This is a genomic window from Paenibacillus dokdonensis (assembly GCF_004916975.1).
Classification (GTDB): Bacteria; Bacillota; Bacilli; order Paenibacillales; family Paenibacillaceae; genus Paenibacillus_AQ; species Paenibacillus_AQ dokdonensis.
In genome coordinates, this window is record NZ_STGQ01000003.1 from 510,172 (window position 1) to 567,842 (window position 57,671).

General features: G+C 49.6%; 49 protein-coding genes (2 of these 49 only partly in view). 6 read left to right on the forward strand and 43 right to left on the reverse strand.

Annotation, left to right across the window (positions count from 1 at the left end; all coding sequences use genetic code 11):
* Positions 1–616, reverse strand: partial view of an amino acid deaminase/aldolase gene (locus E6W40_RS26690; RefSeq protein ID WP_136608624.1) — the 5' portion only. 578 nt of this gene lie to the left of the window's left edge; 616 of the gene's 1,194 nt are visible here — the first part of the coding sequence; it begins with the start codon at positions 614–616; its stop codon lies beyond the left edge, outside the window.
* 462 nt (positions 617–1,078) lie between these two features.
* Between E6W40_RS26690 and E6W40_RS26695 the strand changes: the two genes are divergently transcribed.
* Positions 1,079–1,705 (forward strand): DUF3298 and DUF4163 domain-containing protein, encoded by a 627-nt coding sequence (locus tag E6W40_RS26695; protein WP_136608625.1) that lies wholly within the window; start codon positions 1,079–1,081, stop codon positions 1,703–1,705.
* Between the two features lie 48 nt (positions 1,706–1,753).
* On the opposite strand, the gene E6W40_RS26700 is transcribed toward E6W40_RS26695, so the two are convergent.
* Positions 1,754–2,620 (reverse strand): NAD-dependent epimerase/dehydratase family protein, encoded by an 867-nt coding sequence (locus E6W40_RS26700; protein ID WP_136608626.1) that lies wholly within the window; start codon positions 2,618–2,620, stop codon positions 1,754–1,756.
* A 42-nt stretch (positions 2,621–2,662) separates the two neighbouring features.
* A complete protein-coding gene (locus E6W40_RS26705) occupies positions 2,663–3,601 on the reverse strand; it encodes an aldo/keto reductase family protein (protein WP_136608627.1) in 939 nt (312 codons plus the stop codon).
* 151 nt (positions 3,602–3,752) lie between these two features.
* On the opposite strand from E6W40_RS26705, the gene E6W40_RS26710 reads away from it, so the two are divergent.
* Positions 3,753–4,097 carry a winged helix-turn-helix transcriptional regulator gene (locus E6W40_RS26710; RefSeq protein WP_136608628.1) on the forward strand — a complete coding sequence of 115 codons (345 nt, stop codon included), beginning with the start codon at positions 3,753–3,755 and terminating at the stop codon, positions 4,095–4,097.
* 72 nt (positions 4,098–4,169) lie between these two features.
* Here E6W40_RS26710 and E6W40_RS26715 read toward each other — a convergent pair whose 3' ends face one another.
* The 10 genes from E6W40_RS26715 to E6W40_RS26760 all read right to left on the reverse strand — a co-directional run bounded on the left by E6W40_RS26715 (position 4,170) and on the right by E6W40_RS26760 (position 17,023).
* Positions 4,170–5,441 carry an ABC transporter substrate-binding protein gene (locus tag E6W40_RS26715; RefSeq protein WP_246073207.1) on the reverse strand — a complete coding sequence of 424 codons (1,272 nt, stop codon included), beginning with the start codon at positions 5,439–5,441 and terminating at the stop codon, positions 4,170–4,172.
* A gap of 80 nt (positions 5,442–5,521) precedes the next feature.
* A complete protein-coding gene (locus E6W40_RS26720) occupies positions 5,522–7,114 on the reverse strand; it encodes a response regulator (protein ID WP_136608629.1) in 1,593 nt (530 codons plus the stop codon).
* Positions 7,115–7,129: 15 nt separating this feature from the next.
* Positions 7,130–8,974 carry a sensor histidine kinase gene (locus tag E6W40_RS26725; RefSeq protein WP_136608630.1) on the reverse strand — a complete coding sequence of 615 codons (1,845 nt, stop codon included), beginning with the start codon at positions 8,972–8,974 and terminating at the stop codon, positions 7,130–7,132.
* 40 nt (positions 8,975–9,014) lie between these two features.
* Entirely contained in the window at positions 9,015–9,827 is an 813-nt protein-coding gene (locus E6W40_RS26730) for a carbohydrate ABC transporter permease (protein ID WP_136608631.1), read from the reverse strand.
* A gap of 12 nt (positions 9,828–9,839) precedes the next feature.
* Positions 9,840–10,763 (reverse strand): carbohydrate ABC transporter permease, encoded by a 924-nt coding sequence (locus E6W40_RS26735; RefSeq protein WP_136608632.1) that lies wholly within the window; start codon positions 10,761–10,763, stop codon positions 9,840–9,842.
* Positions 10,764–10,855: 92 nt separating this feature from the next.
* Positions 10,856–12,175, reverse strand: a complete 1,320-nt coding sequence (locus E6W40_RS26740; RefSeq protein ID WP_246073208.1) for an ABC transporter substrate-binding protein — start codon at positions 12,173–12,175, stop codon at positions 10,856–10,858.
* Positions 12,176–12,434: 259 nt separating this feature from the next.
* Entirely contained in the window at positions 12,435–14,078 is a 1,644-nt protein-coding gene (locus E6W40_RS26745; RefSeq protein WP_246073209.1) for a 3-keto-alpha-glucoside-1,2-lyase-like domain-containing protein, read from the reverse strand.
* Positions 14,079–14,422: 344 nt separating this feature from the next.
* Positions 14,423–16,189, reverse strand: a complete 1,767-nt coding sequence (locus tag E6W40_RS26750; protein ID WP_136608633.1) for a glycoside hydrolase family 2 protein — start codon at positions 16,187–16,189, stop codon at positions 14,423–14,425.
* A gap of 171 nt (positions 16,190–16,360) precedes the next feature.
* Complete coding sequence (locus tag E6W40_RS26755) at positions 16,361–16,813, reverse strand: HEAT repeat domain-containing protein (protein ID WP_136608634.1); 453 nt, start codon at positions 16,811–16,813, stop codon at positions 16,361–16,363.
* 18 nt (positions 16,814–16,831) lie between these two features.
* Positions 16,832–17,023: a DUF3934 family protein gene (locus E6W40_RS26760; protein ID WP_136608635.1), complete on the reverse strand. Its 192-nt coding sequence runs from the start codon at positions 17,021–17,023 to the stop codon at positions 16,832–16,834.
* 286 nt (positions 17,024–17,309) lie between these two features.
* Between E6W40_RS26760 and E6W40_RS26765 the strand changes: the two genes are divergently transcribed.
* Together E6W40_RS26765 and E6W40_RS26770 are read left to right on the forward strand one after the other, a co-directional pair.
* The gene (locus tag E6W40_RS26765; RefSeq protein ID WP_136608636.1) at positions 17,310–17,888 is read left to right on the forward strand and encodes a TetR/AcrR family transcriptional regulator; all 579 of its coding nucleotides are present in this window, start codon (positions 17,310–17,312) and stop codon (positions 17,886–17,888) included.
* Positions 17,889–17,963: 75 nt separating this feature from the next.
* Positions 17,964–19,088, forward strand: a complete 1,125-nt coding sequence (locus E6W40_RS26770; RefSeq protein WP_136608637.1) for a cytochrome P450 — start codon at positions 17,964–17,966, stop codon at positions 19,086–19,088.
* 82 nt (positions 19,089–19,170) lie between these two features.
* Here E6W40_RS26770 and E6W40_RS26775 read toward each other — a convergent pair whose 3' ends face one another.
* Positions 19,171–19,998 carry an aldo/keto reductase gene (locus E6W40_RS26775; RefSeq protein ID WP_136608638.1) on the reverse strand — a complete coding sequence of 276 codons (828 nt, stop codon included), beginning with the start codon at positions 19,996–19,998 and terminating at the stop codon, positions 19,171–19,173.
* 353 nt (positions 19,999–20,351) lie between these two features.
* Here E6W40_RS26775 and E6W40_RS29650 point away from each other — a divergent pair, with 353 nt between their 5' ends.
* Entirely contained in the window at positions 20,352–20,492 is a 141-nt protein-coding gene (locus tag E6W40_RS29650) for a hypothetical protein (RefSeq protein WP_168929067.1), read from the forward strand.
* Positions 20,493–20,505: 13 nt separating this feature from the next.
* On the opposite strand, the gene E6W40_RS26780 is transcribed toward E6W40_RS29650, so the two are convergent.
* From E6W40_RS26780 to modA, 23 genes are all read right to left on the reverse strand, one after another.
* Complete coding sequence (locus E6W40_RS26780) at positions 20,506–20,997, reverse strand: hypothetical protein (protein WP_136608639.1); 492 nt, start codon at positions 20,995–20,997, stop codon at positions 20,506–20,508.
* Between the two features lie 89 nt (positions 20,998–21,086).
* On the reverse strand, positions 21,087–21,908 hold the full coding sequence (locus E6W40_RS26785) for an MBL fold metallo-hydrolase (protein ID WP_136608640.1): 822 nt from the start codon (positions 21,906–21,908) through the stop codon (positions 21,087–21,089).
* A gap of 40 nt (positions 21,909–21,948) precedes the next feature.
* Complete coding sequence (locus E6W40_RS26790) at positions 21,949–23,712, reverse strand: glycoside hydrolase family 36 protein (protein WP_136608641.1); 1,764 nt, start codon at positions 23,710–23,712, stop codon at positions 21,949–21,951.
* Between the two features lie 19 nt (positions 23,713–23,731).
* A complete protein-coding gene (locus tag E6W40_RS26795; protein WP_136608642.1) occupies positions 23,732–24,565 on the reverse strand; it encodes a carbohydrate ABC transporter permease in 834 nt (277 codons plus the stop codon).
* A 14-nt stretch (positions 24,566–24,579) separates the two neighbouring features.
* Positions 24,580–25,461: a carbohydrate ABC transporter permease gene (locus E6W40_RS26800; RefSeq protein WP_136608643.1), complete on the reverse strand. Its 882-nt coding sequence runs from the start codon at positions 25,459–25,461 to the stop codon at positions 24,580–24,582.
* 68 nt (positions 25,462–25,529) lie between these two features.
* Positions 25,530–26,870 (reverse strand): ABC transporter substrate-binding protein, encoded by a 1,341-nt coding sequence (locus E6W40_RS26805; protein ID WP_136608644.1) that lies wholly within the window; start codon positions 26,868–26,870, stop codon positions 25,530–25,532.
* A 103-nt stretch (positions 26,871–26,973) separates the two neighbouring features.
* Positions 26,974–28,563, reverse strand: coding sequence for a response regulator transcription factor (locus E6W40_RS26810; RefSeq protein ID WP_168929068.1), 1,590 nt, complete (start codon positions 28,561–28,563; stop codon positions 26,974–26,976).
* A complete protein-coding gene (locus E6W40_RS29655; RefSeq protein WP_168929069.1) occupies positions 28,556–28,867 on the reverse strand; it encodes a sensor histidine kinase in 312 nt (103 codons plus the stop codon). Before E6W40_RS29655 ends, E6W40_RS26810 begins: the two co-directional genes overlap by 8 nt.
* Positions 28,868–28,902: 35 nt before the next feature.
* Positions 28,903–29,529, reverse strand: coding sequence for a sensor histidine kinase (locus E6W40_RS26820; RefSeq protein ID WP_136608647.1), 627 nt, complete (start codon positions 29,527–29,529; stop codon positions 28,903–28,905).
* Complete coding sequence (locus tag E6W40_RS26825) at positions 29,520–30,362, reverse strand: cache domain-containing protein (RefSeq protein ID WP_168929070.1); 843 nt, start codon at positions 30,360–30,362, stop codon at positions 29,520–29,522. The genes E6W40_RS26820 and E6W40_RS26825 overlap by 10 nt, the downstream gene beginning before the upstream one ends.
* A gap of 214 nt (positions 30,363–30,576) precedes the next feature.
* Positions 30,577–32,646, reverse strand: a complete 2,070-nt coding sequence (locus E6W40_RS26830; RefSeq protein ID WP_136608649.1) for an LPXTG cell wall anchor domain-containing protein — start codon at positions 32,644–32,646, stop codon at positions 30,577–30,579.
* A 94-nt stretch (positions 32,647–32,740) separates the two neighbouring features.
* Positions 32,741–33,373, reverse strand: a complete 633-nt coding sequence (locus E6W40_RS26835; RefSeq protein ID WP_136608650.1) for a class D sortase — start codon at positions 33,371–33,373, stop codon at positions 32,741–32,743.
* 21 nt (positions 33,374–33,394) lie between these two features.
* Positions 33,395–34,528, reverse strand: a complete 1,134-nt coding sequence (locus E6W40_RS26840) for a response regulator (RefSeq protein WP_136608651.1) — start codon at positions 34,526–34,528, stop codon at positions 33,395–33,397.
* A gap of 105 nt (positions 34,529–34,633) precedes the next feature.
* Positions 34,634–34,879, reverse strand: a complete 246-nt coding sequence (locus tag E6W40_RS26845; protein ID WP_136608652.1) for a hypothetical protein — start codon at positions 34,877–34,879, stop codon at positions 34,634–34,636.
* 210 nt (positions 34,880–35,089) lie between these two features.
* Positions 35,090–37,813, reverse strand: coding sequence for a glycoside hydrolase family 2 protein (locus tag E6W40_RS26850; RefSeq protein ID WP_136608653.1), 2,724 nt, complete (start codon positions 37,811–37,813; stop codon positions 35,090–35,092).
* A 12-nt stretch (positions 37,814–37,825) separates the two neighbouring features.
* Positions 37,826–38,665 (reverse strand): carbohydrate ABC transporter permease, encoded by an 840-nt coding sequence (locus tag E6W40_RS26855; RefSeq protein WP_136608654.1) that lies wholly within the window; start codon positions 38,663–38,665, stop codon positions 37,826–37,828.
* A gap of 18 nt (positions 38,666–38,683) precedes the next feature.
* Positions 38,684–39,565, reverse strand: coding sequence for a carbohydrate ABC transporter permease (locus tag E6W40_RS26860; RefSeq protein WP_246073211.1), 882 nt, complete (start codon positions 39,563–39,565; stop codon positions 38,684–38,686).
* Positions 39,566–39,699: 134 nt separating this feature from the next.
* Positions 39,700–41,001 (reverse strand): ABC transporter substrate-binding protein, encoded by a 1,302-nt coding sequence (locus E6W40_RS26865; protein ID WP_136608655.1) that lies wholly within the window; start codon positions 40,999–41,001, stop codon positions 39,700–39,702.
* Between the two features lie 255 nt (positions 41,002–41,256).
* Positions 41,257–42,150 (reverse strand): ArsR/SmtB family transcription factor, encoded by an 894-nt coding sequence (locus E6W40_RS26870; protein ID WP_168929071.1) that lies wholly within the window; start codon positions 42,148–42,150, stop codon positions 41,257–41,259.
* Positions 42,151–42,318: 168 nt separating this feature from the next.
* Positions 42,319–44,103 (reverse strand): glycoside hydrolase family 2 protein, encoded by a 1,785-nt coding sequence (locus E6W40_RS26875; RefSeq protein ID WP_136608656.1) that lies wholly within the window; start codon positions 44,101–44,103, stop codon positions 42,319–42,321.
* Positions 44,104–44,408: 305 nt separating this feature from the next.
* Positions 44,409–47,168: a fibronectin type III domain-containing protein gene (locus tag E6W40_RS26880; RefSeq protein ID WP_136608657.1), complete on the reverse strand. Its 2,760-nt coding sequence runs from the start codon at positions 47,166–47,168 to the stop codon at positions 44,409–44,411.
* Between the two features lie 369 nt (positions 47,169–47,537).
* Complete coding sequence (gene modB / locus E6W40_RS26885) at positions 47,538–48,230, reverse strand: molybdate ABC transporter permease subunit (RefSeq protein ID WP_136608658.1); 693 nt, start codon at positions 48,228–48,230, stop codon at positions 47,538–47,540.
* A 15-nt stretch (positions 48,231–48,245) separates the two neighbouring features.
* Positions 48,246–49,124: a molybdate ABC transporter substrate-binding protein gene (gene modA / locus E6W40_RS26890; RefSeq protein WP_136608659.1), complete on the reverse strand. Its 879-nt coding sequence runs from the start codon at positions 49,122–49,124 to the stop codon at positions 48,246–48,248.
* Positions 49,125–49,297: 173 nt separating this feature from the next.
* On the opposite strand from modA, the gene E6W40_RS26895 reads away from it, so the two are divergent.
* The gene (locus tag E6W40_RS26895) at positions 49,298–50,257 is read left to right on the forward strand and encodes a helix-turn-helix transcriptional regulator (protein WP_136608660.1); all 960 of its coding nucleotides are present in this window, start codon (positions 49,298–49,300) and stop codon (positions 50,255–50,257) included.
* A gap of 36 nt (positions 50,258–50,293) precedes the next feature.
* Here the strand turns inward: E6W40_RS26895 and E6W40_RS26900 are convergent, their stop codons facing one another.
* The 6 genes from E6W40_RS26900 to E6W40_RS26925 form a co-directional block, all read right to left on the reverse strand.
* The gene (locus E6W40_RS26900; RefSeq protein ID WP_136608927.1) at positions 50,294–51,154 is read right to left on the reverse strand and encodes an EamA family transporter; all 861 of its coding nucleotides are present in this window, start codon (positions 51,152–51,154) and stop codon (positions 50,294–50,296) included.
* 186 nt (positions 51,155–51,340) lie between these two features.
* Positions 51,341–51,712, reverse strand: coding sequence for a hypothetical protein (locus tag E6W40_RS26905; protein ID WP_136608661.1), 372 nt, complete (start codon positions 51,710–51,712; stop codon positions 51,341–51,343).
* A 244-nt stretch (positions 51,713–51,956) separates the two neighbouring features.
* Positions 51,957–52,847, reverse strand: a complete 891-nt coding sequence (gene rbsK / locus E6W40_RS26910; protein WP_136608662.1) for a ribokinase — start codon at positions 52,845–52,847, stop codon at positions 51,957–51,959.
* Positions 52,848–52,877: 30 nt separating this feature from the next.
* The gene (locus tag E6W40_RS26915) at positions 52,878–54,983 is read right to left on the reverse strand and encodes an ADP-ribosylglycohydrolase family protein (protein WP_211147092.1); all 2,106 of its coding nucleotides are present in this window, start codon (positions 54,981–54,983) and stop codon (positions 52,878–52,880) included.
* A gap of 17 nt (positions 54,984–55,000) precedes the next feature.
* On the reverse strand, positions 55,001–56,164 hold the full coding sequence (locus E6W40_RS26920) for an ADP-ribosylglycohydrolase family protein (RefSeq protein WP_136608663.1): 1,164 nt from the start codon (positions 56,162–56,164) through the stop codon (positions 55,001–55,003).
* Positions 56,165–56,239: 75 nt separating this feature from the next.
* Positions 56,240–57,671, reverse strand: partial view of an extracellular solute-binding protein gene (locus E6W40_RS26925; protein ID WP_136608664.1) — the 3' portion only. It continues 44 nt past the right edge of the window; only the last 1,432 of its 1,476 coding nucleotides appear in the window; the start codon falls outside the window, past its right edge; its stop codon occupies positions 56,240–56,242.

The following is a 57,671-nucleotide window of genomic DNA, read 5'->3' on the forward strand; positions in this document are numbered from 1 at the left end:
TTTTCGCAGCCATGTTCGGATAATGATCGCCGACACCGGCGATTTGCGCTTCATAACCCATCACACCATCCATGGAGACTCCGCTGGATGATAAGATCCTTTCCACAACGGGTCTCGCATCTGCGACCGTATGGATCGGTGAGCGCCACACCCCAAAGTGAAGACCCGGAACATCCATCGACATATCCATGTCGAGACAGACCGGAAACCGGACGCCATGCCGCTCTGCAATCTGTTCGATATGCTCAATATGCTGGATGGAATCAACCATAAGGGTGATGGATTTTCCTTGGCGGATCAGCTCAGCCAGCCCGGACAGCGCTGAAGGCTCCCATACCGGGTAGCCCATCACAATGTCATCCATGCCCTGCTTTACCAGATATATGGCCTCCTGCGGAGAAAAACACATCAAACCGCAAAAAAGCGGGCTCTTATGAATAATTCGTTTCAACAATGTGGTGCTTCGGACCGATTTGGTCGCAATACGAATGTTTTTGGCGCCGGCCTGGGCAATAATCCGCTCGATGTTCTCATCCAGCAGATCCAAATCCACAAATGCGAACGGCTTAGATACATTATCGAATACCTTCGTATAGTAGGCATAATCCCGCTGCATCTTCTCCCCCCTTATGTAAGGCTGAGTGATGGTAATCAGAAATAGGGTAAGCGCTATCATTACTCTGTGAAATTGAGTCTGTATGAATTGTCTATTATGTATGTGTGTAGCGATTGTGTCCGAAATGAAGTTAGTGGCATGAAAAGAACGAATTGAGGATTCTTAGGAGGTCATGCTGGTTAGGCGGATCTTGCGATTGGAGTAAATTATCCTTATTTTATCCGAAAAGAAACCTGGGAGCAATCGGTTATTTTCATGAATTTCCAGGCAACAGGGGTTGTCCCGAGAGTCACTTGACTACCGGGGCAGTCCCTTTCTCTTCTTTGTGACCAGTTTAGTGGAGCTTAGTGGAGATTAATTGAACCATCGATAACGCCCAGGTACCGGAAGCCCGTAAGTCACGGAACCCGCCGCCGCCGAATAGGCTGATGCAACGACGAAAGACAGATGGGAGCGAATGCAATGCCTCTTTACCAGCCGCCAGTGAACATACGTACACTGACATATACAGCCCCCGGGACAGTTATCCATTATCCTCAGGTCAGCGGACTTGCAAACCGCCAAGCAGAAGAGCGGATAAACCATGCGATCATATTGCAGATACAGGATATGCAGCGCACTCAGCAGCATATGCAGACAGGGACCAACCCGAACACCACGGGAAATTTTGAGATCAAAACCAATGAGCGCGGCATTCTCAGCCTCATGCTCAGCAACTATACGTATTCGACACCCATGGCCCATGGGTATACGGTTGCAAAGGGACTAACCTTTAATACAACCACCGGCGCTGCCTATTCACTTTCAGATCTGTTCAAACCAGCCTCGAACTACCAAGCTCTTCTGACAGCTGAAGTTAATGCGCAGATTAAAAAGCGAAATCTTCCTGTGCTTGAAGGCACAACGGTTTCGGTGCAGCCGAATCAGGACTTTTACCTGGCCGATAAATCCCTGGTCATTTTCTATCCGCTGTACGCAATTACGCCATATTACGTCGGCTTCCCGATGTTCCCGGTTTCGGTGTACGATCTGCAAGATATCGCCACAGAGGACGGCCCCATCACCGTACTGGCAGCAGACATCGCATAGATAGAAAAAACCCCGGAAATGCCCCGGGGTATCTTACTCATAACACACTCATAACGATTGATCTAACGGTTCCTTCACCTGCTCACGCCACTGATATTTAGGCTGCCAACCAAGCAGGCGCTTGGCCTTTTCGTTGCTAAATAGCGTTTCATGGCCTTCAAGCGGCGTCCTAATATCCGTCACACCGGGATAGCGCTGTTCCAGCAGATCTCGGCTGCGGATGGCCATGCTCGAATCATCCGAAGCCAGATTGAGCGCCACCGCTCCCAGACCGTCCGTTTCGATGGCAAGCCGGCAAGCTTCAGCCGCATCGCGGGTATCGATATAGCTCCACAGAATACGTTCACGTTCCTCCGGATGGTTAATAAACGAAGGAAAACGCTCATACCACTCTGGAGGAATGACATTTCCAAGGCGAAAGGACACGACCTGTATACCCGACCGGCGGTTGAACATCTCGGCTGTCTGCTCGTTGACAATCTTGGATAAGCCATAGCTGTCCTGAGGCAGCTGCGGATGCTCTTCGTCGAGCGGCACGTACTGGGGTGCGATCGGATTCACCGCGAACACAATACCGTATGAGGATTCGCTGGATGCGATGACAGCCTTACGGATCCCAAGACCCGATGCGGCTTCCAGCACATTATACGTCGACATGACATTGTTGCGGAACGTGACCTCCGGTGTCCTAATATGCGCTGCCGGAATTGCGGCCAGATGCACAACCGCATCCGCGCCGGCAAGGGCGCTGTATGTCTCACCCAAGTCTTCCAGATCCGCTATAAGCGTTGGACATAGCTCCTCATCCGGACGCCGTGAATCCACGTTCAGTACTTCATATCCCTGCTCCACAAAATGCTTTACGACCCAGCGTCCAAGCATACCGCTTCCGCCTGTGATCACTACCTTGGCCATCGAAAATGCCTCCCCGCTGATTAAAAGTAGTCAAGACTTTCTCTATTTCAAAATTTCCTCGATACGATCGATTACGTCCGCGCTCAGCTCTACATCGGAAGCTTTAGCATTCTCAGTGACCTGCTCCGGACGGCTCGCGCCAACCAGTGCACTGGCCACATTGCTGTTGCGCAGAATCCAGGCCAGAGCCAGGTTCCCTACGGAAATGCCGAGTTCGCTTGCAATGCCTTCAAGCTGTTTCACTTGGCTGATTCTTTCTTCGGTGATGCCTTTGCGCATCCATTCCAGCTTGGCAGCACGGCTGTCCTGCGGAATATCCGAGGCGGATGTATATTTTCCTGTCAGCAGGCCTTGGGCAAGCGGAGAAAATACCACTTGTCCGATACCAGAACGCTCGCTGAGCGGCATGATTTCTTTTTCAATATAACGCTGGAACATGTTGTATTGCGGCTGATTTACCACGATACGGTCCAGCAGGTAACGGTCGGCAACGCCAACTGCTTCCGCAATTTGGGAAGCCTGCCATTCACTCACGCCCACATACAGCACTTTGCCTTGACGAACCAGGTCATCGAGTGCGCGCAGGGTTTCATCCAGCGGAGTTTCCGGATCATGACGATGGCAGTAGAAAATATCCACATAGTCATGATTCAGACGTTTCAGGCTGGCATGAGCCTGCTCCATGATATGTTTGCGGGACAAGCCACGGTCATTGGGACCGTCTCCCATTGGCCAGAATGCTTTGGTTGCCAGCACATAAGATTCCCGCGGATACGCTTTCAGGGTTTCACCCACAAGCACTTCCGCCGCGCCCTTTTCATAAACGTTCGCTGTATCAAAAAAGTTAATGCCTAGATCGTATGCTGTTTTAATCGAATTGACGGCATTTTCCCGTTCTACATAACCGCCATATGTAAGCCAGCTTCCTAAGCTGATTTCGCTGACCTTGAGGCCGCTGCCACCTAATCTCCGGTATTTCATGTTTACATTCCTCCTTGAGGTTATCCTGATTACATTGTTCATTCTATAGAAGTTCATAACAGATTTGAAGAAGTGAAAAGTTTTTCACTTAATTATACGGAGGATATCTAGTATACTTAAGTATAGTAAATACATATGGAGGTGGTACCCTGTGACAACAACGAAAAAAGCCAGCAGCTATATCCCGAAAAACCCGGATTTCATCGAATGTAATATTGAAAAAACGCTGGATGTGCTTGGCGGCAAATGGGCTTTTCTCGTTATCCGTGAATTATTTGGCGGCACCCTTCGCTTCGGTGAACTGCAACGCCGGATTTCGAGTGTAAGTCCCCGGGCTTTAACCAGTACACTGCGCCACCTCGAAGAAAATGGGGTGCTTGAACGTGAGGTTTTCCCGACCGTTCCTGTGACTGTAGAGTATACACTGACGCCAAAGGGCCAGGATTTACACGTGATATGTCATGAAATGAAGCTATGGGCGGCGCGGTGGACGTAAGATGTCTGCCCCCGCTTTTTTTTTAGGATCACATCATTACTAGCATTTCACCGATTCGATCTCTACTTACTATTAGTTCGCCAAAATTTGGTTCAGCCTCTTCTCCAGCGCTGCCAACCCTTCCTCAGGCTTGATCCCTTTCTGCACGATGTTCTGCAGATCCTCGGAGATGGTGGTGAAGAGCGCCGCGTATTTATCTGTTTTGGGTGCGAATTTAACATGATCACGCGATGCTATAAACAGCTTACGGTACGGCAGTTCTTGGTAGGCGCTGCTCTTTGCGACCTCATGATTGGCTGGAACATGCCCCGCCTCTCCCCAGATGACTCCGCCCTCCTCAGAGAAATACCTCATGAAATCCATTGCAGCCAGCTGCTTTGGCTCCGTGACGTAGGCCGGGATGACTAGCGTATGCGAGCTACCCCAGTGAACCGGACTGCCGAAGATCGGCGGTATTGGCATAATGCCTACATGCAGCGCCGGATTGCCGAGATGATGCCCGGCTTCCCATACGCCGCCAATCCATAACCCTGCCTTACCTTGATCAAAGGAATCCCACGGCGTTTGATCATTCAGGTCGCTGAGTCCGCTTGCAAACAACTGCTGATAGAACGCGAGAACCGATATGGCCTTTTCATTATGTATCGCTGCTCTTTTCATGTCCGGACTCAGCAGCTCACCGCCAGCCTCATAGTACAAATCCAGAAATGATTCCTGAAAATAAGGCGTATTCACCGCCATCGGCTGCACACCGGGAACCCTTGCATGAATTTGTTTCAGGAATGCGGTAAATCCATCCGGCGTGGCTGATTCCAGCTTCGGTGTTCCATCTTCATGTAACAGTCCGGCCTTTTTCAGAATGTCTTTATTGTAAAAAAGCATGTGAAAATGCGTATCCAAAGGCACTGCATAATCATTCCCGTTATAGATCACGCCCTGCCGGTTCGATGACTCAATCTCGTCAAAATCAAACCCCGCTTGCTTCGCCAATGAATCCAGCCCGGTAATTTGCTTGGCTTTAATAAAAGGAGATAACCGGTCCACATGGACAACGGCCACATCCGGCCCTTTTCCCAGCGAAAGTGCGGTACTAAGCCTGGCATAATACTCATTGGACTCGAGCCGAAGCTGCTTCACAAACACTTTGCTCTGCGAGGTGTTATAATCCCGAATGATCCGCTCCACAAAATCCCCTTCCCCGCCGCCAAAGGGATTCCAAAAGGACAGCTCCACGGATGCCGGTTCTGCCGTGTTCATTTTACTTTCATAAGAGTCATCCGCACACCCAGAGAACAGCAGCATGCACACCATGACAAATGGCATGAACGGGCCCTTGCTTTTCATTTTACTCCACTCCCCCACACAAGCCTTCTGTCGCCGACATTCGTAAGCGTTTACAGATGTTCCCACCCGGAGCTCTATTATCACTTCTCCCGCATGAGGTGACGATATTCCGACGGAGATACGCCCGTAATCTTCTTGAATACTTTTGAAAAATACTTTGGATCCTGTATACCGACCAAGCTGCCGACATCTCCCGCTTTGAGATCCCCCGTAAGCAATGTTTTGGCTTTATCAATGCGGATCCGCGTAAGATATTCCAGGAAGCTTTCGCCCACTTCCTTTTTGAACAAGTTCGCAAAGTAATTCTTGCTTAAATGCACCAGGGTGCTGATCGATTGCAGTGATATCTCCTGGTGGTAATACTGCTGGATGTACTGGGTTGCTTTGATAATACTATTGCGGTCGCTGTTGTACATCAGAATCAGATGCTGAACCAGGGCATCAAACGCCTGTATGAACCAGATGCGGTTCTGCTCCAGGGTCTCCAGCCTGGATAACTCATCGAAATACTGCTTCTTCAGCTCCAGCACCTGCTGGGCATCCGTGGATACATCCGGCCACAAGGTCGTTAATATCATCAGCAGCTCAAGTGAAATGATCTGCACCAAGTCCACGTCGCGGCGGGCCGCGAGCTGTTTAAACAGCTCCTCGAGGTACTCCGTCAATTCTTTGGACTGAAAAGCATAAACCATGGACTGGATCTGATGGCTGCTGATCCGCAGATGCTCCACCTTCGCTGCAGGCATATTCATATCGTCGGTTCCATAGATGATGGCATGTCCGCATCCCAGAAACATTTTCTGCTTCTCTGCCTTGACCGCTTGGGCATAGGCCTCCTTAACGTCGGTCCATTCCCGGATGCGGCTGCTGATGCCGATCTTTACCAGCCTTCCGGACGGCTTGGATAGCAGCTGGATGAAGTCTTCCGCCCACTGTCTCAACTTCTGCATTTCTCCTACAGGAGAAGGCCTCTCTTCACTCATAAATGCCAGAAACAGAACATTGATTTCCCCCTGTTTGTCGGGAAAAACTTCGTAGCTTGAGCTGCCTTCGGTCCAAGCTTGTTCAAGCATATGCCGGATGAGGGACAACCTTTCCGTAAATCCCAGCTCGGAGTCATTGAGACTGATATGCATGAAGTAAGCACTATGAAGTTGTGTCATGCCAAGCTGCTCCGCCTTGCTTGATCCTTCGGATGCCCCCCGGATCGTTCCTTCAATCAGGTCAACCAGAAACTTTTCTTTATGTGCCGGTTCAGGCTGAATGGCTGACGCCCCTTCAATGGCAGCATTCCCTCTGCCGACACTCTCTTTCAGCTTCAGCAGCGCTTGCTCAAAGTCCCGGGGCATCATATCCGATTTGATCAAATATTCGGAAACGCCATGTTTGATTGCCTCTTTGGCGTACTGAAAATCCTCCAGATTGCTGAGGATGATGATTTTAATATCAGGAGAGATCCGCCGCACTTCGGCAATGAGCTCAATGCCATCCATAACGGGCATTTTAATATCGGTGATAAGAATATCCGGAAGTCCGGCCTTCATCAGCTCAAGCGCCTCCTTGCCGTTGGCGGCCTCACCCGTCAGCTGAAGCCCGATCTTCTCCCATTCAATCATCGAGCGAATTCCGTATCTAACGATAAATTCATCTTCTACAATCATGACTTGATGCATGCGTATGATCCCCCTCTATGTCATCATAGGAATCCTGATCCGGATCGTGGTCCCGGTGCCGGGTTCACTTTGAATCTTAAGTCCGTACATTTTGCCGCAGATCAATTTGATACGTTCATCCACGTTGGCCAAGCCGATTCCTCCCGACTTTTCTCCGTCTGCCGTTTGCTCGGTCAGTAAACTGCGACCAAAGCCAGGGTCCATGCCTTTTCCATTATCAGATATTTCAAAACGTATGCCTTCACCCGGCACCTTGAAGCAGCGGATGCGGATTTCCCCTCCGTTCTCCAGTTCACCGAACGCATGCATAATCGCATTCTCGACGACTGGCTGCAAAATCAGCTTGGGTGTCCGCAGCAGCCTGACTTCCTCTTCCATATCGATTTCAGTTTCAATATTGAAGTTAAAACGGAATTTCTGGATACCCAAATAACATTTGACATGCTCCATTTCTTCTTCAACCGTTACGGTCTCTTCACCCTTGCCGAGACTGATGCGCAGCAGCCGCGAGAGGAGACTGACCATTTCCGCCGCATTGTTGGCCTTTTGGATCAGGGCCGTCCACTTAATAATATCAAGCGTGTTGTATAGAAAATGCGGATTGATCTGCGCCTGCAGCGCCTTCAGCTCTGCAACCCTCTTCTGGTTCTGCTCCACATACACTGCATTCAGCAGCTCATCAATACGCGTCACCATAAAGTTGAAGTTATTGCCTAATATATCAAACTCGTCATGACGGTGTTTTGCCTTATAACGGACCGTTAATTCACCGGACATGACCTGTCTCATCAGGCGGATCATTTTCAGGATCGGATTCGTTATGGAGTTCGCCAGTACCATAGCCGTAATAATCGAGAACACAATACAGATCAGCGCAATGACCAAAATGATCTGCAGCAGCCGGTTTGAATCCTGGTAAAGCGCGGATTTGGAGATTACATTGACGACCATCCAGTCGTTTGAATGCAGTCTTTTTACATTGACGATGAGATTATTGCCTTGATATGAGAGCGGAAACCGCTGTTCTCCACCATCCGAATGAAGAATACGGTCGTAGCCGTCTGTGCCGAGCACCTCGGTCACGCTTTGGCCGATCAGTTTGTTATCCGCATAAGACACGAGACGCCCCTGCCCATCGACTATGAAGCTTTGCAGATCCCTGTTATTGGTAACAGCCTTGGAGACCAGCTCCTTAAGCACTTCCTCCCGGATATCCAATACGGCTATAATGCCAAGCGGACTATCATCCGATGTTTTGTACAGCTGCTTGGCGAGCGAAAAGACATGCGCGCTTTGGGAATTGAGGCTATCCACATACGTGCCGTAGCGTGTCGGGTACCAGCGGAAGTTGCTCCCGTCCTCCAGCGGCTTCAGAAAAGGCTCAACTTCGACAGGTGTCCGCTTGCTCCAGCGGTAGATGCCCTTGATATAGTGCTTTTGGGATACAAAAGAGATGGACTGCACGTCCTGGTTAATCGCCACAATCGTTGACAGCTTCGTCGTCAGTGACAGGCTATCCACATCGTAACGGGCGGGATCGGATTGATCAAGTACCCGCAGCATATTCACGATCTCATTGTTGTTCAGCACCTGCATCATCATATCCTTGTATATACCAAGGCGCGTATCCAAATTATCTGCCGTTTGGTTCAGCAGATGTTCCGAGTATTCCGTGACTTTGTCGTTAATCGTAGATTTGGAAATGGAAAATGAAATAATCCCCATGACGACCAGCGGTGTCAAGGAGAACAGAAATAAAAGCAGCATCCATTTATAACGTATGCTGCTCTTCCATATATTCACCCAGGACCGCAAACGGGCCCAGGTTGTACTGTAGCTTTTTCCTGGTTGGTGGGTCATTCCTGTAACCCCTTCTTTAGATGAAATCTGCCCGTTTGGCTTACCCCTTCACGCCTGACATCGATACCCCCTGCACAATATGGCGCTGAAGCAGGATAAAGACCACGATGGTCGGAATGGCCGCAATGGCGCTGGCGGTCATAATCAGGTTTAAGGACATTGTATTATTCGACAAAAAGGTAGGAAGCCCTGCCGACAATATCATATTTTCCTCAGAGGTAATGGACAGGTACGGCCATAGGAAATTGTTCCAGGATATGATGAAGAAGAAAATGCCTACAGACACCATGGCCGAACGCGTCAACGGCAGGCAGATACTCCACCATAGACGGAAATTACGGCTGCCGTCAATCTGCGCAGCTTCGATATAATCCTTGGGCACCCCGTCCATAAACTGCTTCAGGAGCAGGATTCCGAGCGGGTTCGTAAGCCCCGGCAAAATAATAGCCCAGATGTTGTCGATCAGCTTCAAATGCAGCGCTGTTTCATAGAGCGGGATCAAAATCGCCTCCGTTGGAATGAGAAGACCGGATACAATGATGACATAGAAAATCCCCCGGGTTCTGAAAGGCAGCTTAGAGAAGGCGAATGCTGCAAGCGAACTGAACAAAATGGAGATGACGGTCGTCAGAATCCCGATGACCAAGCTGTTCCAGGTCCAGCGAAGAATCTGCGAATCCCGGATCACCTTGACGTAATTATCCAAATTGAGATCGGACCAGTTTACCCAATCTGCAAGCGTATAGACATTCACGCCGTCAGGCTTCAGAGAGACCAGAAGCATCCAGATCAATGGAAAAACAAACAATATGGCTAGGACGATGGCTAGGATATTTAAGGCGGTCTTATTCATGTTCTTCTCTCCTTATCCGTCTTTCCGGTCGGTAAATTTGAATTGAATGACGGCAATAAGCAGCATAACGAGGCAGAAGATGATCGACTGTGCGGAGGCAAGACCAAACATATCCTTTTTGAATCCGGTCACGTAAATATACCTGATCATCGTATTCGTGGAATCTCCCGGTCCGCCTCCCGTCATAATCTGCACCTGGCCGAACAGTTTCAGGCAGTTGATGATCTGGTAAAAGATTTGGATTTTCATCACACTGGACAGACCCGGCAACGTAATGTGCAGGAATCGCTTCCAGGCATTCGCACCGTCAATTTTAGCGGCTTCGTATTGGTCGGTGGGAATCTCCTGCAGCCCTGCAAGGAAAAGGACCATGACGAACCCGACGGTCCACCAGTCTGTTGCTATCGTAATGGCCCACCAGACGAATCTATGGTCTGTCAGCCAGTTGATGTCTGAAGGAAGTCCCAACAGATGCAGGAATGCATTCACCGGGCCGTGCTTGGTATCGAAGAGACGCAGCCAAATAAAGCTGATGACCGACACGGACAACACGTATGGCAGGAAGAACACCGAGCGGATCAATGTCCGGAACCACAGTTTCTGGTTGATAATCAGTGCTAATATCAGCCCCAGAATAATGACGGTTGGAGCGCATAGCAGTACAAAATAAAAGGAGTGCCACATATACTGATAAAAATCAGAATTCGTTATTATTTTTTTATAGTTGGCAAACGCCACATACTTCTCCATACCTTGAATGCTCCAGACATGCAGGCTCATCCACGCCCCGCGCAGCACAGGCCACAAATAAAACACCGCAAACGGCACCAGGAACGGAATCAGGTACAGGATAGCTTTAAGTTCGGTACGTATGCGCAAAGGTTCCCTCTTACGCAGAGCCATGGATCCTTTGCCTTCGTTCAATTTTGTCTCCATTCTCCATATCTCCTCAGCTGAAGCTTCTGTTGTTAAGAAGGAGAAGAAGCTCCCCTGCCGCCTGGGCTGGAATGCTCCCCCTCCACTTTCAATTAGTTATCCAGAACTTCGTTGATCTGTTTCTCCATATTTGCGAGACCGTCTTTCGGTGTTTCATTGCCGAAAATAATGTTTTGCAAGGATTCCGAGATCGTCGTAATGATGGTGGTGTATTTATCGGTTGGAGGTGCAAATTTCACGGTTTTTTGCGCTTCGATAAATTCGCTGCGGTATGGAAGACTCTTATATTCTTCGCTTGCCGTCACATTGCTGTTCGCCGGTACATGGCCCGCTTGCCCCCAGGTCTTGCCGCCGATTTCAGAGAAGTACTTCATGAATTTGGCTGCAGCTTCCTGCTTCTCAGCCGACACATATGAAGGGATGACCAGGGTATGTGAGCTCGCCCAATGCGTCTGGCTGCCAAAGATCGGAGGCAGCGGCATTGCGCCAATGTTCAAGGACTTGTCGCCCAGCAGCAGCCCGGCTTCCCACACGCCGCCGAACCAGAATGCGGCTTTTCCGTTATGGAACGTGTCCCAAGGCGTTTTGTCATTGAGATCGGAGTAGTTATTTTTGTAGATATCTGTATAGAACTTCAACACATTCAGTGCTTTATCGTTATTGATCGCAGCCTTCGTCATATCCGCGTTCAGGATGTCTCCGCCTGCTTCATAATACATATTCAAGAACGGCTCCTGGAAATAAGGGGTGTTCACGGCAAGCGCCTGCACATCCGGTACCTTGGCATGGATATCGCCTAACGTCTTCTCGAATCCCTCAGGAGTCATGTCGCCAAGCTTCGGTGTGCCGTCCTCATTCAGCAAATCTGCTTTTTTCAAAATATCTTTGTTGTAGTAGAACATATGAAAGTGAGTATCCAGCGGTACAGCGTAAGGCTTGCCGTCATAACTCACGCTCTGGATGTTGGATTCGGTAATCTCCTTGAGATCGAAGCCAACCTTGGTTGCCAGTTCATCCACAGGCAAAATTTGCTTTGCCTTCACGAATGGGGATATCCGGTCCACGTGAGCTACGGCAACATCAGGACCTTTGGATGAAGACAGCGCCGTGCTGAGCTTGGCGTAATACTCATTGGATTCCAGGCGCAGCTGCTTCACACTGACTTCTTTTTGAGAGTCGTTAAAGCCCTTGATGATCTGATCGACGAAATCGCCTTCTCCGCCCCCGAACATGTTCCAGAACGTGATTTCAACCGGACTGCCGCCCGCGCTCTCCGTCTTTGGCGCATCCGTGGTTGTTGTACTGGAAGAACTGCTATCCTTCGTTTGTGAAGAGCATCCCGACAGAACCAGGGCAAGCGTTAACCCAGCCGTGAGGATTCCCGTCCATTTCTTTTTCTTATTCATCTTCATATCAGACCCACCTTCTCGTTCAATAATGTTGGTTTGAGAAAGCCCTTTCACTCCAATGTAAGTGCTTTCTTCAACACCTACTTTACATGGATTCATCCAGGGCAAGAACCGACAAAAAGCCGATCCTTAGGGAACAATAGACAGATGTTACAACGGCTCCGCTCCGGCAAAGGTAGACGATCTTACGATTGGTGGTAAAACGTAAGCAGGGCGTTATGACATGAAAAGGAGCCCTCTTCAGGGCTCCTCCGATAGCAGACTAATTCAGTTTAATGTTATCGAAGCTGACGCTGTTGTTGAAGCCGCCGCGGACACCAATCGTGCCTCCGGTAAATACAGCATCGTTGTAGCTGATTTTTGGCGTGTTCATATCACCAACGTACACCTTGATATTTCCGCTGTTCACAACGATTTTCAAATGGTACCACGTCCCTGTCGCAATCGCCGTGTTCACCGACTGCAGCTGTGTCCAGCCATTGTTAAAGCGTCCCAGCCAGACGATTCCCGTGGAATCGATCCCGGCCCCGTAACCCTTCTGCTGGTCTGCTCCGGCAGAAGGGTTCGTTACATTGAAGATCAGGCTGCCTTGTCCGGCGTTGTTCAGCTTTACGTCACCTTCAAGCGTATAATTCATCTTAGAAGGATAAGGCGTCAGCACTGATTTATCCGCATTCACGGAGCTCACATTATACGTTCCTCCGCTGACCGTCCAAGCTCCGCCATAGTGAACCCATCCGTTGTCATTTGCTGCGAAATCGTTCGTGTAGGCGCTGCTCAGCTGCCCGAATCTGACCTGTACCTTATGTCCGCCAACACTCCGTTCCACGGAGTTCAGCATTGCGATTTCATTCGGTCCGGTCTGATACAGCGCGCTCCACCATGAATTGCCAAAGGCAGGAATATCGTTGTCATACCACGTATTTCCAAAATCATTGCTGAGGGAGAGAACGTTGGAATTCGAGCTTAGCACGAGCCGGCCATCACTAAGGGACAGGAGGTAAGGTCCTCCATGCTGGTTGGTATTCACTTTGGTGCCGATACCGCTGGCCCAGGTCTTCCCATCTGTGCTTTTTTTGGTGAAAATGTTGCAGCTCTGCGTCCCGCAAACCTCGAAGGTCACAATATACTGCCCATTCGTCATCTTTGTCCATACCGGCATTCCCGGACGTGAACCCGCATTCACCGGATCCCAGGCAACGTAAATTTCATTCCCCCAGCTGCTGCCCCCATTCGTCGAGATCTTCTCGGAGATCAGCTGGCTGTAGGATGGATTCCCGGTCACATGCTTCTCATTCGCATACATCAACGCTACGGAGCCGTCGTCAAGCAGCTGCATATGAGGCTCATATACACCCTTATCCGGGTTTCCTAGCGCGCCGGGTGCGCCTGTATTCTCATCCACTGTGCTCAGGTAATTCCAGCTTGAGCCCCCGTTCACACTCTTGTACACTTTGATTTGATACGATTCCTGCCAACGGACAGAACGCATCGCCAGCAAAAGATCGCCGTTTGGCAGCTGCAGCAGCTGTCCATTGTCCAAATCGCGGCCATCCTCCCAGAGCGTTGCGCTCAGCGACCAAGTGCGGCAGTTGTCCGTGCTGCGGAATACCTGCAGGCGGGTTCCGCCCCAGGAAACCTTCGTATAGCCATTGTTATCATAAATGGCGGCAACCGCCAGCCAGTCACCATTCGCCAGCTTGACCATCCGCGCATATTCAGCACCGAATGTCCCGGGTCTAATTCCCCTTGCATCCGCTCCGGCATCGGTAAACGTGTTAATATCCGTAATCGTGGACGTGGTCCCCCACACAATCGGTCCATTCGCAGCAAAAGCCGGAACGGCGGCAATCATCATGATAAGGCCCATAAAGCCGGCAAACGACGTGAATAATTTTTTGATCAAAATAATTCCCCTCCCGGTTCGATTCGATTTTCACCCTGCACTAACCGTGTACCTGCACGCTACCGACCTATTTCACCTCCTGCTTCGCGGCTCCAGCATTGATCCTTTATTATGGAAAGCCTTAAGATGTACAGATACAATGTAAGGGCTTTCTTGGGACAAGTGTAATATGCATCGTTGGGTCATGAAACCAAAAATCGGCATATTTTTGGGGAACAATGTTACGATTTTTTTCGCTGCAGAAAGCTATCGGCTCCCCCATGCGGATATTATTACGGTATGATTCCGAAAAAAAAGCCTGATCCGGTATGCCGGACACAGGCTTGTTATATTGAATGACTCGATTATGATAGGTTGATCTCCCGGATGATTTCAAGCGGAATCTTCGGCTTCCGGTCTTCGGTGAGAAGTCCATTCACTTCCTGCTGTACATCCGTAATCTGCGTGTAACAATATCCACAAATATAGTCCGTATCCTTGATGGCCTGCGTGATGTTCCGGAACCGCTCGACAAACGCTTCCTCGCTGTTCACCTGGTTGCCATAACCCCAGCCCGTGCCGGAGTCGAAAGCTATGCCGCCGAATTCGCTAACCATGACCGGCTGTCCCCGGTATTCATAGCCCTGCGCCATCGCATACTTCCCGTGATTAAATGAAAATTTGTTGCCAAGCAGCGCGTCCGGATCCGCGTAACGCTCCAGCAAGGCCTGACCATGCTCTTCATAGTCATGCAGAGTAATGATGTCGCTGACTGTATGCTCCCATCCATCATTAACAATAACAGGGCGGTTCGGATCCATGGATTTGGTGAGATGATAGATCGCCTCGGTGAACTGCTGCTGCTTCTCATGCGTTAAGATTTGCGGAACGCCCCATGACTCGTTAAAAGGCACCCATGTCACGATCGACGGATGGTTATATTGCTGCCGTACTATTTCGGTCCATTCTCTCGTAAATAATTCGACTGCTTCATCATTAAATTCAAAAGTCGCTGCCATTTCCGACCATACGAGCAGACCCTTCACATCGCACCAGTACAGGAATCTCGCATCTTCAATCTTCATATGCTTGCGAACGCCATTATACCCCATAGCGAGAATGGCATCGATATCCTGGATCAGTGCTTCTTCCGAAGGAGGGGTCAGATGGCTTTCCGTCCAATATCCCTGATCCAGAATCATTCTTTGATAGATCGGCGTGTTGTTGAGCAATACCTTGCCGTTTTCGATGGAAATTTTGCGTAGGCCGAAGTACGAAAATACCCGATCAACAACCACGTCATTTTCATACAAAATATACTCGACGTCGTACAGGTTAGGGGTCTGCGGAGACCATGCCAGCGTCTTCCAGGGACCATTAGCCTCATGCGTCAAATCCACATCCAGCTGCAGCCACGGGCGGTCGATATGCAGCTGAACCTGCTTCAATATCTTCTGCTTGTAGCTGATGCGCGTCTCCAGACGGAGCGAAGCCGAGGCATCTGCCATCTGGGTCTGATACTCAAAGCGGACCGAACGGTTATCGAAATCCGGGGTGATCTTAACCGCCTTGATGCGGGAAGCTGCCGTACATTCAACCCACACACTCTGCCAAATTCCCGTCGTCTGTACATAAAAGCACTCAAAATTCTCATCCACCCAGCGCTGCTTTCCGCGCGGCTGCGTGCAGCTCTGGCTGTCTTCGGCCTTGACAACGATCCGGTTCGGTACTCCCGCACCTTTCTTCAAATAATCCGTTATATCAAACGAAAAAGCCGCATATCCACCCTGGTGCTTCCCGGCAAAACAACCGTTTACCCACACCTTGGCGATGTAATCCACAGCCTGAAAGTTCAGGATTACACGCTGGTCCCCGACCTCTTGCTCCAGCACCAAATCCCGCTGGTACCAGACGTAAGGATGGAAGGACTCCTCCCCGATCCCGCTGGCCTGTGTCTCATATGTAAAAGGAACCTGAATTTTCCGGTCGCCATGCAGATCATCCTGCCACTTCTCGATTTCACCAACATTTGCATCATCAAAGCGGAAATCCCACTCTCCATTCAAGTTCTGCCAGCTATCACGCACAAATTGCGGTCTCGGATAGTCTTTGATGTACTTTTGCGTTGTCATTGTGAAGCACACCCTCCTTTTAAAACAATATTTTTGTTTGATTACAATATTATTGTATTAATGATAACAGGATATGGCCCACAGGGAAAAATGTCAATGGCTTTTTGCAACTCCTGCATATATAAAAGGAGCCAAGCCTCTTCAGGCCTGCCCCCATCTCTTTTCAACAATTTACAGCGACTTCCACATGCCTTCAAGCCATGCATCGAATTCTGCGCCTTTATCGCCTTCATACGTATTATATACGTCGATTCTCATCTTCTTCAGCTTTTCCTTAAACTCTTCATACGAGTGGTCTCTTGGAAGACTTTTCTTTACACGCAGCAGAATTTTCTGGATGCCTTTAACCACTTCATACTTGCTGCGGACCGGCTTCTCGACATCTTCTCCCCAAGCCTTTAGCTTCTCATAGGCTGCCTCTTGCACCTGATAGACAGGATCTGTGTCCAATCTGTGCTTGAGAATATCGATGGTTTTCTGGCTCTTCCAATTGCCCAGCTCCTCAACCGCATCAAGCCGTTCTTTCCAGTTCGCTGTGCGGTTTGCTGAATTTTTGAGCTCGTTATAATTCTCAGGCAAGTCGCTTGCCACGTTTACTTCCGGTTCTGTATTTTCCAATTGCATGTCATCTCCTTATGAATGTCAGTCCAGCTTCGCATCAATATCATTTTTTACATTACCTTCTTTTTTAGCGTCGCCACCATCTTTTTTCGTACCTTTACTGGTATAAGGCTTCGGGGCGCTTTTTATCCGGCGGGCTTTCGCATCCCAGCGGGTCCAGCCTTTCTTGCCCGTTCCCCTGCCTGTTCCGCCCTTGCCCTTTGCTTTACTCAAATGATCACTCCGTTACGGGTATAGTGTTCTTGGTTTAGTCATATCCATTTCTACTGATTAATTAACCAGCATGTTGAAATATACACCACTATGGTCAATATGTACATGATACACATAGAAAAAGCATAAAACTGAATATCCTCTTCCTTATCATTGCGTTTTATACCCTCGATATACTGAGCTTTCTTTCAATTGACTAATTTTTCCCAGTATGTTATTTTATTTTTGAACTGACCAGTCAGATTAACATTTATCCGAAATCATGCTTTTGAAAGGTAGATTAACCTTGAGTAAAGATAAAATCATACGCGCAGCCATTGAAGTATTCTCTGAAAACGGATATCACCGCGCGAGCATGGACGAGATTGCCCTGAGGGCGCAGGTCGCCAAAGGAACGCTATATTACAATTTCCCGGGGAAATCCCAGCTCTTCAAAACCATCGTCAAAGAGGGCTTTGAGGATATCATGCAGCGAACCCAAGCAGACCTGAATGCCCCGCTACCGATCAAGGAACAGATCCTGCGAATTATTCGCCATCATCTGGATCTATTTCTGGAGTCGAGACACTTTTCGCATATCGTGTTCAATGAGCTTTCGAATGGAATTGAGCAGGATGTTCTGGAAGAGCTGAAGCAGCTCCGCCGCGAGCATCTTCACTTTTTGGCTTCGATTCTCGAAACAGCGAAATGTGAGGAGAATCTTCTCCGCGATGTCGATGCGAATTTGGCGGCTGCAAGCATTATCGGCACACTGGAAAGTACCTGCAATTATTACCTGAGCCATCCCAATGCGTATTCACGCGATGACTTGGAACGTTACGTCTTCACGATCATTACCAAAGGCCTGTTCATATCGATCGATTAGCAAGGCCTTTTTTTTAAAACCCTAAAACTGACCAGTCAGTTCAAAAATCCGAAATGAAAGTGACGGTGTCTAAGCATGGAATGGAATAAAAACGGTCTACTGCCTTTGGAATGGTTTAAACAAATGCGCGTAAACTCCCCGGTAATCGAATCGGAAAACAATTTGGTCTGGAACGTTTTTAAATACGAGGATGTCAAAGCCGCCTTCACGAATTATGATATCTTCTCTTCACAAGGCTCCCCCTCTTCCGAAGACCCGCTGGAGTTCAGCATTCTGCGGCAGGATCCGCCGAAACACCGTCAACTGCGTAAGCTGGTTTCCCAAGCTTTTACCCCGCGCGTGATTGAGTCTCTCACTCCAAAAATCCAGGCCATCACGACATCGCTACTTGACGAGGCAGAGAAGAAAGGACACATGGATGCCATTGCTGATTTCTCCAGTCCTCTTCCGATCACCGTTATCGCCGAGATGCTGGGAGTATCCATAGAGCACAGGGAAAAATTCAAGGAATGGTCAGATGCCCTTGTAGGGGATCATGCCGAGAACTTTTACCAATGCCAGCGGGAGATGAGTGAATACTTCTCGGTAATCGCCGAGGACCGCCGCCGTCATCCGCAGGAGGATCTGATCACCAAACTGGTGCAGGCACGCATTGATAACGATCATTTAAGCGACATGGAAATTATCGGGTTTTGCATTCTCCTCCTGGTAGCCGGCAACGAAACGACAACCAATCTGATCTCCTCAGCCATGCTTGGCATTGACAGTCTTCCAGAAGTACGGGCACAACTGCTTGCAGACCGGACTTTGATCCCGGGAGCGATCGAAGAAACCTTCCGCTACTTCTCGCCGGTTCAGCTGATGTTCCGCCATGTTAAAGAGGATACCGTGCTGCGGGGACAGGAGCTGAAGAAAGGACAGTTCATCCATATTTGGATGGCCTCGGCCAACCATGATGAAGATGTATTCGAACGGCCGGAAGAATTCAATATTCACCGGAATCCGAATCCACATTTGGGTCTTGGCAGCGGTATCCACTTCTGCCTTGGTTCACAGCTGGCCCGCCTCGAATCCAAAATTGCCATCGAAACGCTGCTCGAGCGGTTCCCGAATTACCGCCGCGACCGTTCCACAGAGCTCACCCGGATGGATAGCACCATGATGTTCGCGCTGAAGGAACTGCCTATTATTTTAAAATGAATATATAATTCAAAAAAAATCGCGTATCCAGCCGTTAAGCTGGGTTACGCGATTTTTAGTGCAATATGATCAGGAGTGTTGTCTAGAAGTTAACATTGTCCGGGTCTCCACCAAACCGGTGGTTTTGGTTGAGGCCATTGATTTGTTCCATATCTGCCGGCATTAATTCAAAGTCGAATATATCGGCATTTTCGATAATTCTATGCTCCTTGACCGACTTCGGAATCGTAACGATTCCGCTCTGTATATCCCAGCGCAGAATGACTTGCACGATGGATTTCCCATACTTGGCACCAATGTCCGCAAGCACTTCATTATCCAGCAGGTGCCCTTGGGCCAAGGGAGCCCACGCCTCCACTTGAATTCCCTGCGACTTGCAATATTCACGGAGTTCGATCTGGCTGAGCAGCGGATGCAGCTCCACCTGGTTCACCGCCGGCTTCACCTGCGCATCCTTCATCAGATCCTCTAAATGGTGGACTTGGAAGTTGGATACGCCGATGGAACGCACTTTCCCATCCTTTTGCAGCTTCTCAAGAGCTCTCCAGGTGTCCTTGTATTTGCCCATGACCGGCCAGTGTACCAAATAAAGGTCCACATAATCCATTCCCAGCTTGTTTATGCTTTTTTCGAAGGCCGCTAAAGTTGAATCATAGCCTTGATCCGAATTCCAAACCTTGGTGGTGATAAAGAGATCCTCGCGAGGGACACCAGATTCCCGGACCGCCTGGCCGACGCCTTCTTCATTCCCATAAAGAGCTGCCGTATCAATGCTGCGATAGCCGTGCGAAATGGCTGCCTTCACGGAATCGATAACTTCCTGGCCTTCTTGTACTTTGTAAACTCCAAGTCCAAGCCATGGCATGGAATAGCCGCTGGACAAGGCTGTGGTGGACTGCAGATTTTTCATGAGCAAGACGCCTCCTTCGGTTATATACAAGTTATGGATGAGGAAAAACCACCCATCTTAGACCCAAGATAAACCAGCGTCCAGGCAAAGTCAAATTCAAGGTTTGATCTTGTACAGCTACGATTCAGCCCATTTTAGCGACAAATCTGGGTATCCGTTCAAGGCGATACCGTAGAATAAGCATCCTAATTTTGTGCGAAAACGTTCATCAGAACAGCGCAAAAAAACCACCTGAATAGAGTAATATGAAACAAATCTCCGTTAGTGGTTTAATTAATGTATAGATGATATAACTTGGAACTTTTATTAAATGAAAGCGTTATATAAATAAGAGAACACGAGGCGGTGAAATTGTGAAAACCAAGTCCACGCACTCCGTTGTCGCTGCGGTTTTGACCTTCAGCATACTGATTGTGAATTGCGCCGAAGCCAGGCGCGCCGCCGATGCAGCTTCCAGTTCAACTTATAAACCATCCAAAGGATTATCGCCTTAACGTCCGCATTCCATTATGAAAACACCCGCTGGTACCCTACAACCGCTCCATAACCTTTATAGCAATTTCGGTACAACTCGCTGACAAGGGTATCGGCTCTGCGGATCATTCTAACCAGCTGCTGCTCTTCTATCCGTTGAAGCTGCATCATATCCGGACTGTTCACAATATACCGGATGCACTCGATAAAATTAACGGTTCCCAGGTCCCTGTTTCCATGACTGTCGCGGGTGAGATCCAAAAGTTCATCCAGCGAGAGCGCATAGGGAGGATAAACACGCTTATGATCCTTCATATATAGGGTCTTCAAAGCAGTGTCGATGGCCCAATTGCATAAAATGAGACATGGCAAAGTCAGCTGCTTTTCTAAATAGGACTTCATGAAATTCATGCAAGTCTGAACTTCCTCGATTCTGGCAATGCTGCCTTTGGCTGCATCATGCTGCAAAACATCCGTGCTCGAGTCAATGTACCTTTCTTCTCTGAAAGGATGCTGTACTGTCATGCTTTACTCACCTCTATTCCTTAGCTATATATCCTTTTCCACTTCCAAAAAAAATCGCCGATGCAAGGTGCATCAGCGTTGGTGTAGTGTCATGGAAGTTCAAGTATCATGCCGTCGTAAGCCACCTGGATACCCTGCGACGTGAAAATCTCCGTCAAATCCGTATGGGACAACTGTGCATTATGCGAAAAATGAGTCACTACGATGTTTGCGCCTGGCTTCAGCATGTCATATTCCTCAAACCGCTGCTTCGTTTCCAGGACAGCATCGATGTTCATATGGCTCGTGCGGTGATTCGATCGTCCCACCGTGCATTCAAGCACGGCCAGATCCAATTTTTTACCCTGCAGCCAAGCCCAGGTTTCTTCAGGAAACCAGCCGCTGTCATGCCCGTAAAGAATGGTCTTGCCGCCCTTTTCGATGTAATACAGCAAACAGGTTTCAAGTGGATCATGACTAGCCGGAAGCGGCACAACGACTGCCGTCTGCAGCTCCATCCGTTCAAAAGGCTTTACACGGTTCAGTACGAATTTCCCCTGCAAGCCCCCGTTAAAATCAAGCGTCTGCTTGATACGCAGCAAAACGGCATCATTCGCATGGATCTGAATCGGATGATCCATAGACTGCGCATACCCCGGGAGTCTCGCAACCAAATCTTCCGCGTATAGATGATCTGAATGGGAATGGGTAAAGATCAGGTCCTTGATCAGCTCCAAATCCAGCCCATCGCGAATCATGTGCATGTATGTATCCGGTGGAAAGTCAATTTTCAGATCATCATCCAGCATCGCCGATGTACGGGATCGGATCTCTTTTCCTCCAAGCTCCCTGGCCTTCACACATAGATCACAGCGGCAAAAGAGCGACGGAATGCCTTCAAAGGCCGCCGTACCCAGAAACCGAATCTTCATATCATCATCTCTCCCCACGATAGAATAGGTTCTTTTATAGCTATTCCTGCTGCAGTCTGATCAGTCCCGATGGAGGCAGCTTGAACAAATGAAGCCCCTCTTGTAAGTGAATCGTTTGATTGGAAATCTCCGAGCCTGTACAGTCCAATACGGTCATCATTCCTCGGATCTGCCCTGCCAGCTGAACAACGACAGCATCCCGGGAAGTGCCGTTCACGATCAGGAAGATTGTTCGCTCCACGCTATCAATGTGAATGATTTGTTCGCTGTATACAGCTGCCAGAAGGCGGTTTGAGTCCGATGCATACACAACCGGATACATATACTCCGGCGACTGTGGACGCAGGCTCCCGGCAAGAAGCAGCTCTCGGTGCTCCCGCCAGAATCCAAGCCAAAATGCAATGACTTGACGGTGAGCTTCGGGAACCCTATCAATCAAGACGGACACCTGCGGGACGGAAAATAAGGAATGGATAAATTGGAGAGCGACATTTTCAGGTCTCTCATTCCAATTCCACATCATCATATCCGAATGAACCGCGGTGTTTCCGCTCAGCAGACGGATATCGATTGAACCAATCCGGTTTTGGCTGTAATTATTTGGACAGTCTGCCACCCGGAACATATTACCATATTTTCGCATCAATGGGCCGATATAATTTTGCCGGAATTCAATCATCACGTCCGGATGGATTGACTTCAGCCGCAGCATGACATCAGAGAGCAGGCGGTCTACCGCTTCAGGTACGGAGTCGTAATCCCTTCCGCCGCCAAGCGAATACCTCATCTCTTGAGACAGATTGAAAGAATCCACAAAATCCAGCTTGAAGCCGTCGATCCCCCAAGTCCGCAAAGCTTCTTCATACGTGCCAATCAGGTATTCGCGAACCTCCGGAAACCGGGGATCGAACACAGCTGTATCTACACCGTAGCTGTTCATAAACTTGCCCTCGAAGCGGCTCCAGGCCTTGGAGTGCTTGCCCACAAACGGTACGGAGTACCACAGGATAAACTTCATGCCAAGTGCATGGACATGATCCACCAAACGGCGCATATCCGCAATCCGTTTCGGTGCAACCTCCCAATCCCCGCAGTAGGCGTAACCCCGCTGGTTATCGTCTGTCTGCCAGCCGTCATCCACGATGACCGCCTCGCAGCCCAGCTCCTTGGCAAGCTTGCATTGCCGCTCGATTTCCTCCGGATCCAGCTGCTGGTGGAAGCTGTACCAGGTGGAATACATTGGCAGACGGGCCGTGTCCGGCACGAAAGCCGGTGTATAACCCGGCATGTCCGCCCACCACTGTCCGACTTCACGCAGGCAGTCTGCATAAAAGAGTTCTCGCGTATCGATGCGGATGACCGCCTCATAATGATCGATGGGCGGGCAGGCTTCCGTGAATAGCTCCAGCCACACTTCAAACTCCGCCGTTTCTTCATGGATACCGGCGCGCATCCGGAGCGGACGCATCGCGTCGGAGAAGGCTGTCGTCAGACGGTTTTGCCCCTCCGGGTTGTACAGCGAACATACCGGGGCCAATGACGTGGCTTTGGACTGGAATGGGGTACTGAAGTCCATTCGCAGGCCCTTTTCCCGGTTCGCGCCCGGATCCCAGTAGCCAGAGATATCGATGGCTGGATGCTGCCAGGAGATCTGCACGGATTTCGGAACCCGCGCTTCCTTCGTATCCATCACGAACCGGATGTATTCAACGCCATCCTTTTCTTCGATAAGCTCCAACGAGTAACGAAAATGCGTCTCGTCTGTATTGATATTCATAGGTCTTGCTCCGCATTGAAACCTCATGTTAATCCTCCTCGCTGCCTTATCCTTTTACTGCCGAGCTTACGGTCAGAGCATTTTCCACCTGTTCAGAGAACAGCAGATAGATCAGAACCGTCGGAATCGTCGATATGACCATCACCGCTCCCATGGCGCCCCAATCCGAAGTGAACTGTGTTTGGAAATATAATAGTCCCAGCGGCAGTGTCTTCAGAGCATTATCGCTAATCATTACGAGAGCGACCAGAAATTCGTTCCATGCGTACAGAAAGACGAAAATACTCACGGAGGCGATCGCAGGCTTCACAAGCGGAACCATAATCTTGAAGAACGTCGTATATACGCTAGCCCCGTCAATCGAGGCGGACTCTTCAATTTCATAAGGCAATGTCCGGAAAAAGGCGAAAAGGATAATCGTCGCAAATGACAGCTGAAAAGCCACGTAAGGCACAATGACGGCCAGGTAGCTGTTCTGCAGATGAAACGTACGCTCCAGAATCAGCAAGGGAATCAGGATGATCTGCATCGGAATAAACATGCCTACAGTCATGTAAATCTTGGCACCATTAGCAAACCGCCACTTCATCCGGGCAGCCGCATAAGAGAACATCAGCGACAGAATGACCGTGAACACCACCGTGCCAACGGATACCACAAGACTATTTTTGAAATAATTCAGTAAATCGAACGCGGAAAACGCGTTTTGATAGTTCTCGAAATGCCATTGCTTCGGAATACCGAATACGTTGGTGGAGAAGATCTCCTCATTCGTTTTAAAAGAGTAGAACAAAAGCCAGATGAGCGGATATAAGCTAAGCAATACGAACAGTGACAGCGGTACATAAATCAGCGTTCGATTCGTCAGTCTTTTCAGCATAAGTACCTCCCCAATTAATAACTGATTCTTTCCCGTGCCACCAATTTGTTAATGAGGATGGTGAACAATAGACATTCAATAACCAATATCGCGGAGGCTGCAGATCCATATCCGTATTCGCCGGATCTGAAGGCCGCTTTATACATCATAAAGGTAAGCGTGTACGAGATATTGCCCGGACCGCCATTGGTCATGACGAACATATTCTGGAACGCATTCAGTCCACCGGTAATCGCGATGATCAGGCAGAATTTATACGTTTCGCCGAGAAGCGGAATCGTAATTTTCCAATGTGTTTTCCAAAAAGGTGCACCGTCAATTTTGGCAGCCTCGTACAGATGTTCAGGAATGGATTTGATCGCCGTGTAAATCAGAACCAGCTGAACACCCATATTTTGCCATGCGTTGGTGAAAGCAATCGCCCAGATCGAGGTATGCTCTCCGCTCAGCCATGCCTGTTGATACTCGATGCCCAGCAGGGAAAAGATGCTGTTCAGCAGTCCGCCGTCGGCATTGTAAATCGAAATCCAGAGCTGTGACACCACGACACCCGAGAGAACGACCGGAATGAAATAGCTTGTCTTAAAAAACTTCCGTCCCCTGATACTTTTGTTACTGAGTGCAATAGCCAAAATCGTTCCAAGTCCCATTTGGTAGACCACCAGGACAAAGGCGAAAATAAGACCGTTTTTAAGCGAAACCCAAAAGTCGTCATCCGTCAGCAGCCGTTTATAGTTATCCAGGCCGATAAAGGTCGCAGGTGTAAGCCCATCCCAATCAAAAAAGCTTTTCTGGAACGTTTGAAAGATCGGAATCATGACGATAACCGTAAAAAAGAGCAATGTGGAAACTGTAAATACGAGTAGCGCTAAATTATACTTCTGTCTGGATGTCATATTCTCCCTCCCCTTGAAAAACAGGTCATCCAAGAAAGACAAGGATAACCTGTTCTCACCTACCTTATTTATTTACGAGCCGTTTCCAGCGCTTTGTTCATGTCTTTAACGAAATCCCCAGCAGATTGTCCGGCAAGCAGCTTTTGCGTATTATCTTCCACGGCCGTCTTGAACTTCGCGTTCTCATATCCCCAAGCAAACGTCGTCATGGTTTTGAAATTAACCGAGTCATCCGCATATTGCTGTTGAATCGGTGAGAGTCCCTTTACCGGGGTGACTTTTTCGGCCAGAATCGAGTTCGGATCGGACAGCAGGATCACGCGCTGCTTCGCAAATTCAAGGGAGAACAGTGCCGCATACTTCACGGCCACGTCTTTGTTTTTCGAGTTTTTGGAGACTGCGAAACCTTGGTTGAAGCCGCCGCCGCTTAAGTTCCACTTCACTTGATCCACTTTATCCGCATCGGCCAGCGGAGTGTACAGAATGCCAACCTTATCTCCCATGAGCGAGTCCAGGTTGCTCATCGACCATGCGCCGTTCATGTACATGGCTGCTTTGCCGGAGCTGAACTGAGCCGCAGCATCGTCAGCTGTCGTGTTGAATGCGTTTTTGGAGATAAGCCCTGCCTTGGTTAGCTCTTCTAATTTTTGAGCGCCCTTCACGTAAGCTTCATCGGAGAATGTGCCTTCTCCGTTATCGAGCTTTTTCAAACCACCCGGTTCGGATCCTACGACCGCCATGTCAAGCAGCAGCACAGCCGGCCATTTTTCTTTGGCAAACACCTCAAGCGGCGTGATCTTCTTCGCATTGAAGGCTTTGACGGCTTCTAAAAATTCATCGTAGTTCGCCGGGACCTTCACGTTATTTTGACTGAACAATTCTTTGTTGTAATAAATGAGCCCTGCCCACTGTCCAACATTCGGTACCGCATAGGAATGTCCGTCCTTGTTCCACATCATCGGCTTTGCGCTTTCATTCAGTTTATCTTCAAGATTATTTTCCTTGATTACGTCGTCCATCGTTGCCAGGTTGTCTGATTTCTTAAGCGTCTCGATCAAACCGCTGGATGCGTAGAAAATATCCGGCAAGCTGCCTGCTGCAGCATACGTTTTAATCTTTTGCTCATCGTCCTGAGCGGAGACCTCGAAGTCCACACTCACTTCAGGCATGACCTTCTTCATCGCTTCTGCGGCCGCATCATACACAGCCTTATCGGGATCGCTGTACTGCGCGTAAAATTTCAGCTTCACGGATTCCGCCGCTGGCGCAGAGCCGCCCGTATCCGTCTTGCTGTCTGCCCCTGCATCGCCAGAGGCTCCTTTATCGCTTGATCCGCATGCGGAAAGTGCGAGCACAAGCATGGAAAGTACCAACAACAACGAAGCTGGTTTTTTAACATTGAATTTCATCGATTATCCCCCTTTTTATGTGTTCGATATGATTTCATTCTAGTGAAAACGCTATCTTACCAACAATGGAGGAATCGGAACTGATTTGTATATTTCGACATTTTTATCTCGTGACCTCATATTCGCTCGGTGATAAACCGGTATGTTTTTTGAATGTTTTACTAAAATGTCCAAGGTCGCTATACCCGACCATCTCCGCAATACTCGACAGACGCAGGTTCTGGCCGGAGCTTAGCAGCTCCTTCGCCCTCTTCATCCTTGTCTCCACGATGTAATCGCTGACGCTCATGCCCAAGCCCTCCTTGAATATCTTCAGGAGATAACGGGGCTGGATCAGGAATTGGCGCGAAATATCTTCGACTTTCAGCTGGCTGTCCGCATAATGCGTATCGATATGTTCTCTAGCCAGGGTCAGGATTTTGTTCGACTTGGAACGTTTGACGCCCTTTGAATGCTCCAGGACCTTCATGTATAACCCGTTCATCCATTCGAAGGCAGCCGCAAGCGACGGCTTGTTCGTGATGTCTTCAAACGGCGAGAAGCCAGCCGGGAAAATATCGCTCACATGCTTGCCGATTTCATGCACATAGGTCAGGCACAACGACACCAGTCCGGCCAAAATCATATGGATGTAGTCGCCGGAAAGCTGGTTGGTCTGAATATACTGGCGAATGGCGTCCAGCGTTTCCTTGATCCGGTCCTCGTCGCGGAGTCTCAGGTGAATGAGCAGGTTTTCGTTCATCTCGCTTGGGTAAAAACCGATGTTTGCAGCCCGTGCGACCATTTCCTCGTACTTCAGGACATGCGCCGTATTCATGGAAATCCGGTTGCGAAGCGCGATCACAGACTCCTTGTAGGACTGGCGGATTGAGACGATGCCGCTGCCTACGCTGCCCAAGCCTGCCGTCACGCTGAAACCGAAGTGCTTGCTCGTCAGAAAGCATAATCGGTCGAGCCCTTCCGTCGTCATGCTCGAGCATTGTTCTTCGGTATCGTATTGCAGCAGCAGGATGATGCGATTCTCCGGCCCGTTGAAAATATACTGCTTTCCCTGGGTTTGAATCAGATCCCCCAGCAGGCTGGAAACGGTGGATTTGCGAAGACGGACCTCCGCAGGGTTGAGCAGCTCTTCATGAAGACCGTCCATTTCAATCGATGCCACCTGAAACAGGGTTTGTTCCTTGTCCATGTCGGACAGATGAAGCCGATTCCAGTCGAGTCCGCTCTCCTCTGTGCCGTCATTGCTGATCAGCAGGTTCAAGAAGCCTTCTTTTAACGCCATCCGTTCCTTCTCGGATTTGCTTCGTTCCGACTGCAGCTTCTCGAGTGAGCTCTTGACTTTGGCGAGGGCCACGAGCAGCTCTTCTTCGTCAAATGGCTTCAGGATGTAATCGTCCACCCCGATCTTCACCGCCTTGCGCGCGTATTCGAATTCGCTGTGGCCGGTGACGAGCAGAACAAACGTGGAAGGGTAGCTTTCCTTCACCTTGGCCGCAAGCTCCATGCCGTCCATGTAGGGCATATTGATGTCCACGATGGCGATATCCGGCTGCGTCTCTTCGACCAGCTTCAGCGCCTCGATTCCGTTCTTCGCTTCGCCGCACAGCTCAAATCCATGGGCGTTCCAATCAATGACGCATTGCAAGTAAGCCCGGAACCGGGTCTCGTCATCGGCAAAAATCACTTTATACATCGGCTTGTTCTCCTCTCGATAGCGGAATTCTGACTGTGATGTCGGCTCCCTCGCCCCGGTTGCTGTGGATGCGGATGCCGTACCGGTCTCCGAAATACAGCCGGATGCGCTCATCCACGCTTTTCAGTCCGAAGGTTTCGCTGCTTTCATGACCCTTCTTGAACCATTCCAGCTGTTCGGGCAAAAATCCGACGCCGTCATCTTGTACGACCAGCTCCATCGTCTCATCCTGCTTGCGTCCCTCAATGGTAATGTGACCAAAGCTCCCCTTTTCCTTCAGGCCGTGATAGATCGAATTCTCCACCAGCGGCTGCAGGGTCAGCTTCGGAATCGAATAGTTCAGAGTTCGGCGGGAACGTTGATCCGGAAATCGAACAGATCGGAATAACGAGCGCTTTGAATATACAAATAGCTCTGGAGATTCTGTAATTCCTCGCGGACGGTAATGATCTCTTTGCCGTTGCTGAGCGCAACCCGGTAGAAGTCCGCCAGCGCCTTGGTCGCTTTTCCCGCTTCTTCGTTCTCCCCCGTTTTGCACAGGACATAGATCAAATCCAGCGTGTTGTAGAAAAAATGCGGCTTGATCTGCTCCTGGATGAGCGCCAGCTCATACTCCCGCTTCTGCTGCTGCTCTTCCCTCACCTTCACGATCAGATCATTGACCCTGCCCAGCATCATGTTCAGCCCAGCGCCGAGCATGCCGACCTCGTCCCGGCTTCTCACTTCCACGGGGCGGTCGATGTTCTCATCCCGGATGCGGTTCATATGCTTGGCAAGCGACATGATCGGAGCCGCGATGACGCCGGAGAGAATGATGGCGCCGAGCAGCGCCAACAGCAGGCAGAGGCTGCCGACGAGTAGAATAATGCGGGATACCTTGGCCGTCTCCCGGGTCAAATCGGCCAGGGAGATTTCATCGACGAGCTTCCAGTCGGCATGGCTGAACGGCATCGCCGTCAGCAGCATTTCTCGCCGTCCTCCTTGCGAATCTCTTGGAAAACGGTATCGTCCGACATGATTTCCCGCTTCCGGTTGGATTCCAGCGGCTTTAAGAGGCGGCCTTCATCCCCTGCTGAAATCACGATGCCGCGCGAATCCACGATGTAATATCCGGACGTCTGCACGGGACCCACCGGATTATATATACTTGAAAGCGTTTTCTCATTAATGTTGACGAACAGGTAACCAAGCGTCTCCATGGTCTCCGTATCCAGTATTTTTTTGCCGACGGTCAGCACCGCCTTGCCTTGGTCCAGCACCCAGAAGCTGCGCTTCTGCATCGGAAACCAGAGCATTATGCCGTTGCTGCGCTCGACGGTTTTGTACATATCACTTGCAAGCCCCGTCTCGCTGCCCGCCGTCAGCTTGACATCCGTGGTATAGACATTTTGGTTGCGGTCCACGAATACCGCCGACTCCACGTCATGAAAGATCAGCTGGGCAAAATCCAGCTTGTTCTCGATCTGGTTGCGCAGCACATGGTCGTCGCTGATCGGCAGCTCTCCGTCATGCTTCGCAGCAAGCTCCAGCGTCTTCAGCTTCACCTCTTTATTCAGGTCGAGCATGGCGATGTTGGCAAAGCTTTCGGCATTGACGAGAAGGGTATCGATCCGCGTCGTAATGAGCCGCGACTCGTCCAGCATGTTTTTTCTCGTTTTGCTGACGATCGAATTCGTATTGGTGTTATAAGAAAAGAGTCCCAGCAGTAATAGCGGGATCACGATCAGCGGCAGATATACGAAAATGATTTTATTCTGAATCCTCTGGTTACGGAACCACCTGAATTTTCCGTTCTGCATCCTGTCCATTCATCCTCCGATTCTATCGTTTCATGTAAGGGCTTCAATAATGGTATGCTTGAATCTACCAAGCGTCAAGTATCGACATCCCATCCTGCTTTTTGCTATATTCCCTATATAAAATATGTATAATAGTGCAAGCTTTTCTAGCGGATGAAGCTCCTATTCAACTTAAAAAAGCAGCCTGCGGATAAATCAGCAGGCTGCTTCTCTTTTAACGGTTACGGTTTGCGTTCATCCTTCTGTACATGAGCATCGCTCCCCCAAGCACGATCAGGCCAAAGCCTACGAGCTGGAGCGGAAGATGGCTGTCTTCGCCGGTTTTCGGCAGCATGTCCCCGGAAGCAGGATCAGGCTTCATGCCTTCTCCGGAGCCGTCCGGCGCATTGCCGTCGCCGCTGCCTGGCTGGCCTCCATTGCCGGCATCCGGAGCGCCGGAGCCGTTTGAACCCGGAGCGGATCCATCGTTAGGTTCACCAGGTTGAGCACTGCCTCCAGGCTCAGCTGGCGTTACAGGCGTGCCCCCGTTTTCAGGTACACCTGGCGTTCCAGGTTCGACCACGATTCCCGGTACGCTCGGCGTTTCCGGGTTCGGCTGAGGAGTCGCCGGAGGCTGCGGATCCGTTGTCGGCGGCGTCACAGGACCCGGCCCGGTGGATGGTCCGCTTGGACCTCCTGGAGTCGATGCTCTGTTGTTCGTTTTATCGACCGATACCGGTTCCGTTTGTTCATTCGTAATTTCAAATGCTACCGGCTTGTTGTCCAGCTGATAACCCGGCGGCGCCTGAATTTCAACAAGTTGATATTTATGAGGCGCCAAGTTCTCTAAGTATAGTTCACCGTTTACGTCGGTCGTTAACTTCGCTTTATCGATACCTGGAACCACGTTGTATACATAGTTCCCGGCTTGGTCGAAGATGTTCGTTTCTTCTCTTAATTCGAACACAGCCCCTTGAAGCGTTTGGCTTTTATTCGAATTGTATTTTGTCAGTTTGACCGAACGATCATTCTTTTTGTTCTCGATCGTCACCAGCGTATTCGATTGCTTAATCTGCACCGGAGTTTCAGCCTGTTCAATAACGTAATCCGCGGCGGCTTTGGTTTCCACCAATGTATATTCGCCATAAGGCAAGTTATCAAGCTCGATTACGCCCTGGCTGTCCGTCGTTTTCGTGCCTTTAAGATTCTTCGAAGCGTCGTAAAGCTCAAATTCTACACCTTCTAGGAGAACCGAAGGATCTTTCGCATCTACTTTGGTAATGGTGAGCTTACCATCCGCCCCCCGTGCATTCGTTTGGTTCAAATGTAATATTTGCGTTTGGTTGGCATCAATGGTGACCGTGATCGGCTTCGTATCTAGGACGTAGTAATCGGGTGCCGTGATTTCAACCAATTCATACGTTCCGGGATCCAAGTCGCCTTTGGCAATCTTTCCATCCACATCTGTCGTTAATGTATCACCGACCTCCTGCGTACCGGCCTTTCTCAATTCAAACACGGCACCTTGCAGCTTATGCGTCGAATCTGCCGCATCGGATTTGATTAATTCGAACCCGTGACGCAGTATTTTGTTCACGATCGTAAAGGATTCTCTCGGGTCTTTGAATAAGATCTGTTTTCCTGTCTCACCCGTATAATCAGGATCCATCAGATAACCTGAAGGTACGGATACTTCTTTTAATTTGTAAGGCAATCCTGTCGTTTTGTTATTGTATCTATAATCTCGGGTCGTAACGGCTTCCCCGTGCGCATCGGTTTCAAGGGTTTCGAGCAGAGTCTTTCCGGAGCCGTTATACAGTTCGAACTTCACTCCTGCTAGAGGTTGGTTCAAATCATCCACTTTGACAATTTTGATCTTCCCGCTGCCTGTCGATGCTCCGCCGCCCGCTCCGGCTAAAGAGACGAGTATACCTTCCTGATTCCCTTGCCCGATTACGGAAGAGGATTTGCCTGCGAATTCTGCTTTATTGGTTATCCTTGCACCGCTGTCTGCATTAATAAACGACTGGTATTCCAGGATATAGGCCGTATTCAGTGCCTTCTTGAATGTGATCTTAAAGGTGTTTCCTGTCACGTCCAGATCATAATCACCTGATCTCAGATTGATGGCTGGACCATCTTTTTTGGATACATCACCGGAATTATCCGCCGTCCGACTCTGGTCTTGGATTCCCAAATGATCGTTGATTTGCCGATACGTCCATTTTTCCTCTACGTGCAAACGGATTGCCTCCATCTTGAGTTCCTCAGAGTACGTCTTAAACTTTTGACCTTTTATAGCCATAAAAAATACACCCCCTAGAATTCATCGGTTAAACCAAGGGGTTTTTCCAATGTCTATTCTAAGGGGTGCACTTCACTTCGGAACCGCGTGGTTTTTAATGTATAATCTTGCCTTTGATAATCAGCCGGTGCGTCGGATTGACCATCGGATGGCAGGTCACGAGCGTAATCTCCTCGTCCTTGCCGTCGCTTTCGAGTACCCATACGTCCTCAGGTTTTACGATCAGCTTTTCGGTAACGGTATACTCAAAGCGCCGCTCTCCGGTATCCACTTCGATTGTGTCTCCGGTTTGCAGTTCATCCAGCCGGTTGAAATTTCTGCCGAACGTCCGGTTCCGGTGCCCGGCGATGGCGTAATTTCCGATTTCTCCGGCTGTACCCGTATGTTCGATGCTGGCCAAGGCCGTTTTCATGTTTTGCTTCGTGGCTCCATGCAGGATCGGCAGCTTCAGACCGATTTTATCGATCTCGAGCATGCCCTCCACCTGTCCTTCCGTACGCGAAGCCGCTGCGGCCAGAGGCTTGACATTCGGTTGGGTCGATGCTCCCTTCACCGCGTCTTTGGGCTCCGTGCCCTCCTCAGGGCTTTCCACGTTTCGAAAGCTGCTTTCCCACGTCTTCGCCAATCTTTGCTGCTGCGCATTTTCCCTCAGCTCCGTAACCTTCGGATAGCATAACAGAACGATACCCGTGATGATGAGCATCAGCGCTCCGATTTTGAATTTCATCGCGTTCCCTCCTCTCCTGCGCTAAGAACCGAGTGAGTTCTCCCTTTCCCATCCCCAATACCACTCTGCAAGCTCCTTGCCGGGCGTCATGCCGTACTCCTGCAGCAGTACATCCTCCAGCAGCCGAAACAGCCTTCTGACCTCCCCGGGATGGCGAAGGATAGCATAGACTTTCATCATTCCCGCATAGCCGTCTTCCACGTACGGAAGCTTCTCCATCATCCTTTGGTACAAACCGGTCGCTTCCCCGTACTGCCCGAGCCCGACATGACACGCCGCCACGTTCTTGGCATGGTCGAGCCACAGCAAACGCATGCGTTCCTGTTCGGGTTCCACCCACGCATACCGATGCTCTTCCAGAAAATCTCCCGTGTACATTTCCATAATGGACAAATGCTGCTCGAGCGTCTCGGGCGTTACCGGAGGGGCATCACGAAGGCTGCTTTCCCATGTATCGGCATCCAGCGCGACGGTTCCCCACTCCAGACGGTAGCCTTCATCCTGATACTTGATCTTGATATCCAGTTCATAGGTTTTGATCATCCTGCGGATTTGATAGATGGCCGTATGCAGTTGGGTCGTGGCCTTTTTAATTTCGTATTCCGGCCATAACAGGTCCATCAGCGCCTGTTTGCTTACCGTCTTGTCGCGGTAGTATAGGAGATAGGCGAATAATTCAGGAGCCTTCAGCGTTTTCCATGGAAAAGAATGCACCTCCCGGTGCTCGTCTATAAAATGCAAACTGCGAAGACAGCAGAGCGTTACCGAACGAACCGGCGCGCCGGCTGCGGAACCGGACACTCTGTTCATAGTCACGGCCAATCGCGATGCATGCACGGGTTTGAGCAAATAATCCAGCGCGTTGATCTCGAACGCCTTTATGGCAAAGTCCTGGTAGGCGGTGACGAAAACGATCTGCATAGAAGGGTCCAGCTCCAAGAGGCGCTCCGCCAGCACGAACCCGCTCATTTCAGGCATTTCAATATCGAGAAAGGCAAGATCGGGCGCCAGCTCCCCTGCCGCTTCCAATGCGGACGCCGGACTCTGGAAGGATCCCAGGATGTCCACCTCGGCGTCGAACCCGTCACGCGTCTGCAAAAGCCTTTCCATTTTCCGCAAAGCCAGATGTTCATCATCGACAAGGATTATCTTCAAATTCTATCTCTCCCCCTGGATCGTAGCGGAGCCGCTACTTATCTGTCCTTATTTTAGCAACAAATAGCCTCTAGGGGTACAAGCTCCGACCAATTACCTTGCAGATTAACCTGTCGTGTTCATCTCCGTATTCAGGGAACAATGCTTCCAATCATCCATGACCATGTATCCCCGGCGGACCAATGCAAAAATCGTATTCGTCGTGCAGCACCATTCCAGGTCCGAAGCATCCTCCCCGAACGGTATGGCCTCCGCGTAAGTCCAATATCCGCCCTGCTTCCAGCGTACGAGCCTACCGCCATGCTTTTGAGCCTGCTCCAGCGCTTCCTCCTGCTTTTCCGATAAATCCATTGCATCTTCACCACACAGTTTTATAGTTCAAGTCTATTGTTCAAGACCGTACTTCAGGCGAGCCGCCCGGGGCAGCCTTCCATTATTCTTCCGATTCTCCGTCGTATCCTATTAAAGCACGGCGCTCTGAATATTTTCTGAACATCAACTTGTTTTCTCCCAGTAAAAAAGAGGGCTTCCGCCCTCTTCTCCGTTATTTTGCTTCCCTATTCAATTCCGGCATTTCTGGATTAACGAATCCACCACCTGAGTCGCGATCGGATGAATGCCGTATCCGTTCTTCAGCTTCCATGTCGTTAATATCAGGCTGCCTTGCTCGCTCTTCTGCACGAGCAGCGAGCCGCCCGCCTGCCCGATCCAGCCTTGGAAATATCCCGAGACGATTTCGCTTGTCTCCGTGACGCCTTCATTGCCGAACATATAGACGACTCGGCCGATCGTGCCGCCCAATTTGTTATAATTGCTGAATGGCACAATATAGTCCGGATAGAGCCCTTCCATTTCCCAGCCCATCTCATGATGAAGAGGAATGCCTTTAAAATAATCCGGGTCCACATAATTGAAGGAAGATGTTCGGTCCCAGCTTTCACCCCGTATCAACTCCCGGAACGTAAACTGACCCTTTTCCGACAGCTGGTCTCCGTCCTCCGCCAAAAACACGACATGGCCTCCACTGCGGTAGTATTCGAGCACATGCTCGTCAAGGACCGAAGTAATGACCGCTTCCGCCTGCTGCAGCTCATCGATCATGATCATCCCGCCGGCTGCAAGCCCTGAGCGGAATATTTCGTCCATCCGGTAAGCACAGACATGCACACCCAGAGCTGCAGGCCGAGGTGAAATCGTCAGTTCCTCCTCATTCACTGCTGCTATTTGATGATCCAGTACCACAGTGAGCTTCAGGGTGAAGAACCCGGACTCAGGTACCTCCGGCACAGTAAAGCAAATCACCCCGCGTTTAGCCATAAAGCTGCGGCTTCCCTCCAGCAGAGGAACGCTCCCGGACAAACCCGTACCGGGGATCTCCCATTTCACTTCACCGTTCAGGATACGCTGATCATGATTGGAAATGAGAATATCCCATGCTTGGCTTTCCCCGCACCACAGATTACGGTTGACGCCATCTGCCATGACCACGAGACTGCCGTTGAAATCTGCTGCGTGATCCATGCCCAGCTTCAGATTTCTCGTGTAATCCATCCAGCCGTTAGTCTCCCACTCGATGTCAGTAAATTCGGTCACGACATATCCGTTGATTTGCGGCCGTTTCCGCATTTCCTCGATCAGCGATTTGACTGCACGATACATTCTGCGCTGGGAATACAGCGACAGGTTCTCCAAATTTCCGAATATCCGCTGCAGCTGATACTTCTCAAAATTCACATAGGCCGTCAGCGGCTTCTTGAAGTCTTCCCGGTGGGTATCATCGCCAAGATTAGCAAACCATGATGGTTCTCCTTTATAAAATTCAAGCAGCTTCTCAACGCTCGGCAGCCCCCATACCCCAAACTCAGAAATAATGATCGGCTCACCATTGGGTGCATAACCCTGCACGTAATTCTGTTCCGGATTACCTGCCATATAGTCATCCAGATCGGATTTCCATTCTTCAATCTGCTCCGGGACAACAAAATAGCGGTGATAATCGTTGATATCCGTCTTCACGTGAATCCAGCCGGAATTGTCACAGATAAGCCTCGTCGGGTCCAGTGACTTGATTTCCTGATACATTGCCTTTACATACTCCTGCTTGGCCGTGTCATTCGCCAGATCCCACTCCAGTCCCCATTCCTCGTTGTACAAGGACCAGATAAGTATGGAAGGGTGGTTGAAATCCCTATCAATCATCGCGCGCAGCTCATCGCTGAAACGCCGTCTGCTCTGCTCCGACCATTTCACCACATTCGGCGGTTCCGCCCAGATCAGCATGCCCATCCGATCCGCCCAGTACAGATAGCGGGGAACCTCCACCTTAATATGCTTACGAAGGAGGTTGAAGCCCATATCCTTGGCGTTCTGGATTTCATTGCGGATCCAGACATCCGATGGCGCGGTATAGATCGTATCCGGGTAAAAGGCCTGATCAAGCGCTCCGCGCATAAACAGTGGCTGATGATTGAGCAGCAGCTGCCCATCGGCAAACTCTATTTTTCTCATGCCGAAATAGGTGTTGAACTCATCCATAACCCTGCCTTCGGCATCCTTAAGCTGCACCTTCAGGTCATAAAGATGAGGGGCCTGCGGCGACCAGAGCTGAGCATCTGGAATCGATATTTCATGCCTGATCGCACCACTCACCACGGCTGCGCCGGATTCCGTAACAAGCGGCCTCGGATTAAGATGGCCCGTTACCGCAAAGGTCAACACGGCATCCGGTCTGATCTCTCCCACAAGTGACAGCTGTGTCACCGCGAGCCCGCGGTCGATGTCCGGAACGATATGCACCTGCTGAATGAAGCAGTTCGGACGGGTCTCCAGCATAACCTCCTGCCAAATCCCGCTGATCCGGGTATACCAGCTGCCCTGCTTGCCGATTGGAATTTCCGCATTATCCTGCGGATCGAACACGCTGACGGTCAGACGGTTGATTTCCCCTTGTCTAACGCTTGCGGAAACATCAAATTCAAATGGCGTAAACCCGCCTTCATGCTCACCGATAAACTCGCCGTTCAGCCAAACTCTGGCCTGAAAATCAACAGCGCCAAAACACAGGAACGCCTTCTGACCGGGAGGAAGCAAAAACGCCTCGAACTCCTTTTCATACCAAGCCGTCCCGCAGTAATGCACATACTCCTCTTCGCGCTGCCAAATATGGGGTACCTCCACCGGCCGGGATTCTGTCAAGCTTCTATCGTACCAGCTCTCGCGCTCCCCCTGCTCCTTGCGGTCAATTCTGAATTGCCATGTTCCGTTTAAACTCAGTTGTTCTCTCATGGTTCTCCTCCACTATTTGATGCCAGTCATTGAAATGCCCTTAATAATATGCTTTTGAAAAAACAGGAACACCAGCAGGGCCGGAATACTCGCCAGCACATTCGATGCCATCGGCACAGCCAAATCCGTCGCAAAAATACTTTGGAACGTCGGAATTCCGACCGGCAGCGTCATCATGGCTGTATCCTGCGCCACCAGCATCGGCCACAGCAGGTTGTTCCAGGATTGGATAAAAATAAAGATGCTGACGGCAGCCATCGAGCTGCTGGACAGCGGAAAGATGATCCGCGCCCAAATTCTGAAGACGCCGGCTCCATCCATTTTGGCGGCCTCCAGCAGCTCATTCGGCAGCTGATCGATAAACTGCTTCAGGATTAAGAAGGCCAGCGGGAGCATCATTCCCGGCCAGATGAGTGCGTTGTAGCTGTTACCCCATCCCATATCCGTCACCATCTGGAACAGCGGAACGACTATGGATTCCACCGGCACCATCATACCGGCAAGAATAAGCGCAAATATGAATGTTTTTCCTTTAAAAGGGATCCTGGATACGGCAAAAGCGGCCCAAGAGCTTAGCAGGACAGTAATCGCTGTCTGAATAACGCCAACAATGACGCTGTTCAGCGTCCATCTCCACATCATGGCTGTCCCGTCCGGCTTCAGCACCTTCGCAAAGCTTTCCAGGGTAAATGGCGGACCAAACAGCTTGCCAAGCACGGTTACCGTGGAGCCCGGCTGCTTAAAGGCGGATATGAGCATCCACAGCAAAGGAGCGATCATGATCACGGCCAGCAAATATCCGAAAATATATGCCCACACTTTGGGATCCGTCCAACGTTTCATAGAAGTCATGCTGTTCTCACCTCTTCCTTAACTTTTGCTCATCAGCAGTTTGTATTGAATCAAAGAAATCAGGGCAATGATCAGGAACAGTACGAAGGATACGGCGGCCGCATATCCGGTATCCCACTGCTTGAATGCGATTTGATAGATATAATGAACGAGCGGCGTCGTGGATGTCCCCGGTCCGCCTTTCGTAATAAGCCAGGTTTGGCCAAACAGCTTAAAGGAAGAGATGGTCTGGAGAATGACCACCAGCGCAGTAACCCCCTTCAAGGAAGGCATGGTAATAAATCGGAATTTTGCCAAGGCGCCCGCTCCGTCAATGTCTGCCGCTTCGTACAGGTCATCCGGAATTTCCTGAAGGCCTGCCAGGAATAGGATCATATTGAAGCCGGCCGTCCACCACAGCGTGGCAATCAGAATGGAGAGCCATCCCATCCCCCAGCTGCCGAAGAAGGAGATGCCCATGGTAATGCCCATCGAGCCCAGCGTCTCTGCGATAAATCCGGTTCTGGACTGCAAAATGAATACCCAAATGCTTCCGATTACGGAAACGGACAGCATATAGGGCATGAAAAAAGCGGTGCGAAGAAAGGTTGTTCCCTTGAGCTTCATATTGACGATAAGCGCCAGCGCAAGGCCCAAAACGACAATGGATGGCGTGGAGATGAGAATAAAATACAAGGTGTTCCAAAGCGAGCTCCAGAACTTGTCGTCGGACATCATGTAGCTGTAATTTTCGAGGCCAGCAAACGTTTTTTCCCCACCCATATTTCCCTTGGACAGGCTTGTTATAAATCCTTTGATAATCGGATAAATCCAAAACCATAAATAGATCACCATAAAAGGGGCCAAGAAAGCCAAGGCGGCCAGGTAATTTTTATAGGCATGGCTTCTGTGCTGCTTCACTCCATCTCACTCCTTTAAAAAAACATCTATCGAAGTACTCCCGCAGTAGACGGATATACTCACTTATCTCTTTTAAATAAAGATGATGCGGTGTCGGCATGTTTCTCCTCCCCCGCATCACTTCCATTGACTGATTATCTGCTCATTAATTTGTCTGCTTTGTCTTGAGCTTCTTTCAAACCTTCATCAATGGTTTTTTGTCCATAGTTGATCTGTACAAGGGATTCCAGAACAGCATCGTTCACTGCGCTGAGCTTCGGTGTATCCGGCATGTACTTAACGATCTTCATGACATCCGCATATCCGGAACGGTATGGAAGTGCCTTGTATTCTTCGGACTCAACGACGGATGGTTTGGATGGTACATGGCCTGCTTTGGCCCACATTGCACCATGCTCGGCGAGCCAGTTCGCGAATTTCACGGCTGCGATCTCTTTATCGCGGTCGCTCTGCTTCGGTACGATCAGCGTATGGGAGTCGCCCCATGCAGCAGGCTGGTCAAACAGCTGAGGGAAAGCGACGGCTGCAAAATCAAGCGATTTTTCCTTCTCGAAGTTGCCCGTTGCCCATACGCCGGTAAAAGTAACGGCTGCTTTCGAGGTTTTGAAAATATCGTAGCTGTTGTCTCCGATATCCGGAAGCATAAGGCCTTTATCCAGCCAAGACTTCAGCAGCTCCATCGCTTTCTTGCCTTCAGGCGTATCGATCGTCGGTTGACCATCCTTGAAGTATGTACCGCCCTGCTGCTGAACGAGCGCATACCAAATCCAGTACGTAAACACATTGTTGCTTCCGATAATCATCGGTGATACGTCACCAGGCAGCTTGGCTTTCAAGGTCTCCAGCATTTTGGTGAAACCTTCGACGCCCGGATCCATCTTGATGGTTCCATCGGCGTTCAGAAGTCCGGCATCTCCAAGAAACTTCTTGTTGTAATACATCACGACAGCGTGGGTATCCAGAGGTACCGCATAATGCTTGCCATCACGGATGATCGCTTCCTCCTGGTTCTTACCGAATGTTGACCAATCGAGTCCGGCATCCTTTGCCAAATCATCAAGCGGTTCGATCATTCCGGTAGGAGTCAGCTCCGCCAAGTGGGATACGTGGGCAACCGCCACATCCGGAGCCGCTTTGGCCTGCAGTGAGGACAGAAGCTTCGGATAATAGTTATCCCAGTTGTTGTTCATGAATTTGACATTAATTTCGCTTTGGGATTTGTTGAAGGTATTCACCATATCCTCCATAAACTCACCATCCGAACCGCTGAATGGCACCCAGTAATTGAGCTCAATCGTTTTACCGCTGCTTGATTTCCCCTCTGAATTCGAAGCGTTTTCATTACTTGGCTTGGAATCTCCTGATTTGGAGCATCCAGCCAATACCAGACTAAGAATCATGAGGACGCTTACAAGTTGATGCATCGTCTTTTTCATCGTTAATCCCCCTAAGTAAGTACTGAAGTTTTCAACTGCAAAAACAATATAACACTAATACATGTTTTATTTCAATATTTTTTGTAATAAAAAATAAAATGAATTTATATAGCAAATAAAACCTTTGTTATACAAGGGTTTATCAGGGTTTACAAGTAAATATAATTGCTCTATGTAATAGTGTAACAAAAAAAAGACATGACCTTTTTAGAGGTTCATGTCCTTCTAACAACCGCACGCGATTTGTGCCGCGGTTTATTCATTGTGCCGCAAATTCATAATGATCCCCTGCTCGTAGTTGCCGAAATTCGGGCCGAACAGGTTGATGCCACCCGCATTAAACGCATCCTCCTTCACACCGATCCGAAGGGAAACAAACGGTTTGTCATGCAAATTCAAATCACTGATAGTGACGTCTGAAATTTGCACACCATCCAGAAAGCTTCCGTTTTGGTTAACCTTCCAGTGCTTCAGCAAGCCATATTGGGTGAAATAAATCGTCCACCATTCCGGCGTGTTAAAACCCCTTTGACCTCCAAAGTCTCCGGGACAGGTCCAAGTTCCAATCTCGATGTCGTTGACCCAAAGCGTAATATCGGAGGGCCAATCCAGTTTATGATAAGGGGCTTCAGAGCAAATCTCCAGGCTGAATTCAATCTCATACGCCTTTTTTCCATAAGGAATGCGGTTCGGATAACGGTATTCGACATAGCCATGACGAAAATAGAGCAGCTGCGCTTCTCTCCGTCCGGGTTCATAGAACGAGCGCGGATCATCCTGCATTCCTATGTAGTCCGATTCGCTCACCAGGCCGCAGCTCGGCTCCACCTGACAGTCCACGTACTCGCCAATCGGCATGTCGATCGTAATGACATTCTTCTCCTTCTCCGTACTGTCGGTAAACAAATCAATCACGATGCGGTCATAGTTCTTCGAGTTCACCTTCTGGGTTCCCCGTCCGGGTACAAGCTCGGTAATGATCAGGTTCGCATCCTCCAGCTTTTTGACATTGACGGCCGTTGTGGAGAAGGGCAATCCCAGCTTTTCCGCCAGTTCATTGACATTGTGGGGACCCGTACTTAATATTTTCAAAATATTCATCCGGTGTTCGTTCCCGATCACTTTGCTTATATCTATTGCTTCATCCATTGTCAGCTGCAAAACCTTAATAGAGAACACCTCCTATTTATCTAAATTTAAGAAAGTATAAACATTCGCGGACTTTCACACGCTTATTATTTTATTACAACTTTTCTTAATATAATAAATATAGCAGATATTCGGCGATGATCAAATGGAATCATATCGGGATGCATTTCAGTTTTGGGCGAACAGTTCCTGATGCAGCTTCTCAAGCCATTCCGGATCCATCTTCACAACCTCCCGGTCATAGGTCACCAATCCGTTGAGCTCGGTCTCCACATCGGTCAGCTGTGTATAGACTGCGGCGCAAACGCCTTTGGAAATGAGAGGCATGAGCTGCAAGCGGATCAGCTTATCGTAGGCTCCGCCCAGCTCTTCTCTCGATTTGCACCGCTTGTATCCGACTTCCTTGCCTTCCTGCCAGACATGCCCCCTCTCCAGCAGGCTGTAGCCACCATATTCAGAGAGTACGACCGTCCGATTCTTAATACGGTACGGCATCCGGAGCTTGCGGAAGTAGATGTGAATACTCTTGATCTCGCCCACTTCCTGATCATGCCAGCCGCTGGCGTGATCCACCGGACGCGAGGGATCGTATTCCGTAAGCCATGCAGCCGTCTCTGCAGCATCAAACTGCCCCCAGGCTTCATTAAACGGCACCCACATTCCGATGCTCGGGACATTATACAGCGTATCAACCATTTCCTTCAGCTCTTTACGAAACTGTTCCCGGTTCGCCGGATCTTCCCGTCCCATCGTTTTGTACTTGTTGTCCTTCACCTTAAAGGCACCGAAGAAGTTCGGCAAAATAATATGATGCAGATGATTCCAACCGGCTCCGCCGTTCATCATATCCTGCCACACAATCAGACCCATCCGGTCACAGTGGTAATACCAGCGGGCTGGTTCGACTTTGATATGCTTGCGGGTCATGTTGAAGCCAAGCTTCTTGGTCAATATCACGTCATAAGCCAAAGCCTCATCGGTGGGAGCCGTGTACAATCCATCAGGCCAATAGCCTTGGTCCAGAATACCATGCTGAAATATCGGTACATGATTCAAGCACAGTCTTTTGACGCCCTTCTGGTCCTGTTCGATACTGAAGGCACGCATGCCGAAGTAGCTTTCCACGATATCCACAGGCTGTCCATTCTCTACCAGCTGCAGCGTCAGATCATATAAAAAGGGGTCTTCCGGACTCCAAAGTCTTGGGTTCTCCATTTGCAGCTTCAGAATTTCCCCGGACCGGCACTGGCCGTAAGCGATTCGAATCCCTTTCTCGTAAGCGGCTGCTTCACAGGCTTCAATATGTATGCGGAGTTCTTGCTGATCGATGTCAGGCACGAGACGGAAGGATTTGATATGATGCTGAGGAACCGGCTCCAGCCAAACGGTTTGCCAGATGCCGGAAACGGCCGTGTAAAATAAGCCTTGAGGCTTCAGGGTTTGCTTGCCCCGCTCCTGACCATGCGTTTCGGTCGGATCCCAGACGATAACGATGAGTTCATTATCTCCATCGTTCAAAAGGTCAGTAATATCCAGGGTAAACGGGCAGTAACCGCCGGTATGACTCCCTGCCGGCTGCTGATTGACCCAGACCTCTGTCTGCCAATCCACCGCCCCGAAATGCAGCCGCAAACGTTGTCCCTGCCATCTTTCCGGCACAGCGAACGTTCTCCTGTACCACAGGCACTGATCCGCCCGAAGCGGCTTCTGCACGCCTGACAGGGAGGATTCTACCGGAAAAGGCACCAGAATATGGCCGTCATATTTCGCGGCCTTCTCTTCAATGGGACGTATCGCATATTCCCATAATCCGTTTAAATTCATCCACTGCTCCCTGACCATCTGCGGCCGCGGGTATTCGGGAAGGACGTTGTCGGGATTCACTTCCTTCGCCCATCTGGTCATCAGCTTCCCCTGTACAGGCTCCCACTTTTCACTTTGCCTCTCTTCCATGACCCGCCTCCTGCAAGAATCAATTTTCTTAGGTCGAATCTATCAAAGAACTCTGCCTCAATCGTGATTTGATCTATATCATCATTTCAATCAGAGCTGCTAAACCTCTCTATCTTACTGGATTATATCACCATTTTATACGGAATCTTGAGTTTAGAACATGAAAGAATCACCGGATCGGGAGGATCATGTAAAACAGCAAAAAGCCTGGCCGCGTGCAAAATGCACTAAGCCGGGCTTTTTCACTGTTCTATTGCTAGATAGCTATTCTTTAACTTTGTTTTCAGATTTCCGGCAATCTCTAATTATTTGGTCAGCGTGAACTTATCCACAACACGTCCCCCGACGGTTCGGGTCACGAATTTCAGCTGGTCTCCCTCAATTTCCACCGCAGCGTACATTTGCGTCTTGTCTTCGTCCGTTACAAGCTGCCAGTACTTTTTCGTGAGCGGATAGAACTTCGGACCGGATGTGCCTGCCACCACGTATGTCGTTCCTTCGCCTTCCTTCACAACCTGGTTATCCATCATCGAATGGGTGCGGAGATAGATATGATCATGCCCGTTCAGCACCAGATCGACCTTATTCTTTTCCAGCACTGGAGCCCACAGGTTTCTGACTTCCTCTGTATCATATATACTGCCGTATGGACCACGGTGAAAGATTGCAATTTTCCATTTCTGGTTCGTTGAAGCCAGATCGCGCTCGAGCCACTGCTGCTGCTCTTCATACTGATACTCACTGTTCAGTACCATAAAGTGAATATTCTTGTAATCAAACGAGAAACTGCTTCCCTTCAAACTCGATAGTCCATTTCCCGGCTGATTAAAATGCTCAAGGAAATCATTGCTTTGGGTTGTACCCATGACTTCATGGTTACCGATGGCAGCGATCAGGGTCGTGTTCAGCAGCGCCTCCTGCGCCTCGCTGAACCACCATTTCCACTCCTGCTCATTGAAGCCCTTTTCGACCATATCCCCGGCCTGAATCATGAATTCGGCATCCAGCGTATCCTTGAAGGCTTGCTTGACGATATCGCCCCACAGCTTAAAACCTGCCTCATCCTTCGCCTGGGAATCCGCAAAATACACGAAGCTTGTGCGGTCGCCTGATGCAGGTGCTGTCTGGAAGCTTCCTTGCGAACTGTAGTGCCCCTTGCCGTCACCTACCTGATAGACATAAGTGGTGCCTGGCTCGAGACCCGTCACGGAAGCTTTATGCACTCTCACGGTTCCGATATCCAGCGTCTGGAACAGCTCGCTTGTGCCTTCCACGTTGAGTAAATCCTTCTGATCAAAGCTGCTAAAGCCGGACTGCTTCGCGACTTTCACAACTGTACCTTCCGTCCCGGGGTCCGTCTGCCATGTAAACCCTCTGGATACCGCCGGATCGGCGCCCATGCTGACATTAATACTGTATGGCTCCGGCGTTCCGGATAGAGGAGACACTTTGAAATCCATGACTGGGCTGAAGTATTTTTCCTCTTTCGCCGCCTGCAGCTTGATGCCTTTCACCACTGGGGTCAATTCGGCAGTCTTCAGCTTGCCTTCGTCATCCGTCGTACCAATGGCTTGTCCGTCCGCAATTACTTGTGCATCTCGCACCGGATTTCCAGCCACATTCTTGACTTCCAGCACCGTATCATAGCCCTGCACATTTCCATTCTCATCCCAATTTAGAGACAAGCCTGTCTGAATACTGGAAGGCAGTGTATGACCGGAGAAGCTTAGACTGGTTTCGCCCTCAACGAGGGCAATGCTTCCAGAGTTCAGCTGGATTTCGTTTGTGCCGACTGCGTCCTTCTTCACATCATACAGAATCTGCCCGATCAGATCCGCATCCGTCAAGCCGGATCTATTCAGATGGTTCAACGTTACAGCAACCGTCCCTTGGGTCTGATCCACTTCAGCCTCAATTACCGACGGATCAAGCATACTTCCCTTCACAAGTCGCAGATTTTCCACTTTTGAAGGATCGAAAACAAAATCCATTCTCCCTCCGGAGATTTCTCCTGTCTTCACTCCCTTGATATCAAGCGAATAGGTATTGCCTGCGTATGTTACGTCAGGGGCTTCATATGTAAACTTAGGTGCACCCGCAGCTACTTTAAACGACCAGCTCCGAACCGTCTGGTTACCGGCAGCATCGCGGACCGACACCTTTACCCTATGCAGCCCATCCGCAAGCGGGCCTTCCGGCTGATAACGGATCAGCCCTTCTGCGGCAGTCAGTGTATGCTGAACCTGCTTGCCGTCAACGCTCATCCGGATCGAATCCGGTTCAATCTGTGTATCCTTCGGATGCTTCACCCGATCATATCCGGCATCCTCGGCATGCACCGAAATCACCGGCTGGCTGCTTGCAACCGGAACACCTGCAGCTGGTGTAAGCTGGCTCAGCACCGGCGGCTCCGTATCATCTTCATTCGGGCCATACAATGCGCGGATCTGATCCACATAAATAGCACCTGCATCCTTCTTATCACCTGAGGTTTCCATGTACCGTACCGGCATGTCAATGGAGAACGGCAGCGTGCGTCCCTTTGGCACATCGACCTCCAGGTATTTCCATCCCACCCAATCGACCCCGACATGCTCATCAACGAAATTCAGCGGTACAGCCCCCTTCGCATCCAGCAGCTGCATACGCAGCCAGTGCTTTTTGCCATCGCCGTATACCCACATACTGATCTTTTCCGGATAGCCGGGAACCTTAATATTCTGTGCTTCTCCGGTGGTTTGCAAGTAGGCACCCGAGGTGCCCGTCGTCCCCGTAAAGTCGTATGCCAGCTTCAGTGAACCGCTTCCGAAACGCACCCGTTCCTGATCCTTTTCGATGCTCAGATTGACCTTGTTGAACTGGGCACCTGCTGACGGCAAATACTTATCAAGACCATTCTCGAAGTCCTCCAAAATGACAGGGGCCTGGCTACTCTTAGCATCTAGGCTTGCTGATCCGCCCCCTCCTTGGTCCGCCATCACCTGCTGGGCCGGCAGCATCAAAGACAGAATCATGACCCCGCTTAAAAAAGATGAATACATCCGTTTTCCCTTGTTCCTTAACATTTCTTCGATTACCTCCCTATCCGCATTAGCTCATTCCCTATCGCTGGGAATGAATTAAAATTAAGTGCTTGGCTTCTGGAGAAAGCCCTTTCAGGAAAGAACAAAGCTGCCTCCTTTGGATCAAACGGATAGCCAGCTTACCCCGAATTGAAATTTTGCTACAATCATTAATATATACTATAAAATTTTATTCCAAAAAATTGAAGGTGCTTTTTGACTAGGGACATGTACCCAGCCATCAATTGACGACACGCAAATAGCGCGAAGTCATGTGGAACTTTTACCAATTGAGAACATAAAAAAGAACGAAAGGCCGCAGCCCCTCGCTCTTTTCTATGTGTTGAATAATAAGCCATTGAAAAAATTAGATTATTTCTTTCTCACCGCAGCTTGTGCTTCTACCCCCGGATATCTGTTTCCGGTAAGCAGGAGCATCAGAAATGAAATGATAATGATCGCACATGTCCACGCCCATGCCATGGTCGTATTGCCCGCATCCACTGCAACGTATATGGCCGTCGGGATCGTTTGAGTTTTGCCGGGTATATTTCCCGCGATCATCAGCGTCGCTCCGAATTCACCCAATCCCCTTGCGAAGCCCAGGATAAAGGCCGTACCGAGCGAGTGAAAGTTAAGCGGAAGCGTAATATACCTGAATACCTTCCACTCATTCGCCCCACTGGAACGTGCGGCGTTCTCAAGCTCCGGATCTATGGAGGCAAAGCCATTCTTCATCGTCTGATAAACGAGCGGAAAAGACACGACCACGGCGGCAATCACGGCAGCCCACCAGGAAAAAATAACCGGGGCGTTAAACAACCATTCGATGGCCTGTCCGACCCAGCTCTTCCGTCCCAAAATAATAAGGAGCAAGAAGCCGACGACGGTTGGCGGCAGCACGAGCGGCAGTATCAGCACGGTTTCCAGCATGACTTTCCCTTTGAACTTTCGTTTGGACATCCACCAGGCCGCGGCTACGCCGAGGATAAGAACGACCACGCTGGATAGCAGCGCGATCTGGAGTGATAGCCTGATGGGTGACCAGAAATCATGCCAGTTCATGAAAGACACATCCTTTTACTCGGGAACGGTAAATCCGTATTTAGTGAATACATCGAGTGATGCTTGAGATTGCAAATAGTTGTAAAAGTCTTCCGCTTCTTTGGCATGCTTCGTCGCTTTTACGATTCCGATCGGATATTCCACAGCCGAATAAGAAGCAGGGTCCACGGCAAACGCAATTTTCACCTTCGACGAAGTCAGCGCATCCGTTTTATATACGAATCCGGCATCAGCATTTGCTGTCTCCACATACTGAAGTACCTGACGTACGTCTTTGGCTTGAACCATTTTGGATTGGAGCGGCTCCCACAGCTTTGAATTGGTCAACGCCTCTTTGGCATAATTACCCGCAGGTACGCTTTCCGGAATACCAATCGCTACTTTTTTCACGTCTGCTTTGCTTAAGTCTTCGATACCTGCAACCGCAGCCTTGGTATCCGCAGGTACAACGGCGACCAGCTCATTTTTCAGGAGCGTTTTCTCTTTGCCTTCTTCAATCAGGTTCTGCTCAACCAGCGCTTTCATGTTCTTGGTTGCAGCCGACAGGAACAGATCCGCCGGAGCTCCCTGCTCGATTTGCTTTTGCAGCGCACCGGATCCGCCGAAATTAAAGCTCAATTCAATGTTTGGATGGGCGGCTTCATAAGATTTCTCAATTTCATTCAGCGCATCGGTCATGCTTGCGGCAGCCGAGATCGTCAAATTCACCAGCTCTTCCGGTTCGGAACTTGGAGCTTTCGTCTCTGTACCTGCAGCCGCATTACTCGCATTACTTGCATTACTCGCATTGCTATCCGTTTTCGATTCCGAACTGTTTCCGCAGCCGGCAGCGAATATTAACATCATAACAACCAGAGCATACAAAACCATATTGTTTCTACGTTTAATAAACATTAATACTTCCCCCAAAGTTATATTTAGATATAAATAGATATAAACAATATAAATTATACCTAGTTCGTATTTGGATTGTAAACCAGTTCAAAAAACTTTCACAATCAATTATGTTACAATAAGGATCAATGAAAACCTAGAGAGCGGATTGTTTTTGAATGAGGAGGATTCCAATGTCCAGCGATATATCATACACAACCGAAGAGATCGCCAAAATGCTCAAAATATCCAAGCTTACAGTCTATGACCTGATCAAAAAGGGCGAGCTGCCTTCGTACCGGGTCGGCAAGCAAATGCGGATCGATGCGTCGGACTTCGAAGCATACAAACAGAGAGCCAAAGGCGTTAAGACGGCTCCTCAGACTGTATCTGCATCGTCTGGGGATCACTCCCCAACTCACTATGCCGCGCCAGCTGTAAACGGAATACGACCGATCGTCATCACAGGGCAGGATATCAGCCTCGATATTCTGGTTAAATATATGGAAAAAGGCATCTCCGGCATCCGGCCGCTGCGCGAGTATGTTGGCAGCCTCGACAGTCTGATTTCCATGTACCGCGGCGAGTCGGATATCGTCAGTACCCATCTGCTGGACGGCGATACCGGCGAATATAACATCCCGTACATCCGCAAGCTTCTGGTCGGTTCATCGTATATGGTTGTCAATTTGCTATCCAGAAATGCCGGACTTTATGTCCAGAAGGGCAACCCGCATGGACTGGAAAGCTGGACGGATCTGAGCCGCCCTGGCCTGCGCTTTATGAACCGCGAAAAGGGCTCCGGGGCCCGCGTTCTTCTGGACGAGCAGCTTCGTCTGCATGGCATCAAACCACAGACGTTGGCCGGATACGAACTGGAGCAAACGAATCATATCGGGGTAGCCGCTAAAGTGGCTTCCGGTGAAGCTGATGTGGGTGTCGGTATTGAAAAGGCCGCAGCCATCGTCGGTCAGGTGGATTTTATCCCGCTGATCGAAGAGCGCTACGACCTGGTGATGCTGAAAACCGCGGACAATATGGCATGGATTCAGTCCTTACTGATTATTCTGCGCTCGGATGACTTCCGTAAGGAGCTGCAGGCCATTGCCGGGTACGACCTTTCCCGCACAGGAGAGATTTTGTACGAAACCTGATCATCAAAAAAGACCGCCCCCGGGCGGTCTTTTACGTTAGAATTTCAGCAGCAAAGCCAGCGTGCCGACGGTTAACAACAGCAGGCCAATCGTCGACTTGAGCGACAGCTTCTCTTTAAGGAACACCAAAGCGAACAACACCGTAACCAGCACACTCAGCTTGTCGATCGGCACCACAACACTAGCTGGTCCATCCTGAAGTGCCTTATAAAAGCATAGCCATGAGAGTCCGGTGGCAAGTCCCGATAAGGCAATATACAGCCAGCTTTTCCGGTCGATATGCTTCATCTTTCTCTGCTTTTTCTGCATAAAAACAATCAGCCATGCCATGATTAACACGACAATCGTCCGGATCGCCGTACCGAGGTTGGATTCGACGTTTTCAATGCCGATTTTCCCCAAAATCGAAGTCATCGCAGCGAAGACCGCCGACAGACAGGCATATATCAGCCAGCTCTTATGTTCGGCAGTCTCTGACTTGCTTTTCTGGATCATCATATATGTACCGATAGCGATAATGACCATGCCTGCAACCATGATCCATGTAATCTTTTCGCTAAGAAAAATAAACGCCAGAATCATGGTCAGCACGTTGCTTGATTTGTCCACCGGCACGACCTTGTTGACGTTCCCCAGCTGAAGAGCCCGGAAGTAGCAGATCCATGAGGCTCCTGTCGTCAGACCGGATAATACAAGAAACAGCAGGCTCTTCCCGCTAATATCCGTTACGGTGTCCTGCGACCCGACAATAAAAACCATCAACCACGAGAAAAATAGCACCACCCAGGTTCGAAGCGCAGTAGCCAGATTGGAGTCCACATTCCGAATCCCGATTTTGGCCAGTATCGACGTAATGCCGGCGAAAAGCGCAGAGCCGAATGCATAGGCAATCCACATCACGTCTCCCCCTTTCTTTGTTTCTGACATACCCTATAACCAACGGATTCTATTCGAAAGCCATGCATATGTATCCAAAGTTACCGTATCTTCCGTACTGACTGCAAGGAATTCCCCTTACAATTTCAAAAAAATCCGTCATCCCGCTCTTGCAGGCGGTTCCGGACGGCTTTATTCATACGCCAATCATTCAAATTGCGGTCTCAGTTTTTCATCGAAATATCTCAGGCGATCTTCTTCATTCTGAAACTGGAGCATGATCTCGGCGGCATCACTATATGCCCGGCGGCGCCTTATGTTCCGGCTGCAAATCCATAACAAGACGATATAGGAAATGATGACATACAAACTCCATGAAGTGAGGAAAAGCGCGAGCCCAAGAGCTAATTGCACAGTCCAGAAAAGAGCTCCAAAGAACAATATGCCTCCAAATTTAATCAGGATTTCATTCGTTTGAATGATATTTTCGCTCCGGAGCTGCCTTGTAATAATATCTTCCGTACTCAAGCTCATATACGATTCGCAAGCCTTATAATAGTACTTATTGTAGCGCTTCATAACGGCTCCCCCCGCACATTGTACTTTTTTGCACTATGTAAAATTATTCTACATAAATAAAAATATTCCTTTTTCATTTTCAGCTAAAATGAACTTTTGAATGGATACATTGCTTGGGCGCTGCGAAGCCGAGTGTTCTTACGACCGCTGTGAAATGTTATGTAACTGAAAAAAACGAACCGTGATTGAAGGGATGTCCTTCTATCGCGACCCGTTATTTGTCTTATATTTTTTTTAGTTCATCCTATATCAGCTCGCTAAGTGAAGGAATCGAATGCTGCGCTCCCGAGCGTGTAACCGTAATGGATGCTGCCTGCTGTGCCAGATCGACGGCTTCGCCCATGGTCTTGCCGGAGCAGATCATGGCTGCCAGCGTGCCTGCGAACGTGTCGCCAGCGGCCGTCGTATCCACGGCATTCACCTTTCGTCCCTCTTTATGGACATTGGTGCTTCCGTCGTAGTAAACGACTCCTTTGTCCCCAAGAGTAATTAACGGGTAGCAGATTCCTTTTGCCCGCAGCAGATCAAGCGCAGCTAATGCATCCGCAATGCCGCGAATTTCATGACCTGTATAGAGTGCACATTCATGCTCATTCGGCATGAAATAGTCCACTCCCTGCAGGATATCCTCATCGATTGCAACCGCTGGGGCCGGATTCAAAAATACAGAAACCTTGCCCTTCACCAGCCGGATCGCCTCATAGACCGAATCCAGCGGTATTTCCAGCTGCAGCAGCACCGCATCGGCTGACAGCAGCTCTTCCTCATACTGCCGGATATAGGCCGGCGTCACCTTCGCATTGGCCCCGCTATCAAGAATAATGGCGTTGTCTCCTTCGCAGACCGTGATCACGGCGACCCCGGATGTCGTATCCGGTTCTACAGCGATAAAATCAGGCTTTACGCCATAACCCGTCAGGCTGTCAACCAACGACTTGCCAAAAAGATCATTTCCCACTTTCCCGAGAAGCCAAGTATCCGCGCCCATTCTTGCACAGGCTACTGCCTGATTGGCTCCTTTACCGCCGGACGCGAGGAAGAATCTCTCCCCGTGTATGGTTTCCCCTCGATGCGGAATACGGCCGGTTTCCATGACCATATCCATATTTGCACTGCCTATCACAATGATTTTCATATATATCCTCGATTCAGATTATTGATGTTGTTATCGCTCTGTCAACCGAATATCGCGGAAATACGTTCTTGCCGCACCCAGGGTGCTGACGCCATACATGCCATAGGCAAAAGTGTCATCTGTATGCTTAAGCAATTCTTCGCCATCGATCGAGAGCGTAATGCTGCTGCCCTGCACGGTTACCATCACATCATACTCGTGATTCAGCTCCCAGGCAAACTTGCTGCTTGTCAGCTTTTTATATCCAAAATTGTTGATGTACAAGGATACTTCGCCTTCATCATCCAAGCCGGCATGATATCCGCGCATGGCGCCCTGCGCCCGGACAGAGACCAGGTGAGATGAACCGTATTGCGGATTGATCCGGACGGATACTGAATAATCTTCGCCAAAGTAGTTCCCAGTGTAGGCCTCTGCCGGATCCGCCGTCATAAGGTACATGGCATCGTGATCCAGTGACCATGCTCCGTGGTTATGCGAGAATGGCGTGACACAGCCAAAGTTAATCTGCTGCTTGGCAAAATCAATGGAATATTCCGATTTACCTGTGATATGGAATTCATCAATAAAGATGCGGCCCATACTCTTGAATTTGCCCGGTGAATAAGATTCAAGCACAATGCCGACTTCGTCGATCAGCTCGCCGCCGGAATCTGGAATCGTAAACTCGACATGCAGCCATTCCTTGTCGACCAGTTTGATATATCCTTGTACCAGTTCCTTCTTGCTGGTTGCCAGCCGTACATATGGAGCAATACCCATGGTTTCATTACCGTTCCATTGATCCAGGTAAATTTGCATAGAGACCTTTTGTCCTGAATACGCTTTAGGAGCAAACGTTGGTGAGTAACGTTCATCATTAAATTCATCTCTCGTATAGAAGGGTTTGTAATATACTTTGGAATTTTCTCCGCGTACCATCCTGTCAAAGCCGACTTCAAGCGATCCTTTCCCTTGATAAGCCATTTCTGTGGAATGCTTCATGCGGCATAGGAACGGATTCGAGAGCCGGATATTATGTGTTGAGCCAGGCAGTTCAAAATCGAAGTAAATTTCGTCTTCCTTGTAGCTGTCTGTCAGCCACTGCGGACAAGGCTGTTTCGCTATACGGTAGCCGAGGATCGAGAGCTCTTTGGCATATGTCGGGATATCGAGAATGTTCAGGTAACCCGATATTCCAGACATTACAATCGAGTCATTAATTGGACCGCGGTATCTGTCCGCGATCCCGTCCAGCCCGCATGTTACGCCGAGAACCGTCCCCACATTCCCCGCATTGCAGTCCGTATCCCAGCTGCACATCGTAGCAATTTCAACGGTACGATTGAAGTCACCCTGTCCATAGATCATGGCAAGCACACACACGCCGGCGTTCGGAATAATGTGGCATACGCCCGTATATTTGTCATAACCCCAATCGCGTTCCAGCATATCACGGCAGGCGCGGAAATCATCCGGATGCTCCTTATGGAATTCCAGCACGGCATGCGCCACTTTCGAATATGTAGACTCTGCCGGAATTTGCGCTAGACCTGCAGCAATGATCTCATCTATATCACTGGTTTCAAAAGCTTGGGAAATCGACGCACAGAAAAACCGCGCTCCCAGCACACCTTCCCCATCATGTGAAACTCGGGCAGCCGCCTCACCCAGATCAGCCGCCTTTTTCGGATTTCCCGGAGTAATCAGTCCCCATGTATCGATAAAGATCTGTCCTCCTATCTGCTCCGCAACAATTTGTCCGTTCTGTGCGATCGAGCCACACTGTGGCGCGGGTATGCCCCGTTTCAGATTGACATATACGGTATGCTCAGTACTAATGCCATATCCTCCCCACCAGAACATGCCGACGCCTTCACGGGCATAGTTGAGCCAAGCGCGGGCAACGTCATTGGGGGTGATATCCCGTTCCTTGGCATCGTCATACAACGCCCTCAGGAAATAATAAGGACCATTGGCGTCATCATCCGCTGCAAAATTCTTAAAGGGTTTGACATAATCCTTAATCTCGCCGTACGTCTTATATATTCTCTCATACGTCCAAAGGGTCGGCTCTACCGGAGCTCCCAGACGTATGCCTACATTCATGCCCAAATAGCCTGCATATACTTTTTCTACATAATTAGAAGGAATCATTATTATTTTTGCACCACCTATAGTTGAATAGTGTTCATATGCTGTCTGCGTGCTTCCTGCTCAGCCAGATCCTGCCCAATGATGGCAGCAGCCGTTGCCATAAAGATGCTGCACTGTTTTTCTATTTGCTGCTTGTTAATTTCCTCAATCGCCTGAATCTCATCTGCCGGAATGGCCTGGATTCCCTGCATCGCCCCAAGAATGGCGCCAATCATAACACCGATGGAATCGGTATCCCTTCCCGAGCTGACTCCGTCTTTTACCGCTTCCAGCAAATCTCCCTCATGTAATACCATGTAGGCCAGCGCCATAGGCAGCTCTTCAATGGAGAACAAACGGCTTGGCGTATAGTGGTTCGAAGGCACACCAATCTTGTCGATGCTGCGGTTAACGTCATCTCCCATCGGAGAATTCTTACCTATAATTTCATGAAAATACCTGACCACCTCATCGCGGTCCTTCTTTATGGGACGAAGCAATTTGGCAGCTTCACATATATCGGAAATCGCCCGTTTCGTACCATCCTTTGCGTATCGTAGCGCCGTGTTCACGATATTATCCACCGTTACCCCCGGCTCAAAAGCCTTGGCTACACAGCAGGCCATAACGCCTGCAGCTTCAAGTCCATAGCTGACCTGATGCCCGGATGCGAACAAAATTGCTTCATCATATGCGGCCTTCGGATTGCAGGCATTGACGATGCCTACCGGCGCGATATACATCGCTGCACCGCAGTTGACCATATTGCCGTAGCCGCCTTCACGAGGCTCGCAGTTTGCCAGCACATGGCGGGTGAAGATATGCTTTTCGGGATAGAATAGCCGGTCCATAATGAGGGCTTCCTTGCCGAACTCCGGAATATAGCGCGGGCGAAAGGCAATTTCCTTCACAAATTCATTGGCCAGATCATACGCATCCAAATGCCGCTGCTCTGTGTCGTATACCTTCATCAGCGCAAGCGTCATGAGCGTATCATCCGTGACAATCCCCTGGCCTCTCATGCGTCCCAGTCTCGCTGTTTCCGGAAGTTCCGACTTCCACCACCTCAGCTGCGTGGTTTCCACTCTTCCATACTTCCCTTTAATATCGTTGTATGTCAGCTTCTCGACAACCGCTCCCATTGCGTCACCGAATGCGGTTCCGAAGACGACGCCTTTGACGCGGTCTGCAAAAGAAATCACTTGGCTTTCACTCCTTATACAGGAAGCTCGGCGGGGGTTCGCTCTTTTAGCGAACCCCGCGCCATGCACATCCTTTTACTTGATGACTTCATTCGCTTTGGTGGTCAAATCGCTGCCGCCGGCAGCATTCCAATCCTGTACAAACTTGTCAAACTGGTCGATTGGCGTCTTTCCGGTCACGACATTCGCCGCGAACTCTTTGTATACCGCCATGGCGGCATCGTATTTAGACTGCAAATCCTCCGGAATAATGAAGGTATTGTCCTTGGTGGACTTGGAAGCTACCATATCCAGTGATTTCGTAGCTGCTTCGGAAAGGAACGGCGTAGTAGGGTCAAACTCCTTATCCGGCTTGAAGTTGGTATTGTTGTCTACAAAGCGTGCATACCATTCGGCGTATTTGTCCGTGAATTTGATTTTGTCATTTTCAATGGTGTAATGCTCCCCTTCGATCCCCAGCTTCTCAAGCATTTGTCCTTTCGGGCTGGCCAGGAATTCCAACACAGCGAAGGCCATATCCTTGTTCTTGGATACGCTGGAGATGGCGATGCCGCGGCTTTCCTTGCTTACGTCAATCGGCAGATATCCTTCACCCACGCCTTTTGCAGGCGGAAGCGGCATAACGGTTGCCGTTTTTCCATTTTGGGACACAGACTTGCTGTTATACATGTCGATAACCTTGCCCTGTGTTCCGGCAATAACTGCTGCCTGGCCGTCGTAGAAAGCCTTTTCCTTCGTATCCCATTTCTTCGTCAGGAATTCCGGGTCAAGCAATCCTTCTTTGTAGAGCTTTGCATAGAATTCCAATTTTTCTTTTTCGAATTTCGTTGTTCTGCCAAATGCATACTTGCCATCTTCACCTTTGAGCCAGGTTGAGGTAAGCCCAAACGCCTGCGCGAACACGGCGTCCAGCTCGTCCAGATCACCAGGTACGGTATAAGCAAATTTAGCGCCGTTCTTTTCCTTCACTTCTTTGAAGAAATTATAGTAGTTTTCAATGCTTGGGTTTTCCAGAAGCGTTTTCCCGGAAGTCGTTTTGTCAAAAAAGTCCTGGCGAACGACCGGTACCTTGGTCGTTGATGGAGACAGCCACACCAAATACGGATAATTTGCTGTGCGTTCCTGGTTGTACGGGTTCATTGCTGCTTTTACATAGGTCGATTTTTCAATATACGGCGTCAGATCCTCAAGAATCTTCTGGGTCACAGCAAACTGGTAGTCGCCACCCTGGAAGTAAATCAGATCTGGAATTGTGCCGCTCTGCAGCAGCAGACCGAGCTTTTCAGAATAAGTGCCGCTTTGTACAGGCACGAATTCCAGCTTCACATTTTTGCCTTCAGCCTTCATACCGTCCTCAACCGCTTTAATCCATGGATCATCCGGAGCCATGTCTTTATAAACAATACTGATAGTAACCGGACCCTCATTTCCTTTTTCTGAAGAGGCATCAGGAGTACCTTTCGCGTCCTGTGCCGACTCTTTTCCACCCGAGCTGCAAGCCGTCGTG

Bases quoted from the DNA above. Each gene is read 5' to 3' on its own strand.
- E6W40_RS26695 (WP_136608625.1), top strand. From the start codon at position 1,079: ATGCCTCTTTACCAGCCGCCAGTGAACATACGTACACTGACATATACA.
- E6W40_RS26700 (WP_136608626.1), bottom strand. From the start codon at position 2,620: ATGGCCAAGGTAGTGATCACAGGCGGAAGCGGTATGCTTGGACGCTGG.
- E6W40_RS26705 (WP_136608627.1), bottom strand. From the start codon at position 3,601: ATGAAATACCGGAGATTAGGTGGCAGCGGCCTCAAGGTCAGCGAAATC.
- E6W40_RS26715 (WP_246073207.1), bottom strand. From the start codon at position 5,441: ATGAAAAGCAAGGGCCCGTTCATGCCATTTGTCATGGTGTGCATGCTG.
- E6W40_RS26720 (WP_136608629.1), bottom strand. From the start codon at position 7,114: ATGCATCAAGTCATGATTGTAGAAGATGAATTTATCGTTAGATACGGA.
- E6W40_RS26725 (WP_136608630.1), bottom strand. From the start codon at position 8,974: ATGACCCACCAACCAGGAAAAAGCTACAGTACAACCTGGGCCCGTTTG.
- E6W40_RS26730 (WP_136608631.1), bottom strand. From the start codon at position 9,827: ATGAATAAGACCGCCTTAAATATCCTAGCCATCGTCCTAGCCATATTG.
- E6W40_RS26735 (WP_136608632.1), bottom strand. From the start codon at position 10,763: ATGGAGACAAAATTGAACGAAGGCAAAGGATCCATGGCTCTGCGTAAG.
- E6W40_RS26740 (WP_246073208.1), bottom strand. From the start codon at position 12,175: ATGAAGATGAATAAGAAAAAGAAATGGACGGGAATCCTCACGGCTGGG.
- E6W40_RS26750 (WP_136608633.1), bottom strand. From the start codon at position 16,189: ATGACAACGCAAAAGTACATCAAAGACTATCCGAGACCGCAATTTGTG.
- E6W40_RS26755 (WP_136608634.1), bottom strand. From the start codon at position 16,813: ATGCAATTGGAAAATACAGAACCGGAAGTAAACGTGGCAAGCGACTTG.
- E6W40_RS26770 (WP_136608637.1), top strand. From the start codon at position 17,964: ATGGAATGGAATAAAAACGGTCTACTGCCTTTGGAATGGTTTAAACAA.
- E6W40_RS26775 (WP_136608638.1), bottom strand. From the start codon at position 19,998: ATGAAAAATCTGCAGTCCACCACAGCCTTGTCCAGCGGCTATTCCATG.
- E6W40_RS26780 (WP_136608639.1), bottom strand. From the start codon at position 20,997: ATGACAGTACAGCATCCTTTCAGAGAAGAAAGGTACATTGACTCGAGC.
- E6W40_RS26785 (WP_136608640.1), bottom strand. From the start codon at position 21,908: ATGAAGATTCGGTTTCTGGGTACGGCGGCCTTTGAAGGCATTCCGTCG.
- E6W40_RS26790 (WP_136608641.1), bottom strand. From the start codon at position 23,712: ATGAGGTTTCAATGCGGAGCAAGACCTATGAATATCAATACAGACGAG.
- E6W40_RS26795 (WP_136608642.1), bottom strand. From the start codon at position 24,565: ATGCTGAAAAGACTGACGAATCGAACGCTGATTTATGTACCGCTGTCA.
- E6W40_RS26800 (WP_136608643.1), bottom strand. From the start codon at position 25,461: ATGACATCCAGACAGAAGTATAATTTAGCGCTACTCGTATTTACAGTT.
- E6W40_RS26805 (WP_136608644.1), bottom strand. From the start codon at position 26,870: ATGAAATTCAATGTTAAAAAACCAGCTTCGTTGTTGTTGGTACTTTCC.
- E6W40_RS26810 (WP_168929068.1), bottom strand. From the start codon at position 28,563: ATGTATAAAGTGATTTTTGCCGATGACGAGACCCGGTTCCGGGCTTAC.
- E6W40_RS26820 (WP_136608647.1), bottom strand. From the start codon at position 29,529: ATGCTGCTGACGGCGATGCCGTTCAGCCATGCCGACTGGAAGCTCGTC.
- E6W40_RS26825 (WP_168929070.1), bottom strand. From the start codon at position 30,362: ATGCAGAACGGAAAATTCAGGTGGTTCCGTAACCAGAGGATTCAGAAT.
- E6W40_RS26830 (WP_136608649.1), bottom strand. From the start codon at position 32,646: ATGGCTATAAAAGGTCAAAAGTTTAAGACGTACTCTGAGGAACTCAAG.
- E6W40_RS26835 (WP_136608650.1), bottom strand. From the start codon at position 33,373: ATGAAATTCAAAATCGGAGCGCTGATGCTCATCATCACGGGTATCGTT.
- E6W40_RS26845 (WP_136608652.1), bottom strand. From the start codon at position 34,879: ATGGATTTATCGGAAAAGCAGGAGGAAGCGCTGGAGCAGGCTCAAAAG.
- E6W40_RS26850 (WP_136608653.1), bottom strand. From the start codon at position 37,813: ATGAGAGAACAACTGAGTTTAAACGGAACATGGCAATTCAGAATTGAC.
- E6W40_RS26855 (WP_136608654.1), bottom strand. From the start codon at position 38,665: ATGACTTCTATGAAACGTTGGACGGATCCCAAAGTGTGGGCATATATT.
- E6W40_RS26865 (WP_136608655.1), bottom strand. From the start codon at position 41,001: ATGAAAAAGACGATGCATCAACTTGTAAGCGTCCTCATGATTCTTAGT.
- E6W40_RS26870 (WP_168929071.1), bottom strand. From the start codon at position 42,150: ATGGATGAAGCAATAGATATAAGCAAAGTGATCGGGAACGAACACCGG.
- E6W40_RS26875 (WP_136608656.1), bottom strand. From the start codon at position 44,103: ATGGAAGAGAGGCAAAGTGAAAAGTGGGAGCCTGTACAGGGGAAGCTG.
- E6W40_RS26880 (WP_136608657.1), bottom strand. From the start codon at position 47,168: ATGTTAAGGAACAAGGGAAAACGGATGTATTCATCTTTTTTAAGCGGG.
- modB (WP_136608658.1), bottom strand. From the start codon at position 48,230: ATGAACTGGCATGATTTCTGGTCACCCATCAGGCTATCACTCCAGATC.
- modA (WP_136608659.1), bottom strand. From the start codon at position 49,124: ATGTTTATTAAACGTAGAAACAATATGGTTTTGTATGCTCTGGTTGTT.
- E6W40_RS26895 (WP_136608660.1), top strand. From the start codon at position 49,298: ATGTCCAGCGATATATCATACACAACCGAAGAGATCGCCAAAATGCTC.
- E6W40_RS26900 (WP_136608927.1), bottom strand. From the start codon at position 51,154: ATGTGGATTGCCTATGCATTCGGCTCTGCGCTTTTCGCCGGCATTACG.
- E6W40_RS26905 (WP_136608661.1), bottom strand. From the start codon at position 51,712: ATGAAGCGCTACAATAAGTACTATTATAAGGCTTGCGAATCGTATATG.
- rbsK (WP_136608662.1), bottom strand. From the start codon at position 52,847: ATGAAAATCATTGTGATAGGCAGTGCAAATATGGATATGGTCATGGAA.
- E6W40_RS26915 (WP_211147092.1), bottom strand. From the start codon at position 54,983: ATGATTCCTTCTAATTATGTAGAAAAAGTATATGCAGGCTATTTGGGC.